This window comes from Afipia massiliensis, assembly GCF_001006325.2.
Classification (GTDB): Bacteria; Pseudomonadota; Alphaproteobacteria; order Rhizobiales; family Xanthobacteraceae; genus Afipia; species Afipia massiliensis_A.
On record NZ_LBIA02000001.1, the window covers coordinates 1891569 to 1948988 of the forward strand.

The 57420-nt window shown below is 61.7% G+C and carries 52 protein-coding genes and 1 tRNA gene (2 of these 53 running past the window's edge); 32 read left to right on the forward strand and 21 right to left on the reverse strand.

Annotation, left to right across the window (positions count from 1 at the left end; translation table 11 throughout):
* The 3 genes in view from YH63_RS08935 to YH63_RS08945 are tightly spaced (at most 13 nt apart) and all read right to left on the reverse strand, a layout consistent with a single transcriptional unit that may run on beyond the window.
* Positions 1-29: the 5' end (the start) of a thermonuclease family protein gene (locus YH63_RS08935; protein ID WP_046827905.1), read on the reverse strand. The gene continues 808 nt to the left of window position 1, outside the view; the window shows 29 of its 837 coding nt (coding positions 1-29); the start codon lies at positions 27-29; its stop codon lies off the left edge, out of view.
* Positions 30-42: 13 nt separating this feature from the next.
* A complete protein-coding gene (locus YH63_RS08940; protein ID WP_046827904.1) occupies positions 43-1362 on the reverse strand; it encodes a flavin-containing monooxygenase in 1320 nt (439 codons plus the stop codon).
* Positions 1355-2326, reverse strand: coding sequence for an NAD-dependent epimerase/dehydratase family protein (locus YH63_RS08945; RefSeq protein WP_046827903.1), 972 nt, complete (start codon positions 2324-2326; stop codon positions 1355-1357). Before YH63_RS08945 ends, YH63_RS08940 begins: the two co-directional genes overlap by 8 nt.
* A 239-nt stretch (positions 2327-2565) precedes the next feature.
* Between YH63_RS08945 and YH63_RS08950 the strand changes: the two genes are divergently transcribed.
* The 5 genes from YH63_RS08950 (at position 2566) to YH63_RS08970 (ending at position 8475) form a co-directional block, all read left to right on the forward strand.
* Positions 2566-3711: an ABC transporter substrate-binding protein gene (locus YH63_RS08950; protein WP_433995114.1), complete on the forward strand. Its 1146-nt coding sequence runs from the start codon at positions 2566-2568 to the stop codon at positions 3709-3711.
* Positions 3712-3780: 69 nt separating this feature from the next.
* Positions 3781-4569 carry an enoyl-CoA hydratase gene (locus YH63_RS08955; protein ID WP_046827901.1) on the forward strand — a complete coding sequence of 263 codons (789 nt, stop codon included), beginning with the start codon at positions 3781-3783 and terminating at the stop codon, positions 4567-4569.
* Between the two features lie 76 nt (positions 4570-4645).
* On the forward strand, positions 4646-5395 hold the full coding sequence (locus YH63_RS08960) for a hypothetical protein (RefSeq protein ID WP_046827900.1): 750 nt from the start codon (positions 4646-4648) through the stop codon (positions 5393-5395).
* 11 nt (positions 5396-5406) lie between these two features.
* The gene (locus YH63_RS08965; protein WP_046827899.1) at positions 5407-7533 is read left to right on the forward strand and encodes an acetate--CoA ligase family protein; all 2127 of its coding nucleotides are present in this window, start codon (positions 5407-5409) and stop codon (positions 7531-7533) included.
* A gap of 135 nt (positions 7534-7668) precedes the next feature.
* Positions 7669-8475, forward strand: a complete 807-nt coding sequence (locus YH63_RS08970; protein WP_046827898.1) for an SDR family NAD(P)-dependent oxidoreductase — start codon at positions 7669-7671, stop codon at positions 8473-8475.
* A gap of 37 nt (positions 8476-8512) precedes the next feature.
* Here YH63_RS08970 and YH63_RS08975 read toward each other — a convergent pair whose 3' ends face one another.
* Together YH63_RS08975 and YH63_RS08980 are read right to left on the reverse strand one after the other, a co-directional pair.
* Complete coding sequence (locus tag YH63_RS08975; protein WP_046827897.1) at positions 8513-8785, reverse strand: GlsB/YeaQ/YmgE family stress response membrane protein; 273 nt, start codon at positions 8783-8785, stop codon at positions 8513-8515.
* 86 nt (positions 8786-8871) lie between these two features.
* Positions 8872-9492, reverse strand: a complete 621-nt coding sequence (locus YH63_RS08980) for a YidB family protein (protein ID WP_046827896.1) — start codon at positions 9490-9492, stop codon at positions 8872-8874.
* A gap of 149 nt (positions 9493-9641) precedes the next feature.
* Between YH63_RS08980 and YH63_RS08985 the strand changes: the two genes are divergently transcribed.
* The 3 genes from YH63_RS08985 (at position 9642) to YH63_RS08995 (ending at position 12047) form a co-directional block, all read left to right on the forward strand.
* Positions 9642-9718 (forward strand) — tRNA-Arg (locus YH63_RS08985).
* A gap of 292 nt (positions 9719-10010) precedes the next feature.
* Positions 10011-11267, forward strand: coding sequence for an Hsp70 family protein (locus YH63_RS08990; protein WP_046827895.1), 1257 nt, complete (start codon positions 10011-10013; stop codon positions 11265-11267).
* Between the two features lie 102 nt (positions 11268-11369).
* Complete coding sequence (locus YH63_RS08995; RefSeq protein WP_046827894.1) at positions 11370-12047, forward strand: nitroreductase; 678 nt, start codon at positions 11370-11372, stop codon at positions 12045-12047.
* A 108-nt stretch (positions 12048-12155) separates the two neighbouring features.
* Here the strand turns inward: YH63_RS08995 and YH63_RS09000 are convergent, their stop codons facing one another.
* Positions 12156-13073, reverse strand: a complete 918-nt coding sequence (locus tag YH63_RS09000; RefSeq protein WP_046829646.1) for a response regulator transcription factor — start codon at positions 13071-13073, stop codon at positions 12156-12158.
* Positions 13063-16449, reverse strand: coding sequence for a hybrid sensor histidine kinase/response regulator (locus tag YH63_RS09005; protein ID WP_046827893.1), 3387 nt, complete (start codon positions 16447-16449; stop codon positions 13063-13065). Before YH63_RS09005 ends, YH63_RS09000 begins: the two co-directional genes overlap by 11 nt.
* Before the next feature lie 160 nt (positions 16450-16609).
* On the opposite strand from YH63_RS09005, the gene urtA reads away from it, so the two are divergent.
* The 7 genes from urtA (at position 16610) to YH63_RS09040 (ending at position 23297) form a co-directional block, all read left to right on the forward strand.
* Positions 16610-17872, forward strand: a complete 1263-nt coding sequence (urtA, locus tag YH63_RS09010) for an urea ABC transporter substrate-binding protein (protein ID WP_046827892.1) — start codon at positions 16610-16612, stop codon at positions 17870-17872.
* A 124-nt stretch (positions 17873-17996) separates the two neighbouring features.
* Entirely contained in the window at positions 17997-18923 is a 927-nt protein-coding gene (gene urtB / locus YH63_RS09015; RefSeq protein WP_046827891.1) for an urea ABC transporter permease subunit UrtB, read from the forward strand.
* Between the two features lie 14 nt (positions 18924-18937).
* Complete coding sequence (gene urtC, locus YH63_RS09020; RefSeq protein WP_046827890.1) at positions 18938-20134, forward strand: urea ABC transporter permease subunit UrtC; 1197 nt, start codon at positions 18938-18940, stop codon at positions 20132-20134.
* 9 nt (positions 20135-20143) lie between these two features.
* The gene (urtD, locus tag YH63_RS09025; RefSeq protein ID WP_046827889.1) at positions 20144-20899 is read left to right on the forward strand and encodes an urea ABC transporter ATP-binding protein UrtD; all 756 of its coding nucleotides are present in this window, start codon (positions 20144-20146) and stop codon (positions 20897-20899) included.
* Between the two features lie 22 nt (positions 20900-20921).
* Entirely contained in the window at positions 20922-21611 is a 690-nt protein-coding gene (gene urtE / locus YH63_RS09030) for an urea ABC transporter ATP-binding subunit UrtE (RefSeq protein ID WP_046827888.1), read from the forward strand.
* A 28-nt stretch (positions 21612-21639) separates the two neighbouring features.
* Positions 21640-22869, forward strand: coding sequence for a formamidase (gene fmdA / locus YH63_RS09035; RefSeq protein WP_046827887.1), 1230 nt, complete (start codon positions 21640-21642; stop codon positions 22867-22869).
* 89 nt (positions 22870-22958) lie between these two features.
* Positions 22959-23297 carry an FmdB family zinc ribbon protein gene (locus YH63_RS09040; RefSeq protein WP_046827886.1) on the forward strand — a complete coding sequence of 113 codons (339 nt, stop codon included), beginning with the start codon at positions 22959-22961 and terminating at the stop codon, positions 23295-23297.
* 57 nt (positions 23298-23354) lie between these two features.
* Here the strand turns inward: YH63_RS09040 and YH63_RS09045 are convergent, their stop codons facing one another.
* Positions 23355-24242 (reverse strand): fumarylacetoacetate hydrolase family protein, encoded by an 888-nt coding sequence (locus YH63_RS09045; protein WP_046827885.1) that lies wholly within the window; start codon positions 24240-24242, stop codon positions 23355-23357.
* Between the two features lie 103 nt (positions 24243-24345).
* Positions 24346-25014 (reverse strand): GntR family transcriptional regulator, encoded by a 669-nt coding sequence (locus tag YH63_RS09050; RefSeq protein WP_137325163.1) that lies wholly within the window; start codon positions 25012-25014, stop codon positions 24346-24348.
* A 482-nt stretch (positions 25015-25496) separates the two neighbouring features.
* On the opposite strand from YH63_RS09050, the gene YH63_RS09055 reads away from it, so the two are divergent.
* A complete protein-coding gene (locus tag YH63_RS09055) occupies positions 25497-26699 on the forward strand; it encodes an ABC transporter substrate-binding protein (protein ID WP_046827883.1) in 1203 nt (400 codons plus the stop codon).
* Positions 26700-26816: 117 nt separating this feature from the next.
* On the opposite strand, the gene YH63_RS09060 is transcribed toward YH63_RS09055, so the two are convergent.
* A complete protein-coding gene (locus tag YH63_RS09060; RefSeq protein ID WP_046827882.1) occupies positions 26817-27797 on the reverse strand; it encodes a Bug family tripartite tricarboxylate transporter substrate binding protein in 981 nt (326 codons plus the stop codon).
* Between the two features lie 460 nt (positions 27798-28257).
* Between YH63_RS09060 and YH63_RS09065 the strand changes: the two genes are divergently transcribed.
* From YH63_RS09065 to YH63_RS09105, 9 genes are all read left to right on the forward strand, one after another.
* Positions 28258-30408, forward strand: coding sequence for a TonB-dependent receptor (locus tag YH63_RS09065; RefSeq protein WP_046829645.1), 2151 nt, complete (start codon positions 28258-28260; stop codon positions 30406-30408).
* A 153-nt stretch (positions 30409-30561) separates the two neighbouring features.
* Positions 30562-31257 (forward strand): urease accessory protein, encoded by a 696-nt coding sequence (locus YH63_RS09070; protein ID WP_137325164.1) that lies wholly within the window; start codon positions 30562-30564, stop codon positions 31255-31257.
* 125 nt (positions 31258-31382) lie between these two features.
* Entirely contained in the window at positions 31383-32144 is a 762-nt protein-coding gene (locus YH63_RS09075) for an N-acyl homoserine lactonase family protein (RefSeq protein ID WP_433995115.1), read from the forward strand.
* Positions 32145-32331: 187 nt separating this feature from the next.
* Positions 32332-33822, forward strand: a complete 1491-nt coding sequence (gene tcuA, locus YH63_RS09080) for an FAD-dependent tricarballylate dehydrogenase TcuA (protein WP_046829644.1) — start codon at positions 32332-32334, stop codon at positions 33820-33822.
* A gap of 32 nt (positions 33823-33854) precedes the next feature.
* Positions 33855-35066 (forward strand): ABC transporter substrate-binding protein, encoded by a 1212-nt coding sequence (locus YH63_RS09085; RefSeq protein WP_046827879.1) that lies wholly within the window; start codon positions 33855-33857, stop codon positions 35064-35066.
* A gap of 38 nt (positions 35067-35104) precedes the next feature.
* A complete protein-coding gene (locus YH63_RS09090) occupies positions 35105-36022 on the forward strand; it encodes an NAD(P)-dependent oxidoreductase (RefSeq protein ID WP_137325165.1) in 918 nt (305 codons plus the stop codon).
* Between the two features lie 4 nt (positions 36023-36026).
* A complete protein-coding gene (locus tag YH63_RS09095; protein ID WP_046827878.1) occupies positions 36027-36770 on the forward strand; it encodes an IclR family transcriptional regulator in 744 nt (247 codons plus the stop codon).
* Positions 36771-36924: 154 nt separating this feature from the next.
* On the forward strand, positions 36925-37797 hold the full coding sequence (locus tag YH63_RS09100) for a patatin-like phospholipase family protein (protein WP_137325166.1): 873 nt from the start codon (positions 36925-36927) through the stop codon (positions 37795-37797).
* Between the two features lie 251 nt (positions 37798-38048).
* Positions 38049-39725, forward strand: a complete 1677-nt coding sequence (locus tag YH63_RS09105; protein ID WP_046827876.1) for an FMN-binding glutamate synthase family protein — start codon at positions 38049-38051, stop codon at positions 39723-39725.
* A 2-nt stretch (positions 39726-39727) separates the two neighbouring features.
* Here the strand turns inward: YH63_RS09105 and YH63_RS09110 are convergent, their stop codons facing one another.
* The 3 genes from YH63_RS09110 to YH63_RS09120 all read right to left on the reverse strand — a co-directional run bounded on the left by YH63_RS09110 (position 39728) and on the right by YH63_RS09120 (position 43327).
* A complete protein-coding gene (locus YH63_RS09110; RefSeq protein ID WP_046827875.1) occupies positions 39728-41737 on the reverse strand; it encodes a carbohydrate porin in 2010 nt (669 codons plus the stop codon).
* A 360-nt stretch (positions 41738-42097) separates the two neighbouring features.
* The gene (locus tag YH63_RS09115) at positions 42098-42370 is read right to left on the reverse strand and encodes a hypothetical protein (RefSeq protein ID WP_046829642.1); all 273 of its coding nucleotides are present in this window, start codon (positions 42368-42370) and stop codon (positions 42098-42100) included.
* A 138-nt stretch (positions 42371-42508) separates the two neighbouring features.
* A complete protein-coding gene (locus YH63_RS09120) occupies positions 42509-43327 on the reverse strand; it encodes a creatininase family protein (protein ID WP_046827874.1) in 819 nt (272 codons plus the stop codon).
* A 97-nt stretch (positions 43328-43424) separates the two neighbouring features.
* Between YH63_RS09120 and YH63_RS09125 the strand changes: the two genes are divergently transcribed.
* The 5 genes from YH63_RS09125 to YH63_RS09145 are packed head-to-tail and all read left to right on the forward strand — an operon-like array spanning position 43425 to position 47800.
* Entirely contained in the window at positions 43425-44453 is a 1029-nt protein-coding gene (locus YH63_RS09125) for an ABC transporter substrate-binding protein (protein ID WP_046827873.1), read from the forward strand.
* 19 nt (positions 44454-44472) lie between these two features.
* Positions 44473-45288, forward strand: a complete 816-nt coding sequence (locus YH63_RS09130; protein WP_046827872.1) for an ABC transporter ATP-binding protein — start codon at positions 44473-44475, stop codon at positions 45286-45288.
* Positions 45285-46085 carry an ABC transporter permease gene (locus tag YH63_RS09135; protein ID WP_046827871.1) on the forward strand — a complete coding sequence of 267 codons (801 nt, stop codon included), beginning with the start codon at positions 45285-45287 and terminating at the stop codon, positions 46083-46085. The genes YH63_RS09130 and YH63_RS09135 overlap by 4 nt, the downstream gene beginning before the upstream one ends.
* Positions 46086-47069 (forward strand): 2-hydroxyacid dehydrogenase, encoded by a 984-nt coding sequence (locus tag YH63_RS09140; RefSeq protein WP_046827870.1) that lies wholly within the window; start codon positions 46086-46088, stop codon positions 47067-47069.
* 29 nt (positions 47070-47098) lie between these two features.
* A complete protein-coding gene (locus tag YH63_RS09145; RefSeq protein WP_246658032.1) occupies positions 47099-47800 on the forward strand; it encodes an AprI/Inh family metalloprotease inhibitor in 702 nt (233 codons plus the stop codon).
* A gap of 190 nt (positions 47801-47990) precedes the next feature.
* Here the strand turns inward: YH63_RS09145 and radC are convergent, their stop codons facing one another.
* The 4 genes from radC to YH63_RS09165 all read right to left on the reverse strand — a co-directional run bounded on the left by radC (position 47991) and on the right by YH63_RS09165 (position 51866).
* Positions 47991-48710 (reverse strand): RadC family protein, encoded by a 720-nt coding sequence (gene radC, locus YH63_RS09150; protein ID WP_046829640.1) that lies wholly within the window; start codon positions 48708-48710, stop codon positions 47991-47993.
* A 154-nt stretch (positions 48711-48864) separates the two neighbouring features.
* Positions 48865-49689, reverse strand: a complete 825-nt coding sequence (gene map, locus YH63_RS09155) for a type I methionyl aminopeptidase (protein ID WP_046827869.1) — start codon at positions 49687-49689, stop codon at positions 48865-48867.
* 115 nt (positions 49690-49804) lie between these two features.
* Positions 49805-50551, reverse strand: coding sequence for a DNA/RNA nuclease SfsA (gene sfsA / locus YH63_RS09160; RefSeq protein WP_046827868.1), 747 nt, complete (start codon positions 50549-50551; stop codon positions 49805-49807).
* Position 50552: 1 nt separating this feature from the next.
* On the reverse strand, positions 50553-51866 hold the full coding sequence (locus tag YH63_RS09165; protein WP_046827867.1) for a mechanosensitive ion channel family protein: 1314 nt from the start codon (positions 51864-51866) through the stop codon (positions 50553-50555).
* A 256-nt stretch (positions 51867-52122) separates the two neighbouring features.
* On the opposite strand from YH63_RS09165, the gene YH63_RS09170 reads away from it, so the two are divergent.
* Complete coding sequence (locus tag YH63_RS09170) at positions 52123-53919, forward strand: potassium/proton antiporter (protein WP_046827866.1); 1797 nt, start codon at positions 52123-52125, stop codon at positions 53917-53919.
* A 5-nt stretch (positions 53920-53924) separates the two neighbouring features.
* Here the strand turns inward: YH63_RS09170 and YH63_RS09175 are convergent, their stop codons facing one another.
* Together YH63_RS09175 and YH63_RS09180 are read right to left on the reverse strand one after the other, a co-directional pair.
* Positions 53925-54710 carry an ABC transporter ATP-binding protein gene (locus tag YH63_RS09175; RefSeq protein WP_046827865.1) on the reverse strand — a complete coding sequence of 262 codons (786 nt, stop codon included), beginning with the start codon at positions 54708-54710 and terminating at the stop codon, positions 53925-53927.
* Positions 54707-55729, reverse strand: coding sequence for a FecCD family ABC transporter permease (locus YH63_RS09180; protein ID WP_046827864.1), 1023 nt, complete (start codon positions 55727-55729; stop codon positions 54707-54709). The genes YH63_RS09175 and YH63_RS09180 overlap by 4 nt, the downstream gene beginning before the upstream one ends.
* Positions 55730-55809: 80 nt before the next feature.
* Here YH63_RS09180 and YH63_RS09185 point away from each other — a divergent pair, with 80 nt between their 5' ends.
* Positions 55810-56682, forward strand: coding sequence for an ABC transporter substrate-binding protein (locus tag YH63_RS09185; protein ID WP_046827863.1), 873 nt, complete (start codon positions 55810-55812; stop codon positions 56680-56682).
* 13 nt (positions 56683-56695) lie between these two features.
* On the opposite strand, the gene modC is transcribed toward YH63_RS09185, so the two are convergent.
* Both modC and modB read right to left on the reverse strand, forming a co-directional pair.
* Complete coding sequence (gene modC / locus YH63_RS09190) at positions 56696-57367, reverse strand: molybdenum ABC transporter ATP-binding protein (RefSeq protein ID WP_046827862.1); 672 nt, start codon at positions 57365-57367, stop codon at positions 56696-56698.
* Between the two features lies 1 nt (position 57368).
* A protein-coding gene (gene modB, locus YH63_RS09195; protein WP_046827861.1) for a molybdate ABC transporter permease subunit crosses the window boundary here: on the reverse strand, positions 57369-57420 show its 3' end. It continues 644 nt past the right edge of the window; 52 of the gene's 696 nt are visible here — the last part of the coding sequence; its start codon lies beyond the right edge, outside the window — the gene reads right to left on this strand; the stop codon is at positions 57369-57371.

Here is a 57420-nt window from a genome sequence, read left to right on the forward strand (position 1 = left end):
CCTGCGATACGCTTCCCGCGTCTGCTCATCGGCGTCTCGCCATTAGAGGCCTGCCTGATTGCGCTCCATGTCTTTGCGAAGCGCGCCAACGTAGCTCTTGAAATCCACTTCCAGAGTGTACCGCGCCGAGTTCAGCCACGTCCGCTGCTTCTGCTCGTGGTGCGATCTGACTTCGCGTGCCATGTCCGCAGCAGAGGGCAGCGCCATTCTATCCGCAAGCGCCGCCGCGATCCATCGCGCCTGCACTTCGACCAGCGGAATTGTTGCGCCGATCGGCTGCACCAGACCGGCGAAATACAGCCCGGGCAGGCCGGGCGGTGTCATCCGCCGGTAGAGATCGACCATTTCGCCGTCCGTCACCGAAAACAGCGACGGCGTCAGGAACGGGAATGTCGTTTTGTAGCCGGTGGCGTAGATGATGGCGTCGAATGGCCCGCGCGACCCGTCCGCGAATTCGACGGCGTCGCCGGCAAGCTTCACCACATTCGGTTTGATGCCGACCCAGCCGTGGCCGAGATAGGGCAGCAGTTCCTGGCTGATGGTCGCATGTTCGCGCCACATCGGATGTTTCGGCTTCGGGATTCCGAACCGGCGCTGATCGCCCACGGCGACGTAAGCCAGCCGTGCCATGATCATGCGCGTCAGCAGTGTCGGGAATTTCAGCTTGCGGGAAAAGAATGCCGACCAGCGATCGGTCGGGATTCCCATCATGTACTTCGGCATCACGTGAGCGCCGGTCCGTGTCGAGAGCGTGACGCTCTTTGCGCGCTTGCAAAGATCGACCGCGATATCGACGGCGGAGTTGCCGATTCCGACGACGAGAACATTCTTGTCGTCGAATGGCGCGGCGGTGCGGTACTCACTGGAATGGATGGCGACGCCGTCGAACGTGCCGGGAAATGACGGCCAGCGTGGATTCCAGAGATGCCCGTTTGCGACCACGACGGCGCGGTAGTTTCGCGCATGGCCGTCGTCGGTTGTGACCCGCCAGCGGCCGTCATCGACTCTCTCGACGGATGTGACTTCGGTATTGAACGCGATCGCGGAGCGCACCTTGAAATGATCCGCGTAGGATTCGAGATAGGTCAGCAACTGCCGATGCGAGAGAAAGTCCGGCTGATCGGCGGGGATGGGGAAATCCGGATAGCCGAGATTGTTGCGGCTGGTGTCGATGTGCAGGCTGCGATAGGCGCAGGACAGGCCGTTGTCGTTCTCGTAGCGCCACATGCCGCCGAGATTCGATCCCTTCTCGAAGCAGTCGAAGGACAGTCCCTGGTCGCGCAATGCCTTGCCGACCGCAACGCCTGATGAGCCGGCGCCGATGATGCAGATGTCCGGTGCGGCCGTCGTCGTGTCATGCATTGCCGAGACTCTCGATGTAATGCCGGACGATGCTTTCGAAGCTGTCATCGCTTGAAATGCCGACGGTGGATGCCGTGCGCGAAACAAAGCCCTTGGGCCAGCTATCGACGATGGCTTCCAGCGTCGCGTCGGGCGCGAAGGTGATTTTTCCCAAACCGGATGGGTCCACGGTTCTCTTCAGCGCGGCAACGATGTCTGCCATGCTCACTGTCAGCGCCGGAAGGTTGATCGCGGTGATGCCGTTGAGTTTCGCGGATGTCACGTTGTGAATCGATATCAACCCTGCCACGACGGCGGCAACCGACACGACCGGGATGCGTGTCTCGCTTTTCAGCGGCACGGTGACATCGCGCCCCGCGACGGCATCGCGGACGATGGCAGCGACGCGATCCGAGACGGATGATGTCGGCGGGCCGGGATGCACGAGGACGATCGGCAGCCGCAACGAGCGGGCTGCGATCTCGCCGCGCCGGGTGGCGTCCGCGAGTATCAGCTCGGCGATCGACTTGTGCGTGCCATATGAGGTTTGCGGATGCTGGACCAAATCGTCGTCCACGACGTCGGGCAGGGCGCCGCCAAACACGGCAATCGAGCTCGGGAAAATGAACTTCGGCGGCGCCGTCTGCGAGCCGACCAGGGCGATGAGCTGCGCGAGCGCTGAGACATTCACATGCAGCGCGCGGTCAGGCTCATTTGCGGCCGCGCTGGTGAGCATGGCGGCGAGGTGGAACACACTGTCCGGCTGCCAATCTGCGATGCGTCGCAGGACGGCGTCATCCGATATGTCGCCCTGGATCTGCTCAACCTTGCTGTCCGAGTGAGTACGAAGATGCGAATCGACCAGCAGCATGCGATCGATCGCGCGCGGGATTCCGTGTCTGTCGGTCAGTCGTCCCGCACTCAGCAGTGCGCGCACAAGTTCGGATCCGATAAATCCGCCCGCTCCGGTAATTAAAACTCGCATGTTATTCCGTCTGGCGAAACGCGCGCCCGCAAACCGGGCTGGCGGCGCGCAAACTTGTAATTTCAACGGCGTGAGTCAAGGGCGGAGACTGCATGGCCTTGTCGCTGACGCATCGTTGCGTCATGATGAAATCCAAGCAAGATGCCGCCGGCGCAGGCGCGCCATAACGGGAGACACCTTTGAAGAAAATTATCGCAACCCTCATTTCATCCGCTGTCGTGCTCGGCTCAAGCGCCGCCATGGCGCAGGGCAAGCCGCCGCTGAAGCTCGGCGCGATCCTCGACATGTCGGGTCTTTACGCCGATATCACCGGCGTCGGCAGCGAGACCGCGGCCAAGATGGCGGCGGAAGATTTCGGCGGCGAAGTGCTCGGCCGCAAGATCGAGATCATCGCGGCGGATCATTTGAACAAGGCGGATCTGTCGTCGAGCATTGCCCGCGACATGTTCGACAATCAGGGCGTCGAAGCGATTGTCGACGTTGCGGCATCGGCCACCGCGCTTGCCGCCAACGAGATCGCCAAGGCGCGCAACAAGATCATCATCTTCAATGGTCCGGGCTCGGTTCGCTTGACGAACGAGGCGTGCGGTCCATATTCCGTCCACTACGTCTTCGATACCTTCGGGCAGGCCAACTCCACCGGCCTTGCGGCTGTGAAGGCGGGGCTCGACACCTGGTACTTCCTTCAGGCTGACTATGCATTCGGACAGGATCTTGAAAAGGATACGTCCGCCGTCGTGACCAAGATGGGCGGCAAGGTGCTCGGCACCGTCAAGCATCCGCTCAATACGTCGGATTTCTCATCCTTCCTGCTGCAGGCGCAGGGATCGAAGGCGAAAGTCGTCGGTCTTGCCAACGCCGGCGGCGACACCATCAACGCGATCAAGCAGGCTGCGGAGTTCGGCCTGATGAAGGGCGGACAGAAGGTCTCGCCGCTGCTGGCCTTCATCACCGACGTCGACAGCATCGGTCTTGAAACCGCGCAGGGACTGGTGCTGGCGGAAGCGTTCTACTGGGACATGAATGACGAGACGCGTGCGTTCACCAAGCGCTTCATGGACAAGGTCAAGCGCGTGCCCACCTCGGCGCAGGCCGGCGTCTACTCATCGGTCACTCACTATCTCAAGGCGGTGAAGGAAGCGGGCACCACCGACTCCGCCGCTGTGATGAAGGTCATGAAGTCGACGCCGATCAACGACATGTTCGCCAAGGGCGGCAAGATCCGCGAAGACGGCCGCATGATCCACGACATGTATCTGTTCGAGGTGAAGAAGCCGTCGGAATCGAAGGGGCGCTGGGACGACTACAAGCTCCTCGCCACCATCCCGGGCGACCAGGCCTTCCAGTCGCTGGACGCATCGCGCTGCCCGCTGATCAAGAAGTAGCTCCATCATAATTGCATCAAGCGCCGGCTCCGGCCGGCGCTTGATGGCTGCCCAACACAGGAGGTCCCCATGAGTGGCACGGTTTTGCAGAGTCTCGATCGCGGTCTGTTGACGATCACGATGAACCGGCCCGAACGGCGCAACGCGATCAACGCGGAAATGTCGGCGGATCTCATCGAGGCGGCGCGGCGGGCGGCGGACGACACCGAGGTCCGCGCCGTGCTCCTGCGCGGCGCCAACGGCACGTTCTGTGTCGGCGGCGACGTCAAGTCGATGGCCGAGAACAAGTCTGAACTCACTTATGAGACGAAGCGCGCCAATCTGCGGCGCGGCATGGAAATCTCGCGACTGCTGCATGAATTGCCGAAGCCGGTCGTGGCGCAGATCGACGGTGCGGCGGCAGGCGCGGGCCTGTCGATCGCGCTGTCCTGCGATCTGCGTGTCGCCGGTGCATCGGCCAAGATCACGACGGCGTTTGCCAAGGTCGGCTTCTCCGGCGATTACGGCGGCACCTATTTCCTGACGCAGATGCTCGGCAGCGCCAAGGCACGCGAGCTGTATCTGATGTCACCCGTTCTCACGGCGCAGGAAGCGCTTGCACTCGGGATGGTCACCAAGGTTGTCCCGGATGCCGATGTGGCGGACGCCGCGACTGAACTCGCCATGTCACTGGCGCAGGGGCCGACCGTGACGCTGGGCTACATCAAGCGCAACATCAACAACGCGGAAACCCTGTCGCTCGAAGCCTGCTTCGACGCCGAGTCCGCGCATCACACCCGCTGTTCGGAAACGGCCGATCATCGCGAAGCCGCGAAGGCCTTCATGGAAAAGCGCGCCGCGGTGTTCAAGGGGCATTAGGGCACTTCATAAAGTGGGCACCGGTCTCAGACATGCCCACCAAAAACAAGACATCGGACAACGGGAGCGCTTGCAGATGACCGACGCGATCAGGATGCGGCAAATCTGTCTGGTCGCGCCGCACCTCGAGCCGGTGGTCGGCGACATCGCGGCGATCATGGGGCTGACGGTCTGTCACCGCGATCCCAATGTGGCGCGCTACGGCCTGGAAAACGCGCTGCTCCCGGTCGACACCATCCTGCTTGAGGTCGTCGCTCCGTTTCGTGAGGGGACTGCTGCCGGGCGTTTCATCGACAAGACCGGCGGCCGCGGCGGCTACATGGCCATCCTGTCCTGTCCAGATCCGCGCGAACGTCAGGCCAATGCTGAAAGCATGAAGGTGCGGATTTCTCACGTCATCGATCGGCCGCCATATCTCGGCGTTCAGCTTCATCCCCGCGATTGCCGCGCCGCTTTCATCGAGTTCAATCACACCACGGGCAGCGACAACATTCGCGGCGCCTATCCGCCGGCCGGGCCTGACTGGCACAAGTCGATCCGCGACGATGTGACGACGGCGCTGACGGAAGTTATCCTGACAAGCCCCGATCCACGCGGGCTCGCGGATCACTGGAGCCGCATCATCGGCATTCCCGCGACCGGCACCGAGATTGTTCTGGTCAATTGCCGGATTCAGTTTGTGGAAGGCGACAGCGAGATCATGAGCGGGCTTACTTTTCGTGTCCGCGACCCGGCTGCGGTGCTGCGCGCCGCGCAGGAAAAAGGCCATGCAGTGACCGGAAATTCGTTCGGCCTCGGCGGCGTCGATTTTCGTATCACCGCCTGAGCCGCGACGACGTGCCCCAACACCCGCTGGACACATTCTTTTCACCGAAAAGCATCGCAATCATCGGCGCGTCGCGGGACGACAAGAAAATTCCCGGCATGTTGCTGACGTTTCTGCGCAGGAACGGATTTTCTGGAGATATCTATCCGGTCAATCCCTCCTATGACAGCATCGGCGATCTTCGCTGTTATCCGTCGATCACAGCGATTGGAGCGCCGGTCGATCTCGCCATCGTGATCATTCCGGCGCGTGCGGTTCTCGGCGCCCTGCAGGAATGCGCGGCAGCGGGGGCGAAGAACGCGATTGTCATTTCCTCAGGCTTCGCGGAGGAGGGCGGCGAGAGCGCCGGCATCCAGGCCGAGATCGCGCAGCTTGCGAAGCGCACCGGCATGCGCATCTCGGGGCCGAATGCCGAAGGCTTCTACAACGAACCGCAGCGCATCGCCGCCACTTTCAGCCCGACGGTCGACGTCAATCCGGAGGCGCCACGGCTGCTGGCGACACCGCGCCGTGTCGGCATCATCGCCCAAAGCGGTGGCATCGGCTTTGGGATCTACAATCGCGCCAAGGCGATGGGCGTCGCCGTCAGCAACGTCATCAGTACGGGCAACGAGTCCGATCTCGCCGCCGGTGAGTTTCTCGACTACATGGCGCAGGACGCCAACACCGACGTGATCCTGATGTTCATCGAGGGCATCCGTGATCCCGAGATGTTTGTCTCGGCGGCGCGGCGCGCCGCGGAGGCCGGCAAGCCGGTGATTGTTACCAAGGTCGGCCGCTCGGGCGCGGGCGAACGTGCGGCGGCCTCTCACACCGCGAGCATGGCAGGCTGGACGGCGGCATACGATGCCGTGTTCGCCAAATACGGTTTCATTGTTTCCAACGATCTCGATGAGGCGGTTGCGATCGCCGCCGCATTCGCCACCGCGCCGCTGCCGCGTGGCGACCGTGTTGCCATCGTCACCGTATCGGGCGGCGCGGGCGCGTGGGTGGCGGATACGCTCGCGGCGGAAGGCCTGCAGATTCCGGAGCTTTCGCAAACGCTGCAAACGCAGGTTCGCGCGCTGATCCCGTCCTACGGCTCGCCGCGTAATCCCGTCGACATCACGGCGCAGGCGGTTCACAGCGGCGGCCTGCAGAAGGTCATCGAACTGCTCGAGCAATCCGATGACATCGACGCGATTGTCGTTGTGGTGTCGCTGGCGAGTGAAACGCGCATCCCGGTCAAGCGCGACGAGATCAAGCCGCTGATCGATGCCCAGCGAAAGCCGATCCTGTTCTTCACCTACACCTTGCCGTCGCAGTTCGCGCGCACGGAACTGGCTGGCTCCGGTATCGTGGCGTTTTCGGGTATCGCCGCGCTCGGCCGGGCCGTCAGCCGCCTTGTGAGCCGGAGCAGGTTTGCTCTTTCGCCCCGCGCGGAGGCTGCTTCCCCGCGTCTGACGCTTTCCGAAAGCGCCGTGCCCGAACGCCTCTCTGAGCATGAGAGCAAGGCGCTGCTGCGCGACGTCGGGATTGCGGTGCCGCAGGAAAGCCTCGTGCATGACCAGGCCCAACTCGCGGCCGTGCTTTCCGGTATGGATTTTCCGGTGGTGATGAAAATCCAGTCCCGCGACATTCCGCACAAGAGCGAAGCTGGCGGCGTGCGGGTCAACATCCGTAATGCCGATGACGCGGCTGCGGCTTTCGGCGATCTGATCGCAAACGCATCCCGGTTCAAGCCGGACGCCGAGATACAGGGCGTGCTGGTGGGGCCGATGGCGCAGCCCGGCGTCGAGATGATCGTCGGCACCGTCAACGACGCGACGTTCGGTCCCATCGTGATGGCCGGGCTTGGCGGCATCGCGACCGAACTGTTCAGGGACGTGGTCTATCGGCCGGCGCCGGTCGATGAGGCGGAAGCCGCCGCGATGATCGGTGAGCTCAAATCAGTGGCGCTGCTCCACGGATTTCGCGGGGCGGCGAAAGCCGACACGGGCGCGCTCGCAAGGCTGATCGCGCAGATGTCCGAGCTGGCCTTCGCGCTGAAGGATCGTGTGTCGGAGATCGAGATCAATCCGGTCCGCGTGCACGAGGAAGGTGCCGGCATCACCATCGTCGATGCGTTGATTGCCGGAAAGGCCGCCGCTCCAGGCTGATTTCGCCGGACGAACATGGCGGGGCCGTTGCGCATCTGCCATTCGCATGCCGAAGCAGCCGGAAAATCGCTGTCACGGCCGGAAATTGGCCGCTAGATTGCGCGCGCAACGACAGCCTCGCAAGAAGGACAAGAGATGGCCAAGGATGGATTGACGGTAATTGTAACAGGCTCCGCATCGGGTCTCGGCGCGGCGTCCGCCGTGTTGCTGGCGAAACAGGGCGCGCGCCTCGTCATCAACTATTCGTCGAGCCAGAAGGAAGCCGAGCAGACCGCGGATGAATGCCGAAGCGCGGGCGCAGCCGACGTTGTGGTCGTGCAAGGCGACGTGTCGCGCGATGAGGACTGCAGGAAAATCGTGGCCGCCGCGGCGCCATGGGGGCGGCTCGACGGCCTGATCAACAATGCGGGCACGACCAAGCATGTCGATCATGGCGATCTCGAAGGCCTGTCGGCGGAAGACTTTCAGCGCATCTACGGTGTCAACACCATCGGGCCGTTTCAGATGGTCCGCGCGGCGCGCGCGCTGCTGGAGGCTGGTGCGAAGCATTCCGGCCGCAGCTCGTCGGTTGTCAATGTCTCGTCGATTGCCGGGATCGCCGGCATCGGATCGTCCGTCGCCTATGTCGCAAGCAAGGGCGCGCTGAACAGCATCACCCTTTCACTGTCACGCGCGCTCGCGCCGCTGATCCGCGTCAATGCAGTTTGTCCCGGCTATATCGATACGCCATGGTTCACCAAGGGCCGGGGTCCCGAGCTGGCGGGAAAGATTCGCCAGATGGTGACGGATCAGTCACCGCTTCAGATGGCGACAACGGCACACGATGTCGCCGAACTCGTTTGTTTTCTTGCGAGCCCGGCGTCGCGCAGCATCACCGGGGAAATCATGCGGATCGATGCGGGCGCGCACCTCGGACCAGCCGTTCTACCAAAGCGGACCTGATCCGGCGTCCTGAGCGCAGGACGAATAATCCTGCCGCTCAGACCTTGTTGCCGGGGTCGGACACGACCCCGCGTGCAACCAGTCTGTTCCAGATAAACAGCACGATCAGCGCGCCGATGGTGGCGGTGATAAACCCGGCGCCCTGGCTCGGGCTGTAGAAGCCGATAGCCTGACCGATGAAGGTTGCCAGGAACGCGCCGGCGATGCCGAGCACCATCGTCAGGATGAAGCCTGTCGGATTGTTCGGACCGGGTGACAAAAGCCGTGCAATAAAACCTGCGACCAGTCCGACGAAAAGAACATAAAGCATTGCTGGGATCCTTCGTGCTTGAATTCAAAGAGACGCTGGCCGGTCAGCGTGGAGCGAAACATCACTCCACGCTGTCGTGACGCCAATCAAATCCAGCGCGAGGCTTCGCGCTCGGTCGGCAGTCGGCCATCGGGCGTCAGCTGATTGATGACGTCGGGCAGCTGTCTCGCGAGACCCGCAAGCAGTTCATCGCGCGACAGCCCGGTTTGCGATGTCAGCGTGCTGATCTGGTCCGCACCGAGCGCGGAGGCGAGATCGTTGGGCGAGATCTGCTTGTTCGGGCCGGGGCTGACCCACGAATTCGCGGTCTCGGTCTGGCCCTTTTCCTGAAATTGCTTCAGCAGATCATTCAGCCCGCCGCTGAGAACGCTGCCTGCTGCGCCGCCTGCCAGCAATCCGCCGAGAGCGCCGCCGAGCGGGCCTTTCATCAGGTCGCCAAGACCACCACTAAGCCCGCCACCAAGGCCGCCGGTGCTGGCGGTTGTCGTTCCGGGCAACGGTGTCGGCGTGGATGGCGAAGGCGCGTTGCCCGCCGGGCTCGCCCCGGATTGGCTCCCGCCAATGTGTTTGACTGCCTTGTAGGCAAGAAGGGCAAGGATCGCCATGGTCATTGGCGACATCCTGCCGCTGCTTTCGCCCGGTGCGCTTGGCTCGCTTGGTCCGCGAGGTCCGTTCTGCATGCCGTTGAGAATGTCGAGCAAACCCATCGTTATCTCCTATGGAACGCCCACCCTGCGTGAAGACTAGTGTTTCGGCATGACGGTTACAAGGCAGGGTGGCGGTGGCGCGCGCTCTCTGGTATGGAATTGCGAAAGTTTTAAGCGCTCTTGCGGCTATCTCCGCGAGGGATGCGACCGGTCCCGTAGCTCAGCCGGATAGAGCGGCGGTTTCCTAAACCGCAGGTCGGAAGTTCGAGTCTTCCCGGGATCGCCAACGCTTTCATTGCGCTTAAGGCAATAAAATCAGCCACTCATAAAATCAGCCACTCATGGCGTCCGGTATTGGCGCGAAGCGGTCACTCGCGAGCATCCGCTTCTGCTCCTAACGGTGATCCGAACGCCGATCGGCAGGCTGTTGTCACATCTGTCGCGAACGCGATGGGAGTAAACGCCGTACTGTTGAATTTCACGCAGGGGCGAGGCCTGCGCGTATGCAAATTCACGCAAGATAGTGGTGGATCAATGGCTCCGGAATGGGTAGACGGGCGCTCTTCCTGGGAGCAACGATGTCAGCCTGCGGACTCGATTTCGGCACGTCGAATACGACGCTTGGTACTGTTGTCGGCCGCGCGCCGATATTAGCAGAGCTGGAGGCTGGTCATGCCACCATCCCGAGCGCGATCTTTTATGAGCGGGATGGCGCCGTCCTGATTGGCCGCAAGGCCATCGAGGCATATGTGGAAGGCGCCCCCGGCCGCCTGATGCGAAGCCTGAAATCAGTGCTCGGTACGGCGCTGATCGACGAAACCACGAAGGTGGGGCGCGAGCGCGCAAGTTTCCGTGACGTGATCGCTTACTATCTCCGCGTCGTAAAGCGTCGCGCCGAACAGGCCGTTGGTCATGAATTGAGATATGTCGTCCATGGCCGGCCCGTACATTTCATCGATAACGCGTCGGAAGCCGATCGCAGGGCAGAGCAAACATTGCGCGACATCGCGCGAGAGATTGGTTTCGAAGAAGTCACCTTTCAGTTCGAGCCAATTGCCGCGGCACTCGATTACGAGCGCGGAATCTCTGAAGAGCAAATAGCGCTGATCGCGGACATCGGCGGCGGTACGTCCGATTTTTCGATTGTGCGTCTCAGCCCGGAGCGTCACCGAAAGACTGATCGGAAGCTCGATATTCTGGCCAATGATGGCGTGAAGATCGGAGGCACCGATTTCGACCGTCAGCTTAGCCTCGGTGTGATCATGCCGCTGTTGGGCTATCGCAGCGAGATGAAGCGTGCAGGGCTAAATGCCCCGTCGAGCTACTTCCACGATCTTGCAACCTGGTCGAGTATCAACAGCATGTACGATCGGAAGGTTATGACCCAGGTCCGCCAGGTTCGCTACGAGGCCGCGCAGCCTGAATTGTTCGACCGCCTCGTTCGTGTGATCGAGGAACAACGAGGTCATACTTTGGCGATGGAAGTTGAAGATGCGAAGATTTCATTGTCCGACAATCGGCAAACCGAGGTTTCGCTTGACTGGGTTGAGCCAAGTCTGGGTGTTGCCATTAAGCGCTCCGATCTTGTCAATCATACAGGGCAACTGGCTATGCGCATCGCGGCGCGGATAGAAACGTGCCTCGAACAGGCGCGGCTCAGTTCCGAAGATATTGACGTGATATTTTTGACCGGTGGTTCAGTTCAACTCGCTCACGTGCGAAGTGCTATTGTCAAAATGATACCCGCCGCCCGAGTCATTGAAGGTGATACTTTCGGAGCCGTGGGCAAGGGGCTGACGATCGAAGCTGCACAGCGCTATGGTGTTACTTGTTGAGCTGGCCACGATGCCGTCGTAGTGGTCATAGGCTTGCGCGAAAGCCGAGAAGCCGCGAATATCCAGGCCAGTTCAGGAATCATACTGGGGAATTCCATACAAATGCGATTTGATGACGTTATCCTCGGCCGACGGAGCATCCGCGGTTACAAACCCGATCCAGTCCCAAAGGCGCTGATTGAGGAAATCATCGGTTTGGCGATGCGCGCTCCGTCGTCGATGAACACCCAGCCCTGGAATTTCTACATTGTCACGGGCGAACCGCTGGATCGGATCCGCGCCGGCAACACCGAGCGGATGGTGGCAGGCGTACCGCAGTCGCGCGAGTTCCGTACGGGTCAGGCCTTTGCAGGTCCGCACCGCGACAGGCAGGTTGGCGTCGCCAAGCAACTGTTCTCAGCAATGGGGATCGAGCGCGATGACAAGGATAAGCGGCAGGACTGGGTCCTGCGCGGCTTCCGTCAATTCGACGCGCCTGTATGCGTGATCGTGACCTATGACCGCGTGCTGGACGGCAGCGACGATACGCCGTTCGATTGCGGCGCGGTGGCGACCGCCCTGGTCAATGCCGCCTGGTCTCGCGGACTGGGCGCGGTGATCAACAGCCAGGGCATCATGCAATCACCGGTGGTGCGTGAGCATGCCGGAATAGCCGACGATCAGGTCATCATGAAAAGTATCGCGCTGGGCTGGCCGGATGAGAGCTTCCCGGCAAATGCGGTCGTGTCCGAACGAAAGTCTGTCGATGAAGCTGCGGTGTTCGTCGGTTTCGACAATTAGGCGCGCGCGAAGGCGCTCAGCGTCATGGTTTCACTGAAGCTTGTCGCCCAAGATGACGAGGTGATCGAATAGGACAGAGCCACCTTTCGTGTTGCCTCGTTCATTCCGTCAGAAATTCCGATGGCTGGCATTGGTGGCAACGGCTGCCGCGGCGGTGCGGTTTTCGACACCGAGCTTTGCGTAAATCTGCTCAAGATGCTTGTCGACAGTGCGCGGGCTGAGGCCCAGGATCTGCGCGATGTCGCGATTGGTCTTGCCTTTGCTCAGCCAGGACAGCACTTCTCCCTCGCGACTGGTTAGTCCGAGCTCTTTGCTGAACTCCGCCGGAGAGTCTGAGCTGGTGTCCCGCGCCAGCCGGAGCAGGAATTCGTTCGCGCCGAGTCTGCCCATGTATTGCAGGCGAAGCTTCTCGTCGCGGAATGAGATCGCGGGCGGCGATTTCGATTCAGCCATTCCACGGTGCATCTGATCGAGCCAGTCGAGCCACGGCTCGGGCAATTCGAACTTCTCGTCGGCACCTCTCGCGCGCGCCAGCTTCTCTGCCTGCGGGGTCGCCCAAAGGATGCGCCCGCGATGATCGACCGCAAACAGGTAACGCCCTGACACGTCCAGCGCGGCGCGGGCGCTTTGAGTCAGCCTTGCATTTGCGAGGTGAACCTTGATTCGCGCCAGCATCTCGACAATCACAATCGGCTTGGTCACGTAGTCGACGCCGCCGGCCTCCAGCCCCCGCACGATGTGTTCGCTTTCGGCCAGACCCGTCATGAAGATGACCGGCACACCGGCAAGCTTGGTCTCGCGCTTGAGGCGGCGGCAGGCCTCGAACCCATCCATGCCCGGCATCACAGCGTCAAGGAGGATGATATCCGGCACGATCTGTTCGCCGATGCGCAGGGCTGACGCGCCGTCGAGCGCGACCATCACGGTCATGCCGGCGCCATCGAGCGCGTCAGTCAGCATGCGCAGGGTTTCCGGTGAATCGTCGACGATCAGCACGGTGTCGCGTGATTTAGCTTCAATGATCATGGCGCTGCACATTCTGAAGAGTTGCCATGTATTGTCCGAGGTCGAACCGTTCGACCAGCGAGCGCATCTGCGACACGAAGGCTGCGTGCTCCGGATGATCCTTGTCGATCTGGTCGAGTTTGAGGTGGATGGCGGTGACGTAGCCGATTTGTCCGAGATCGATCAACTCATCCACATATTGCACCGGCGGGCTTGGGTCCTTGTCCGCGTTCCATGCGGCGGCTGACGCTTCGGTGGTTTGAATTGGCCCCGGCTCGTATGACCATTCGATCTTGAGCAGTTGGCCGATCAGTTCAAGCAGGCGCGGAACGTCGATCGGCTTCATCAGGTAGCCGTCGTGGAACGGCTGCGCCAGCGGGGCACCGTGGGCTTCGAGTGCGCTTGCTGAAATCATCAGGATGCGCGCGCTATGATGCCCGGCGGTGCGGAGGCTTTCGGCGACCGACCAGCCGTCGATCTCGCCCATGGAGATGTCGAGCAGGAACATGTCCGGCTGACAGTGCTGCGCGAGATTGAGACACGTCGCCCCGTCCGGGGCGCTCAGGATGATGAAGCCCAGCGGGGCGAGAACCTCGCGCAGCAAATCGCGGTGAGTTGGATCATCGTCGGTGATGAGGATTGTCTTGCGCGGGCCGTGATAGCCGTAGATCGGGGCGTTGATCGCCTTGATGCGAGTCGGATTGGTGACCTCGGACAGCAACATCTTCACCTGGAACGTGCTGCCTTTCCCGACGGTGGAGGTGACGCGGATATCGCCGCCCATCACGCCGGCGAGCAGCTTGCTGATGGTGAGGCCCAATCCGGTACCGGTCTGCGGCTGCGAAATGCCGAGCGCGCCGCGTTCGAACGGCGCGAAAATTCGTTCCAGATCGTCGGCGTGAATGCCGGGGCCGGTGTCGCGCACTTCGAATTCCGCGACAGGGCTGCGGTAATGCACGATGAAATGAACGCTGCCGCTCTGGGTGAACTTGATGGCGTTCGACAGCAGATTGATCAGAATCTGCCGCAGCCGCTTCTCGTCGGCATAAACGACCGGCGGCAGGGTCTCCGGCCGCTGGAATACGAATTCCACGTTCTTCGCCGCAGCCTGCAAGCGGAACATGCCGACAAGCTGATCGAGAAACGCGTGGAGGCGAACTTCGTCGCGCGACAGATGAAGCCGTCCGGCTTCGATCTTGGAAATATCCAGCAGGCCGTCGATCAGGCCTGATAGGTGGTCTGCGCTCCGCCGGACCACGCGGATCTGGTCGCGCGGCTTCGGCAATATGGTCGCGTCCTGTTCGAGCAATTGCGCGTAACCGCTGATGGCGTTGAGCGGCGAACGCAATTCGTGACTCAACCCGACCACGTAGCGGCTCTTGGCGAGGTTGGCGGATTCTGCGACCTCCTTGGCGCGCTGAAGCTCGATGTCGGTCTGCCGGTGGGCGTCGATTTCCTGCATCAGCAGCGTGGTCTGCCGCTTGGTTTCGGCTTCCGCAGCCTGACGGCTTTGCTTGGCGAGAACGAACAGCCACGCCACGACACCGATGATGATCGAAAGCGCGAAGAAGACTTTCCAGAGCACGTCCGAAAGCTGGATATGATCAACCGCAATCACTGTCGAGGACTGCAGGTAGATCAGTCCGAGCGTCAAGCCGACAAGGCCGGCGGAGGCGGCAAAAACCCCGAGGTAATGTCCCAACTGCGAGTTGATGCGCGCATAAATGGCTTGAGGGAGAAGCTTGCCGAGAGTTTCTGACAACTGAGATTGAATACGTGCATGGGGTTTGCACAGATCGTGGCAGCGCGCATCGAGCGAACAGCACAGCGAGCAGATCGGTCCTGCGTAGGCCGGGCAGGAGGCCATGTCCTCCGGCTCAAAGGCATGTTCACAGATACAGCACTTGATGGTTTCAAGGTTCTGCCAGCTTCGCTTCGGTTTGCGCGCGATGTAATATTTTCCGCCGGTCGCCCACGCGATCACCGGTGCTGTCAGAAAAGCCACGGTCAGTGCCACGAACGGCGCGAGCGCTTTCGCCGTGGTTCCGAAGAAGCCGTAGAACGCGCTGATCGAGACGATGGTGGCAATGGTCATGGCGCCGACGCCGACGGGATTGATGTCGTAGAGGTGCGCGCGCTTGAACTCCATGTGCTGCGGCCGCAGGCCGAGCGGCTTGTTGACGATAAGGTCCGCAACGAGCGCCCCGACCCATGCGATGGCAACGTTCGAGTAAAGCGCCAGCGTTTGCTCCAGCGCCTTGTAGACGCCGATTTCCATCAGCAGCAGTGCGACCAGCACATTGAACACCAGCCACACCACGCGGCCGGGATGGCTGTGCGTCAGGCGCGAGAAGAAATTCGACCACGCAATTGAACCCGCATAGGCGTTGGTGACATTGATCTTGAGCTGCGAGAGAATGACGAAAGTGCCGGTCAGCGCCAGCGCGAGATCAGGCTGTGCAAGCACATAACGAAACGCCTCGAGATACATATGCGCGGGTTCTGCGGCATACTCCGCCGTCACGCCATGCTTGATGGCAAAGAAGGCGAGAAACGATCCGGCCAGCATCTTGATCGCGCCGGGCACGATCCAGCCGGGGCCGGCGCTGATCATGGCGATCCACCATGCGCGCTTCGAAGTTCGCCGATCGCGCGGCAAAAATCGCAGGAAGTCGACCTGTTCGCCGATCTGCGCCACCAGCGCGAACACGACAGAGGCAGCGGTTCCGAACAGCAGCAGATCGAGATGTCCTGATGGATTGCCATGCTCGCCCGGGAATGCGGTCCACTCGGCGAACGAGCCGGGGCTTTTGATGGCGATAGCAGCGAAGGGCAGAATGTGGAGCAGGATCCAGAACGGCTGCGTCCATAGCTGGAAGCGGCTGATCAGCGTGATGCCGTGGGTCACCAGCGGGATGATGACGACCGCGCTGATGAGATAGCCGATCGGGCGTGGAATGCCGAAACAGAGTTCCAGCGCCATCGCGAGAATGACGGCCTCGATCGCAAAAAAGATAAAGGTGAAGGATGCGTAGATCAGCGATGTGATCGTGGAACCGATGTAGCCGAAGCCGGCCCCGCGCGTGAGCAGGTCGATATCGACGCCATATCTGGCTGCATAATAGGCAATCGGCAGTCCGCAGCAGAAAATGATGACGCTGACCACGAGAATGGCAGCGGTGGCGTTGGTCACGCCGTAGTTCAGCGTGATGGTGCCGCCGATAGCCTCCAGCGCCAGAAATGAGATCGCGCCCAGGGCTGTGTTCGCCACCCGTGCCGCAGACCAGCGCCGCGCGCTCTTGGCCGTGAAGCGAAGCGCGTAGTCCTCAAGGGTCTGGTTGGCAACCCATTGATTATATTGGCGCCTGACGCGGTCTATCCGCTGCCGCCCGGCCACTTTGATCTCCCTCGTCACGCGTTACGCGCCCTTATCCGGTCCCGAAAAATCTACGTCGCGCTTTTGCGGTGCTGTATGCGCGATTTCGCGTATCCGTGCGCTGCACAATTCGGGCCATCTTTTCCCCATCAAGGCGCGTTGTTCAGCAAAAGGGGTGGCCATGTCAGACGAAAAACATCAGGGCTTACAGTCCGCGTTTCGGCGAAAACTGCTTATGGGGATGGCGGCATTGCCCACCATGTCGCTTGTTTCCCGCCCATCCTTCGGTGCGGGACCGGCGACGTCCGTGGTCAACACCACGGGCCTGGCGGTGACCGACACCGAGGTCACGGTCGGAATCCTGCACTCTGTCACCGGCACCATGGCGATTTCCGAGACGGGCTCGGTCCAGGCCGAGAAGCTGGCGATCGAGCAGATCAACGCGTCGGGCGGTGTGCTCGGGCGCAAGATCAAGTTCATTCAGGAAGACGGCGCATCCGACTGGCCGACCTTCGCCGAGAAGGCGAAGAAGCTGCTCGTCAACGACAAATGCGCCTCGGTCATGGGCTGCTGGACCTCGGCGTCGCGCAAGGCGGTGCTGCCGGTGTTCGAGCAGTACAACGGCATGCTCTACTATCCGACCTTCTATGAAGGCCTCGAGCAGTCGAAGAACGTTATCTACACCGGCCAGGAAGCCACCCAGCAGATCATCGCGGGCCTCGACTGGGTCAACAAGACCAAAGGCGCGAAGACGTTCTATCTGCTCGGCTCGGATTACATCTGGCCGCGCACGTCGAACAAGATCGCGCGCAAGCATATCGAAGGTCATCTCTCGGGCTCAAAGGTCGTCGGCGAAGAGTACTTCCCGCTCGGTCACACCCAGTTCAACTCGGTCATCAACAAGATCAAGCTGACCAAGCCGGACGTGATCTACGCCATCATTGTCGGCGGCTCGAACGTCGCATTCTACAAGCAGCTCAAGGCGGCCGGCATCGACCTGTCGAAGCAGACGCTGCTGACCATCTCCGTCACCGAGGACGAAATCGACGGCATCGGCGGCGAAAACATTGCGGGCGCTTTCGCCTGCATGAAATACTTCCAGTCGCTCGACAATCCGAACAACAAGGAATTCGTCGCCGCCTTCAAGAAGATGTGGGGCGAGAAGACCGTGATCGGAGACGTCACACAGGCTGCCTATCTCGGCCCGTGGCTCTGGAAAATGACGGTCGAGAAAGCGGGCAGCTTCGACGTCGACAAGATCGCCGAAGCCTCCACCGGCATCGAGTTCACCAAGGCTCCGGAAGGCTACGTCAAGATCCACAAGAACCACCATCTCTGGTCCAAGACCCGCGTGGGTCTCGCCGGTCTCGATGGCCAGTTCAAGGTGGTCTACGAGACGCCGGATCTGATCGAGCCCGACCCGTTCCCCAAGGGCTACCAGTAAGAGCGCTATCAGTAAGCGTCTCTCCCATAGCTGAGCTCCCTGGCGTGGATCGTCAGTCCACGCCCGCAGCCCTCGCGCCGCGGATTCGTTCGCGGCGCGAGACTTCCCCAGGCGGAGATTTGAAATGTTCGGCGATTACTCGATTGGCGATCTCGGCGCGATCTTTGCGATGCAGGGTTTCGCAGGCCTCATTCTCTTCTCCGTTTACGTCCTGATGGCGCTTGGCCTTGCGATCATCTTCGGCCAGATGGGCGTCATCAACATGGCGCACGGCGAATTCATGATCCTCGGCGCCTACGTCACCTGGATGACGTCGAATTTCTTTCAGGCCTATCTGCCGTCCCTGTTCAGCGGCTACTTCTTTCTCGCGATGGCGCTCGCCTTCCTCGCATCCGGCGCGCTCGGGATGCTGGTGGAATGGGCGCTGATACGTCATCTCTACAAACGTCCACTTGATACACTGCTCGCGACCTGGGGCCTGAGCCTGATTCTGCAGCAGGCCTACCGCTCGATCTTCGGCGCACGTGAAGTCGGCGTCGAGCTGCCGCAGTGGATGCTCGGCTCCAAGCAGATCACCGACACCATCGAAGTTCCGATCAACGGCATCTTCGTGATGTGCCTGACTCTGCTGATCACCATCTCCGTCGCCTACATCATGTACAAATCCCGCTGGGGCCGTCAGGTCCGCGCCGTGGTGCAGAACCGCGTAATGGCCGGCGCTGTCGGCATCAACACCGAGAAGGTCGACCGTTACACCTTCGGCCTCGGCTGCGGCATCGCGGGCATCGCGGGATCCGCCTTCACCATGATCGGCTCGACGGGGCCGACCTCAGGCCAGCTCTACATCGTCGATACGTTCCTTGTGGTCGTGTTCGGCGGCGCGGCCAGCCTGCTCGGCACCATCGCTTCGGCTTTCACCATCTCCCAGGCGCAGTCCACCATGGAATTCTTCATGTCGGGCTCGATGGCCAAGGTTCTCACGCTGCTCGCGATTGTCGGCATCCTCATGCTCCGGCCGCAGGGGCTGTTCGCCCTCAAGGTCCGGAAGTGAAAAAGGCCAGAAAAATGTCAAAGAAAGTCTCAGAGCAAACTGTCGCTGCCAAAGCCGTCAACGACAATCCGCGCTTCGCGAACCGCTCCGAACTTCTCGGCATTCTGGTGCTGGCGATACTGCTGGTCGTCATCCTGCCGCTCACCCTCGACAACTTCCGGCTCAATCTCGTCGCGAAGTATCTGACCTACGCCTTCGTGGCGATTGGTCTGGTGATTTGCTGGGGCTATGGCGGAATTCTCAGCCTCGGGCAGGGCGTGTTCTTCGGCCTCGGCGGCTATTGCATGGCGATGTTTCTCAAGCTGGAAGCATCCAGTGTCGCGAACACCAAGATCCAGTCGACGCCCGGTATCCCGGACTTCATGGACTGGAATCAGATCACGCAGTTGCCCCTGTTCTGGAAGCCGTTTCACAGCCTGTCGTTCACGATCATCGCGATCATCGTGGTTCCGGCGATCTTCGCCTTCATCATCGGCGCCGCCATGTTCAAGCGTCGCGTCGGCGGCACTTACTTCGCGATCATCACTCAGGCGATCGCCGCGATCCTGACCATCCTCATTATCGGTCAGCAGGGCTACACCGGCGGCGTCAACGGCATTACCGATTTGCGCACGCTGAAGGGCTGGGACATCCGCACCGACAACGCCAAGTTCATTCTCTACTTCGTGGAAGTGGCCTGTCTGTTCGGCTGCATTGGAATCGCGCAGTTCATTCGCCATTCGAAGCTGGGCCGCATTCTGGTCGCTATGCGCGAGAAAGAGGATCGCGTCCGGTTCTCGGGCTACAGCGTCGCCAATTTCAAAATCTTCGCTTTCTGTGCCGCCGCCGTGTTCGCGGCCATCGGCGGCGCGATGTTCGCCCTGCAGGTCGGTTTCATGTCGCCGTCCTTCGTCGGCATCGTTCCGTCGATTGAAATGGTGATCTATGCGGCGGTGGGCGGTCGGCTGTCCATCCTCGGCGCAGTCTACGGCACGCTGCTGGTCAATTTCGCCAAGACGAGTCTTTCGGAATCGTTTCCCGAGCTTTGGCTCTTCGGCCTCGGCGCGCTGTTCATCGCGGTGGTGCTGGCTTTCCCGAACGGCCTTGCGGGAATCTGGCGAGATTACGTTCAGAGCCGCATCGATCGCCTGATCGCATTTCGCAAGGCAAAGACGGGCGGCAAGAGCGGCTGGACCGGCGGCTCTGTCGCCGACGGCGCACCGGCGGAATAGGAGCACATCATGCTTGTCGGTCATCAACCCAAGGAATTCCTGCTCGCGGTCGAGGCGCTCACGGTCTCGTTCGACGGCTTCAAGGCGGTGAACGACCTATCGTTCTACGTCGACGAGAACGAGATCCGCGTCATCATCGGTCCGAACGGCGCTGGCAAGACCACGGTGCTCGATCTGATTTGCGGGAAGACCAAGGCGACATCCGGTTCGATCCAGTTCCGCAGTCAGGAACTGACCAGGATGAAGGAGAACCAGATTGTCCAGGCCGGCGTCGGCCGGAAATTCCAGACGCCGTCGATCTATGACGATCTCACCGTGTTCGAGAATCTCGAAATTTCCTATCCGCGCGGCCGCACGGTATTCGGCGCGCTGACGTTTCAGCGCGATGCGACGGTGCGCGACCGGGTGGAGGAGGTCGCCGAGATGATCTTCCTGAAAGATCGCCTCGGCATGAGCGCCGAATTGCTCAGTCATGGCCAGAAGCAGTGGCTCGAGATCGGCATGCTGCTGATCCAGGACCCTGACCTTCTAATGCTCGATGAGCCGGTGGCCGGCATGAGCGTCAGTGAGCGGATCAAGACGGCCGAATTGCTCAACCGCATCATCAAGGATCGCTCGGTGCTGGTGATCGAGCATGACATGAAATTCGTCGAGGACATCGCGCACAAGGTGACCGTGCTGCATCAGGGGAAGATCCTGTCGGAAGGTTCGATGGAGATGGTCAAAAACGATCCCAAAGTTATTGAAGTTTATCTCGGCCACTAAGTCCCGGTTCAAGGAAGATATCATGCTCTCGATCTCGGACCTTCACGTCGCCTACGGACAGAGCGAAGTGCTGCACGGCCTCAACGTCTCCGTCGCCCCCAACGAGATCGTTGCGATCATGGGCCGTAACGGCATGGGCAAGACCACGCTGATGAAGTCGCTGATGGGGATCGTTCCGACCAAGAGCGGTTCGGTCACCATGGAAGGCAGTGAGCTCGGCACGCTCAAGAGCTATGAGCGCGTCGCCAAGGGGCTGGCCTATGTCCCGCAAGGCCGCATGATCTTCTCGACCATGACGGTGAAGGAGAACATCGAAACCGGGCTGGTCACGTCGGGCGAGAAAGAAGTGCCGGGCGACATCTATGAGCTGTTTCCGGTGCTGCTCGAGATGAAGGGCCGGCGCGGAGGCAATCTCTCCGGCGGTCAGCAGCAGCAACTTGCGATTGCGCGCGCGCTCGCCACCAAGCCGAAGGTTCTTCTGCTGGACGAACCCACCGAAGGCATCCAGCCGTCGATTATCCGTGAGATGGCGCGCACGCTGAAGCGCATCCGTGACGAGCGCGGGCTGTCGATCATCGTCTCCGAGCAGGTCCTCAGCTTTGCGCTGGATGTGGCCGACCGCGTTCTCGTGATCGAGAACGGCGAGATCGTCCGTGACGAGAAGCGTGACGGCATCGATGCCGCGCAGGTCGCGAAATACCTTTCAGTTTAACGACGACGTAACCAGGGGAGCATCCAAAATGCCAGATACACTGATCAAGGTCGATCTCAACCAGTCGGCCTACGACAACGACAAGATCCACAATCGCTGGCATCCGGAGATCCCGATGGTGGAATGGGTCAGTCCGGGCGATGATTTCATCATCGAGACCTACGACTGGACCGGCGGCTTCATCAAGAACAACGACTCGGCCGATGACGTTCGCGACATCGACCTGTCGATTGTGCATTTCCTGTCAGGTCCGATCGGCGTCAAGGGCGCGGAGCCTGGCGACCTGCTGGTCGTCGATCTGCTTGATGTCGGCCCGATGAAGGAGAGCCTGTGGGGCTTCAACGGCTTCTTCTCCAAGCAGAATGGCGGCGGGTTTCTGACCGACCACTTCCCGCTGGCGCAGAAGTCGATCTGGGACTTCAAGGGTATGTACACCTCGTCGCGGCACATTCCCGGCGTCAACTTCGCGGGGCTGATTCATCCCGGCCTGATCGGCTGTCTACCCGATCCGAAGATGCTGTCGATGTGGAACGAACGCGAGACGGCGCTGATCGCGACCAACCCGACCCGGGTGCCGGGGCTTGCCAATCCGCCGTTCGGGCCGACGGCGCATATGGGCCGCATGAAGGGCGACGCCAAGGCGAAGGCCGCGGCTGAAGGCGCGCGTACCGTTCCGCCGCGCGAGCATGGCGGCAACTGCGACATCAAGGATCTGTCGCGCGGATCGAAGATCTACTTCCCGGTCTATGTTTCCGGCGCAGGTCTTTCGATGGGCGATCTGCATTTTAGCCAAGGCGATGGCGAGATCACTTTCTGCGGCGCGATCGAGATGGCAGGCTGGCTGCACATCAAGGTCGATGTCATCAAGGACGGCATGGCGAAGTACGGCATCAAGAACCCTGTGTTCAAGCCGTCACCGATGACGCCGAACTACAAGGATTTCCTGATCTTCGAAGGCATCTCGGTCGACGAGGCCGGCAAGCAGCATTATCTCGATGTGACGGTTGCCTATCGTCAGGCCTGTCTCAACGCCATCGAGTATCTCAAGAAGTTCGGGTATTCCGGCGCTCAGGCCTATTCCATTCTCGGAACGGCGCCGGTGCAGGGACACATCTCGGGCGTCGTGGACGTTCCGAACGCCTGCGCCACGTTGTGGCTGCCGACGGAGATCTTCGACTTCGACATCATGCCCTCGTCGGCGGGGCCGATCAAACACATCAAGGGCGGCATTGACATGCCGCTGTCACAAGACAAGTAGCTCCCGCGCGACGTGGAGGCGGTGCGTATCTTGCCGCCTCTAGGTTCGCCGGATCGAGAGACAACAGGACAAACCGAGGGAGACGGGCTGTGCCGGTTTACGAATACCTTTGCAACGATTGCGGACCATTCACCGACATGAGGCCGATGGCCGAGTTTGAGGCGCCGCAGGACTGTCCGCATTGCGCTGTCCGGGCGCCGCGGGTCATTCTCACCGCGCCACGCTTCTCGTGCATGCCGGCGGAGAAACGCAAGTCACACGCGATCAACGAGCGGAGCGCCAATGCGCCGAAAACGCTGAACGAATACAAGGCCTCGCATCGACCGGGCTGCGGCTGCTGTTCGACCAAGCCGTCGCGGCTGGTGACGAAGACCCGCAGCGGAGCCAAAAGTTTTCCGACCGCTCGGCCGTGGATGATCAGCCATTAGCAGGACCGCCAAGCCTTGCGAGCAGCACGACAGCGCTTGTGACTGATCGCGCGATTTTCAGGCCGCGCTCGACACCGGTTCTTCCGCCGCGACGTGGTTTGTCAGCGTGCCGATGCGTTCGATCCGGACCTCTACGGTGTCATGAGGCTTCATCCACACGGGCGGCTTTCGCGCGGCTCCCACTCCGGCTGGCGTTCCCATCACCAGGACGTCGCCCGGCTCAAGCGTCATGCAGCCCGACAAGAATGCGATCGTTTCGGCGACGTCAAAAATCATGTCGCTGGTGTTGGCGTCCTGCATCGTGACCCCGTTCAGGATCGTTTCAATCCGCAGTCCTTTGGCGCCCGCGGGCAGTTCGTCGGCCGACACGAACACGGGTCCAAAGGCACCTGTCGCATCGAAGTTCTTTCCAACCGTCCATTGCGTTGTCCGCCTCTGGTACTCCCGGATCGAGCCGTCGTTGAAAATTGAATATCCCGCGACGTGCTCCAGTGCGGCACTACGCTGAACATGCCGGGCCCGCTTGCCGATAATGGCAACGAGCTCTCCTTCGAAATCGAGCGTGTTCGAGATGGCGGGGCACACAATCGCTCCGCCATGGCCGACGAGCGAACTGGCGGTGCGCAGGAATATGACCGGGTCCTGCGGCCGATCCATTTTGGACTCGGCCGCATGATCGAGATAGTTGAGCCCAAGGCAGAGAATCTTTCCCGCAACGGGGGCCGGCGGCAGCAGCCGAAGCGATGACAGCGGCCGTGTTTCGCAATCCGGGTGGGTCACAAGCGCGGCAATGATCTGGCTAAAGACACTCGGGCCAAGCTGGAGCAGTGCGCCCAATTCCTGCGGCAGGCCGGGCGCGACATCGATCAACCGCGTCACGCGATCTCCGGCTTGCAGTATTCCCAGCCGCGGAGCGCCATGCTCCTCAAAATTCACCAGCCGCATCAACCGTCTCCCGACACCGTCAACGTGTCAGGATTATAAATCGATATTTTTGGCAATAGTCAAATATTATCGATTTTTATTTTCCGGCCATGGAACGGCCCCGTCACTTTTCGCTGGTTTCAAAGCGGGGCGTGATCTGGGACACGAGCTTGGCAGTGTGCTCAATGTGCCGGTTGAGGAGCTTTATGGCTTCCGCGGTGTCTCGCGCGAGGACTGCGCGCGCAATTTCTTCATGCTCCTTTTTGGTGTCTCTTTTCGCTGGCGTGGCTCGTGCGGACAGCGACCGATAGCGTGCAGATTGCTCGAACAGGGTCGCGTCGAAATCGATCAGCCATCTGGTCCCGCAAGCTGCGATGAGCGAGGCATGGAAAAGCTGGTGACGTTGCTCCCATTCGGGATTGATCCGGGTTGGCTCGCCTGGATCCTGCATTGGCGTCGCGGACAAACGGTGCAGCGCCAGTACGATGCCTTCCTCGTATTCGCTTCCGCCGCGGGCAATCGACTCCCGCAGCGTGATCTCGTTCAGCAGGCAGCGCGTCCGCGTCAGCTCATTGAGTTCATCAACCGAAACAGCCGGTACGCGAAATCCGCGCTGGTCCAGTTGCACGACGAGGCCCTCGGCCGACAGACGACTCAAGGCCTCGCGGACCGGACTTGCACCGGTGCCGTAACGCTCGCGCAGGACATCGATCGCCAGCCGTTGTCCGGGCAGGAAGACGGCAGAACGAAGATCGCGCCGGATCTGCTGCTCGACCGATGACGTCAGCGTCACGCCCGGATTTGTTTTGGGGCTGTTCACGATTCTTCAGCTCTGTGCGTTGTTCTGTCTTGCAGGAAATCAATTGAATTTCACTATAACAGCTGAGAAGTGAGGTGGGGCGTCCATCGGCGTTCGTCGCGTAATTTATGCGTCCGCTAAGCGCCCATGCCTGGCCGCCGCCTGAATCTTCCGGTGTCATAACGAGTAGATTGATCTCGATCAAAACCGCAGGGCGGAAGTTCGAGTCTTCCCGGAACTGCCAGTTTCAGAAACTACAACAACCGGACTGCGCCGCAAGCCGTTTCGCACGGCTTGCGCAGAATGGGACGCGCCACGGCTGCCGCGCGAGCGTCGCTGACGACGTTAGTTTCGACATGCGAAATCGACAGGCTGTCGGATGACGGATTTCGCTGAAGACTTCGTGTTCCATCTGCGTTACCAGAACCAGCCAATGCGCGAAGATGCGTTGGTTAGAAAATAAATTGGGAGATGAAATGTTACGCTTTTGTTTGCGAGTTGTGCCGTTTGCGATGATGGCGACCACGGCGGCGTGGGCCGAAACACCGGTGAAGGTCGGTGTGCTTGCCGACATGTCGGGCCTCTATTCCGATATCGGTGGCCAGGGAGCAGTCGATGCTGTTCGCATGGCAATCGAAGACTTCAAGCCGGCGGCCAATGGGTTGAAGGTCGACATCATATCGGCGGATACCCAGAACAAGCCGGATATTGCAACCGGGCTGGCACGCAAGTGGTTTGATACTGAAGGTGTCGATGTTCTTGTCGATCTGCCGACAAGTGCGATCTCGCTCGCAGTCGGCTCTCTCGTCAAGGAGAAGAACAAGGTGGCGCTTTATACCGCGTCGGCCAGTTCGGATCTGTCCGGCAAGGCGTGCACGCCCAACACGGTGCATTGGACGTACGACACCTGGGCCCTTTCGCACGGGACCGGCGCTGCGATCACCAAGAACGGCGGCAAGAGCTGGTTTTTCCTGGTCGCCGACTATGCCTTCGGACAGGCGCTTGAGCGCGATGCATCGGGCGTGGTGAAGGCGAATGGCGGCACGGTGCTTGGATCGGTGCGTCATCCGCTCGACACCAAGGATTTCTCCTCCTTCATCCTGCAGGCCCAGGCGTCGAAAGCCCAGATTATCGGTCTTGCCAACGGCGGCGGCGACACCGTCAACTCGATCAAGACGGCGGCCGAGTTCGGCTTGTTGCAGGGCGGGCAGAAGCTTGCGGGCATGCTGCTCTTCATTTCCGACATTCACACCCTTGGCTTGAAGTCGGCGCAGGGACTTCTTCTGACCACCGCGTTCTATTGGGACTACGACGAAAAGACGCGCGCCTTCGGCGAGCGGTTTGCCGCACGCAACGGCGGCAAGTATCCGTCGATGACCCAGGCCGGAGCCTATTCGGCGACGCTTGCCTATCTCGCCGCTGTCAAGGCAACCGGCAGCGCAAAGGATGGGGCCGCCGTGGTCAAGGCGATGCGCGACGCCGGGCCGATCAATGACCCGCTGTTTGGTGAAACCACCATCCGGGTTGATGGCCGTGCGGTCCATCGCATGCTGTTGGTCGAAGTCAAAAAGCCGGAAGAGTCCAAGAAGCCTTTTGACTATTACAAGGTGGTCGCCACCATCCCGCCAGCGGAGGCTTTCCGCCCCCTCAACGAAGGTGGCTGCCCGCTCGTCAAATAGGCGGAAATCGCGGGTCGTTCATCCGCAATTGCCTCATCTCATTGTAGCGGCCGGCAAGTCCAGCATCACGCTGGACTTGCCGGCCGCGTACGTTTGTGCGAGTTCGCCTCGCGCAGGTCAGTCCAGCTTCACGCCTGCCTCGGTGACGACCTTCTGCCAGCGCACGGTTTCCGCAGACACCATCGTGCCGAACGCCGCGCCGGTGACATCGGGAACGTCGGTGCCGTTGCGCTCCCAGGCATCCTTGATTGTCGCCGTCTGCATCGCCTTCTGAAGTTCCTTGATCATGCGTTCGACGATCGCCGGCGGCGTTTTCTTCGGTGCGAAAACGCCATACCAGGTCGAGACTTCATATCCCGGCACACCGGCTTCCGCAGCCGTGGGCACATCGGGGAACGCCGGGACCCGTTTTGGCGCCGCGACCGCAAGCGCGCGCAACTGTCCGCCCCTGATTTGCGGTGCGGATGAGCCGAGCCCGTCAAACACGAGCGGTACGTGTCCGGCGACGAGGTCAGCCATCGCGGGCCCCGCCCCGCGATAGGGCACGTGAATAATGCGCGTCTTGGTCAGGATCTTGAACAGTTCGCCAGCGAGATGATGTGTGGTCCCGGCGCCGGCCGAGCCATAGTTCAGCTTGTCGGGATTGGCGCGCAGATAAGTGATGAATTCGGCGAGGGTCTTGGCGGCAACCTTGTCAGGATTGACCACGATGACCTGCGGAGGCCGCGCGATCAGCGCCACCGGCACAAAATCCCGTTCGAGATTGTAGTCGAGATTGGGATAGATCGCCGGAGCGATCGCATGATGGGCGGCACCGACGAAGAAGGTATAACCGTCAGGCGCGGCCTTGGAGGCTTGCGATGCGCCCACGGTGCCACCCGCACCTGCGCGGTTCTCGATCAGCACGCGCGTTCCCAGTTGCGTGTCGAGTTGGGCGGCAAGCGGACGCGCGAACGCGTCGGTACCGCCGCCGGCTGCGAACGGCACGACAAAGGTGATCGGCTTTTCCGGCCAGGTTTGGGCCTGGGCCTTGCCGGCCACGGCCAACGAACCGGCCACAAGTGCGAGTAAAGCGTACCGACTGAATTTCAGAGTCACGTCATGTCCTCCCGGGATATTTGTTTGCGTCACCTTGTGGCGGCGCTTTTCTTTGCCGGATGTTTCCGGATCGCTGATTGAGCGGATGCATCATCATGTAAGGCGCTGTTTCCGGCAACCGGGTATTTAGTCGTTCCGGTCTCTCCCAAGCCGTCGGACAGGCGTTGTTTTGATGCGGGTGCCGCCGTCGGATGCTGTTGCTTGTATGATGAATTATTGACATCATCATACTGTGCGTGCCAGCGTGCCCTGCCGGTTCAGATCGACGTGCGGGGGCATTTCAATTCAACGGTTTGGTTCAAGGGGTCGCAAGGTGGCAGCGAACTGCCGTCGCTTGCGATCGCGCGCGTGTAGCTCTCGCCGGACGTCGGTCGCGATCGGGATCGCGGTTGCAGGATTGATCGCCGCGCCGCAGGCTGCAGTTGCGCAAAGCCTTGAGACGCCGGTCGCATCGACGCCATTGCCGACCGTCGACGTGGTGACGCCCCGCGTTCAGCAGGCGCGTCGGATGGCATCCCGCCCGGCAACCGCACCCACGAGCACTGACGCGAGTCAGGATGTCGGGCAGGCGCCGGTCGCGTCCGCCAGTGAACAGAATTTTGCCGGTGAAGAGGTCAACGCGCGGCCGTTCTCGCGGCCCGCCGAGGCGCTTGAAGTCGTGCCCGGTCTCATGGTCACGCAGCACAGCGGCGAGGGCAAAGCCAATCAGTACTTTCTGCGCGGCTTCAATCTGGATCACGGAACGGATCTGGCGATCTCGGTCGATGGCATGCCGGTCAACATGCGCACCCACGGCCATGGACAGGGCTATGCCGATCTGAATTTCCTGATCCCGGAACTGATCGGATCGGTCAATGTGCGCAAGGGACCGTATTTCGCCGACGAGGGCGACTTTTCGTCGGTCGGTTCGGTGCATGTCGGATTGATCGATACCATTCAAAAATCGATGGCGCTGGCGACCGTCGGCAGCTTCGGCTATCGCCGCGCGCTCGGGGTCACCTCGACCAAGGCAGGCGACGGCAACCTGCTGATCGCCGGTGAGGCCAATACCTATAACGGCCCATGGGACAATCCCGACAAGCTGCGCAAGCTGAATGCCGTGGTGCGCTACACGGAAGGCACCGCGGCCAACGGATTTTCGCTGACCGGCATGGCCTATTCCAATCGCTGGAATTCGACCGACCAGATTCCGCTCCGCGCCATCACATCGGGGCTTGTCGGCCGTTACGGGGCGCTCGATCCGACCGACGGCGGCAACTCCGATCGCTTCTCGCTGTCCGGGCGATGGGCGCAGACCGACAGGAACGGGTCGTCGAAGATCAATTTCTATGCGATCAAAAGCTCGCTCGATCTCTATAACAACTTCACCTTCTTCCTGGATAATTCAAACCTTGGCGACCAGTTTCATCAGCGCGATGATCGCGTTCTCGCAGGTGTGAATGCCTCGCACACCTTCAATCACGCGGTTGCCGGCCTGCCGATGCAGACCGAAATCGGCATCCAGAGCCGTTATGACGACATCAAGGTCGCGCTGTCGAAAACCTATCAGCGGCAATTTTGGGAAGGTACGCGCAACGACAAGGTGAAAGAGGGCAGCGTCGGGCTCTTCGTCCAGAACACCGTTTACTGGTCGGACTGGATGCGCACCACGCTCGGCTATCGCGGCGACTTCTACACCACGAATGTCAATTCGCTGCTGAGACCGGCAAATTCTGGCAACGCCACCGCCTCGATCGGCAGTCCCAAGCTGAGCGTTGTGTTCGGGCCGTTCGCGAAAACCGAACTGTTCCTTAACGCGGGTGAAGGCTTTCACAGCAACGACGCGCGCGGCGTCACCATCAGGGAATCCTCGTCGAATGACGGGTCGTTGGTGGATGCGTCGCCATTTTTGGTCAAGACACGTGGCGCCGAGGTCGGCATCCGAACGCGGCTCATTCCCGGTCTCGACAGCTCGGTCAGCCTGTTTCTGCTCGACTCCGCGTCGGAGATATTGTTCGTCGGCGATGCGGGTGACACCGAGCCGAGCCGGCCGAGCCGACGCTACGGCGTGGAGTGGACCAATCACTACAAGCCGGTGTCGTGGCTTCAGATTGATGGCGACCTTGCCATCACCCATGCGCGGTTTCGCGGCGACAACTCGGCCCAGGCGGCAGCTTATGCCGAACTGGCGGGTTATCCGGAGGCGCAGATCGGCAACGCGCCGGGCAATTACATTCCCGGCGCGCCGAACATGATCGCCTCCGTGGGCATCAGGCTTGGCGAGAAAACCGGATGGTTCGGCGCACTGCGCTATCGCTATTTCGGCCCGCGCCCGCTCACCGAAGACGGTGCTTTCGTGTCGCCGGCCACGGGCCTGCTGAACGGGCAGGTCGGTTACCGGTTCGACAACGGCTGGCGCATCCAGCTCGACGCCTTCAATCTGACCGACAGCAAGTCCGACCAGATCACCTATGCCTACGGATCGCTGCTGAAAACAGATGCTTTGTATACGCAATGCAGGTTCGGTGCGCCGCCGCCGCCAGCGGCGGTCTGTCAGACCGGCGTGATGGACCGCGTCCTGCATCCCGTCGAGCCGTTCGCGGTTCGGCTCACCGTGGCGGGTCAATTCTGACAAAGTGCTTTGCAGCGGGCCGGTATCGGTGAGGGCGTGATCCCGAAAAGTGGGCACCGGTTTTCGGGTATGATCATGCCCTGTGAAAAGTCTGCTTCAACGCAGCTGAAATAGTCTCTAAGGTCGCGCCCATCACATGAGATCGTCACGCGAATGTTCGGAATTCTAGGCCTCGGCTTTCTTATCGGAATGCAACATGCCCTCGAGGCCGATCACGTCGCAGCGGTGTCCAGCATTGCGGCCCGACGATCGAGCGTCCGAGATATCGTCAAGCACGGGCTGACCTGGGGACTGGGCCACACCATCACATTGTTCATTTTCGCCGGCGCTGCGATCCTTCTTGGTCACACGATCCCTGAACATCTGGCGGGGCCGCTGGAAACCGCTGTCGGTGTCATGCTGGTCGGGCTCGGCGCGCATGTGCTGTGGCGGCTATGGCGCGACCGCGCGCATTTTCATCAGCACCGCCACGCCGATGGCACCGCGCATCTTCATCTTCACAGTCATGGAGCGGACTCCGTTCCGCACCCGCGCAGCGGTCACGACCATCAGCACGGTTTCCGCTGGCGGTCCTTACTGGTCGGGTTGATGCACGGCATGGCGGGCTCGGCCGCGCTACTGGTGCTGGTTGTTTCGCAGTTCGCAAATCCGCTGCATGGCCTGCTCTACATTCTGCTGTTCGGAATAGGGTCGATGCTCGGGATGGGCGCGCTGTCCACCGTGATCGCGGTGCCGCTGGCGGTTTCCGCAAGGTCGCTGACATGGGCCAATCGCGGGCTTCAGGCGGTGGTCGGCGTTGTCACCATCGGAATCGGCGCGATGACGATCTATTCGACGGCGCTGGCGTAGGGCAGACCATTCCCTCGCGCGGCTTGTCGTGATGGCGGGCGATGTGCAGAGTGTCGGCAAAACAACAGCCGACGAGGAACGCCTTGGCCCATCACAGCGAGATCTACGCCATCCGTTATGCCACGATGACGGGACGCCTGCCGCATCAGAATTATCTCACTCCGGATGTTCACAACGAAGGCGCCGATCTCGACTACTTCGTCTGGCTGATCCGCGGCAGGGACGGCGACATTCTGGTCGATACCGGCTTCAACGACGTCGCGGCGCGCGAGCGGTCACGCGGCCTGACCATCAATCCCGCCGATGCGCTGGAGCAGTTCGGCGTCCGGCCCGACAGCATTCGCGACGTCGTCATCACGCATCTGCACTACGACCATGCGGGCAATCTCGATCGCTTTCCCAATGCGCGATTCCATCTGCAGGATCGCGAAATGAGTTTTGCGACCGGCCGCTGCATGTGCCACGGCCTGTTGCGCCATCCGTTCTCGGCGGAGGACGTCACGCTGATGGTGCGTCATGTGTTCAGCGACCGCGTCGTGTTTCACGACGGTGACGACGAGATCGCGCGGGGTGTGACGCTGCATCATGTCGGCGGACACTCGGACGGTCTGCAGGTGGTCCGCGTCGAGACCGAACGCGGGCCTGTGGTGCTGGCCTCCGATGCTGCGCACTATTACGGCAACATGCATCGCGGCAATCCGTTTCCGATCGTCTACAACCTCGGCGGCATGCTGGAGGGCTGGAAGATCGTCGAGCGTCTTGCCGGTCATCCCGATCGCGTGATTCCGGGTCACGATCCGATGGTGCGTGAGCTTTATCCGCAGGTGAGCGGGAAAGCTGACGCCGTCGCGCTGCACAAAAATCCGAAACGGTCATTCGCGAAATAAGCTTCGGCATACGGAGCGCTTGAACTCATCCGCGAAAGCGGTGTAAGGAATTTTCGCGTACGCAAATAATAGAATGATGTTCTGTCTAACAGAACACCAAGGAAACGATCCGGCACGAGTCAAATCCCAGTTGATGTTCCGGACAGCAATTGCCGCGTCCAAGCAAGGCGCGGCGACGAGGATGACCATGAGCGAATACGATGTTGTTGTTGTGGGTGCGGGAAACGCCGCAATGTGCGCGGCACTCGCCGCGCGGGAGCACGGCGTCAGCGTCGCGGTGCTTGAATGCGCGCCGGAGGGTGAGCACGGCGGCAATTCGAGTTTCACGGCCGGCGCGATGCGCGTTGCCTACAACACCGTCGAGGACCTCTATGCACTGATGCCGGATCTGTCCGACAGCGAAAAGGAAAGCACCGACTTCGGCACCTACAGCGAGGACCAGTTCTTCGACGACATGGCGCGGGTCACGCAGAACCGGACCCATCCCGATATGGTCGAACTGCTGGTGCGCCGCAGTCATGCCACCATGAACTGGATGCGCGGCAAGGGCGTGCGCTTCGTCCCGATCTATGGGCGTCAGGCGTTCAAGGTCGACGGCAAGTTCAAGTTCTGGGGCGGCTTGACCGTCGAGGCCTGGGGCGGCGGCCCGGGGCTGGTCGAGGCCTTGCACAAGTCGGCGGCGCGCGAAGGCATCGACGTGATGTTCGAGACGCGCGCGCTGTCGCTGATCGCCGACGATGACGGCGTGCAAGGCGTGCGCGTGAAGCAGAACGGCAAGACGCGCGACATCCGCGCCAAGGCGGTGATCCTCGCCAGCGGCGGCTTTCAGGCTAACGCCGAATGGCGCACACGCTATCTCGGCCCGTCGTGGGATCTCGCCAAGGTGCGCGGCTCGCGTTTCAATACCGGCAGCGGCATTCAGATGGCGCTCGACATCGGCGCGCGGCCGACGGGCAACTGGTCGGGCTGTCACGCCGTCGGCTGGGACCGCAATGCGCCGGAACACGGCGACCTCGCGGTCGGCGACGGTTTCCAGAAACACTCTTATCCGTTCGGCATCATGGTCAACGCGACCGGCGAGCGCTTCGTCGACGAAGGTGCGGATTTCCGCAATTACACCTACGCCAAATATGGCCGTGTGATCCTGAACCAGCCGGGACAGTTTGCCTGGCAGATCTTCGATCAGAAGGTCGCGCATCTGCTGCGTGACGAGTATCGCATCCGGCAGATGACGAAAGTTCAGGCTGATACGCTGGAGGAATTGTCGAAGAAGCTCGACGACGTCGATCCGGCGGGCTTCATGCGCACCGTGACCGACTGGAACAGTGCGGTGAAGACCGACGTGCCGTTCAATCCGAACATCAAGGACGGACGCGGCACCAACGGGCTTGCGGTGCCGAAAAGCAACTGGGCCAACACGCTCGACAAGCCGCCTTATCTCGCTTTCGCCGTCACCTGCGGCATCACCTTCACCTTCGGTGGATTGAAGATCACGCAGGCTGGTGAAGTCGTCAGCCTCGATGAGGCGCCGATTCCGAATCTTTACGCTGCCGGCGAGCTGGTCGGCGGGCTGTTCTATTTCAACTATCCCGGCGGCACCGGCTTGATGGCGGGCGCCGTGTTCGGACGCATCGCGGGGGATTCTGCCGGCGCTCAGATCAAGGCTGCACGAAAATAGAAAATCCATTTTTGCATAGGGGGAAACAAATAATGAAAACAACATCGATTGCTACAACACTTCTGCTCACCGTCTCATTGCTGACGTCGACCGCCGCGCGTGCCGCGGACGACACGATCAAGATCGGCATTCTCAACGATCAGGCGGGTCCCTTCGCCGACAATGGCGGGCGCGGGTCGGTTGCGGCAGCGCGGCTGGCTGCGGAGGATTTCGGCAATCAGGTTCTCGGCAAGAAAATCGAGATCATTAGCGCCGACCACCAGAACAAGCCGGACATCGCGTCCGCCACGGCCCGCAAATGGTTCGACAGCGAGGGCGTCGATGTGATTGCCGACGGTGCGGCGTCGTCCGCCGGTTTTGCAATCCTCGAGATCGCCCGTCAGAAGAACAAGATCTTCCTCATCAGCGGGCCGGGATCGTCCGATTTCACCGGGAAGGCCTGCTCGCCGGTCAGCTTTCATTTCAACTACGATACCTACGCGCTGTCGCGGATGACCAGTGAGGCCGTCACCAAGGCCGGCGGTACCAGCTGGTTCTTTATCTCGGCGGACTACGCATTCGGTCATGCGCTTCAGCGCGACGCGACCAAGTTCATCGAAGCTGCGGGCGGCAAGGTCATCGGCTCCGCCGCGCATCCGCTCGGAACAGCGGATTTTGCTTCGTTCCTGCTGCAGGCGCAGGCGTCCAAGGCCAAGGTGGTCGGATTGGCAACGTCCGGCGCGGATGTCCAGACCGCCATCAAGCAGGCAGGCGAGTTCGGTACCGTCGAACGCGGTCAAAGTCTCGCCGGTCTCCTTGTGTTCATCACCGACGTCAACGCGCTGGGGCTGAAGGTGACCCAGGGTCTGCAGGTCACGACGTCGTTCTACTGGGACATGAACGAGAGCACGCGCGCCTGGTCGAAGCGCTATTTCGCGGCGATGGAAGGCCGCGTGCCGAGCATGGTTCAGGCCGGTGTCTACAGCGGCGTTCATCACTACCTTGCGGCGGTCAAGGCAGCGGGGACGAAAGACCCTACCGTCGTCGCGGCCAAGATGCGCGAGATGAAGGTCAACGACATGTACAACAAGGATGTGACGATCAGGCCGGACGGGCGCGTGCTGCACACGATGCACCTTGTGCAGGTCAAGAAGCCTGAGGAGTCGAAGTACAAGTATGACTACTACAAGATCCTGACGTCGCAGCCCGGCGAAAGCGTGTTTCGTCCGCTCAGCGAAGGCAACTGTCCGCTGGTCAAGTCCTAAGACTAAAATCAATCCGGGCACGATGCTGTCGTGCCCGGATGTTGAAGCAGGAGTTACGTATGTCGGGTGCTATCGGCTTTGTCGGCCTCGGAGTGATGGGAGAGCCGATCTGCCGCAATCTTCTTCGCAAGAGCGGGAAATCGCTTGTTGTCTATGACCTCGCGCCGGAGCCGCTGGCGCGGCTCGGTGAGGAGGGGGCTGCGATTGCAGCCTCGGTCGCCGACGTCGTGTCGCGTTGCGATGTCCTGTTTCTGTGCCTGCCCAGCGCCAAACACGTGCGCGCTGCCTTTGAAGGCGACGCGGGAATTCTGCAAACCATCAAGCCCAACCAGATCGTGGTTGATCTCGGCACCTCGTCGGTCGAGCTCACGCGCGATTTCGCGCGCCGGCTCGAAGGCAAGGACGCATCGTGGATTGATGCGCCGATCGCGCGAACGCGTCAGGCGGCGCAGGATGGCACCCTGAGCGTCATGGTCGGCGCGTCGCCGCAACTGTTCGAAACGGTTGTACCGCTGATCCGGTGTTTCGCCACCGAGGTAACGTTGTGCGGCGGCACCGGCGCCGGACAGGTGACCAAGATTCTCAACAACATGGTACTGTTCCAGACGGTCAATGCGCTCGCCGAAGCCGTTGCGATCGCCAGGCACAGCGGCGTCGAACCGAAACTGCTGCTGGAAACCTTGTCGAAGGGATCGGCGGACAGCTTCGCGCTTCGCAATCATGGCCTGAAAGCCATCGTGCCGGATGACTTTCCGCTGCGCGCGTTCTCGACCGAGTATGCGCTGAAGGATATGTCCTATGCGCTCGAGCTTGCGTCGCAGGGCGGGCTTCGGCCGCGGGGCGCGGCTCTGGTTGGCGAGATTCTTCAGGAAGCCATCGAATGCGGACTGGGGGATGCATATTTCCCTGTGATCGCTAAAATTGCCGACCGGCCCGGATCGTCCAACAAGGATTAAGCGAATGTCGTCTCCTGGCGTTGCTGCCGTGAATCGTGCGTTGACCATTCTTTCCGCGTTCGAGGGAGAGACCGAGGCGATGACCCTTGCCGCGCTCGCCCGCCGCACTGGATTGTACAAAAGCACGCTGTTGAGATTGATGACCTCGCTTCAGGAATTCGGCTACCTCGGCCAGCTTCCTGACGGGCGTTATCATCTCGGGCCGACACCGTTTCGTCTGGGGGCCGTCTACCAGCGCACGAACAAGCTGCATGATCATGTGATGCCGGTGCTGCGCCATCTCGTTGTTGCAGGAACCGAGAGCCCGTCATTCCACGTCCGGCACGATGCGAAATCCCGGCTGTGTGTGTTTCGGGTCGATTCGCAGCATTCGACGCTGGATCGCGTCGAGGCCGGCGCACTGTTGCCGCTGGATCGCGGCGCCGCGGGCAAGGTGATTCTGGCCTTTGGCGGCGAAAGCGGCGAGGCGTTCGATCGGATTCGCGCCGAGTTCATCGCGGCCTCTTTCGGGGAGCGTGATCCTGATTGCGCCGGCATCGCCTGTCCGGTGTTCGGACCGGACGGCGCACTGGCCGGGGCGCTGTCTGTCTCCGGGCCGAAGCCGCGATTCACCCGGGATAGCTCCCGGCGCATGTCCGATCTTCTGCTGGAGAGTGCGCTGCACCTGACCCGTGTGCTGGGAGGGCGCAACGACGCGATGACCAGGGTTGTCGATGTGCGAAAGAAGAAGATGCTGCGAACGGCCTGAGCCGACGCCTGGCCGCCACACATCCTTGTCCGTCAACGAGGACAAGCAATCTTGATTGCCTGCCTCGTCGGCGCGTTGGTATAAGTCCAGCGCACCCGCACGGATGTCGCCCGCGGATTGCGACGTGAAGTGAATCGAAAGCTTTGTAGGCTCGATGCACGGTAAAGACGGTCATACCGGAACAAAGACAGCGTTCGTTTTCGCAGGCGGCGGAAGTTTTGGTGCGATTCAAGTCGGAATGATGCAGGCCCTCGCGGCCCATGGCGTCACAGCCGACCTTGTGGTCGGATCGAGCGTAGGGGCGATGAACGGCGCCTACTATGCCGGCTCACCGACGCTGGACGGCGTCAAGAAACTGGCGGACATCTGGCGCGGGCTGACACGGCACGATGTGTTTCCGGTGTCGCTGTATTCGTTCGCATCGTTCTTGTGGCGGCGGGATTTTCTGATCTCGCACGACGGCGTTCGCAAGTTGATCGAGGATCATCTTCCGTACAAAAAACTGGAAGAGGCCGCCGTTCCGATTCATATCGTCACAACTGATATCGTGTCCGGCGAGACCGTGGTGCTTTCCGAAGGGTCCGCGGCCGAAGCCATCGTGGCCAGCACGGCGATCCCGGGCGCCTTCGCGCCGGTCAAATACAAGGATCGCTTTCTGGCCGACGGGGCGATCTCCAGCAACACGCCGATCCGCGTCGCGATCCAGAAGGGCGCGCAGCGGCTCATCATTATGCCGACCGGTTTCGCCTGCGCGGGGCAGGACCCGCCGGTGGGGGCTGTCGCAACGGCACTTCATGCCCTGACGCTGCTGATCGCGCGGCAGATGACCACCGAGCTGGAGTATCTTGAGCGGACCGTTGAATATTGTGTGGTGCCGCCGCTGTGTCCGCTGGTCGGATCGCCCTATGACTTCACCCGCACAGACGACCACATCGCGCGGGCCATCAAGAACACCGAGACATGGATCGCCGATGGCGGCCTTGAGAAGGATGGCATCCCCGGCGAGATGCGCCCGCACCAGCACTGACCGCGCATGGTGCCATCGGCTGGGTCGAAATATTGCTTTGCAGCAAGCAGTGGGCGTCAGTTCTATGCGCGTGGTGTGACGGGATCACGTCAGACCCTCCGCGTATCCACGCCACGTTGATGTCGATGGCCCGTGGTTTGGTGTATAGTCACATCTATCGTAGCTGATGGTGCTATCGACCCGGGCCGGGAAACGCGCCAACATGCGGCGGATGTCGGAGCACTTTGCCAGGTCTCGTCAGCGAGGTTTTTATGCAAAATTTGACGCTGCTGTTATCGCCTCGTTTCATCATACTGACGCTTTGCATTTGCATCACCGCGCTTCTGGTCTGCGCCGCGGTCTACTACGATTTCAAACACATTTTTCTCTTTGCGATTCCGATCACGATTTTCGGCTCGCTGTCGGTGCTTGGTATTCACGACATGCTCCAGAAGAGCCACGCCGTTCTGCGCAACTATCCGATCTCCGCGCATATCCGCTTTCTGCTGGAGGAAATCCGGCCCGAGATGCGGCAATACTTCTTCGAAAGCGAAAAAGACGGCAAGCCGTTCAGCCGCGATACGCGCGCAGTGGTCTACCAGCGCGCGAAGATGGTACTCGACAAGCGCCCGTTCGGCACCCAGGAAGATGTCTATGCGCAAGGCTACGAATGGATGAATCATTCGGTCTCGCCGAAGCCGCTGGCCGACGCACCTTTTCGCGTCATGATCGGCGGACCGGACTGCACCAAGCCGTATTCCGCCTCGGTGTTCAACATTTCCGCCATGAGTTTCGGCGCGCTCAGCCCCAACGCCGTGCGGGCGCTCAATGCCGGCGCGAAAAAAGGAAATTTCGCGCATGACACCGGCGAGGGCGGTGTCAGCCCCTATCACCGCGAAAACGGCGGCGATCTGATCTGGGAAATCGGATCGGGATATTTTGGCTGCCGCAATCCCGACGGAACGTTTAATCCTGAACTTTTCGCGAAGGTTGCGAGCGACGATCAGATCAAGATGGTTGAACTGAAAGTCAGCCAGGGCGCGAAGCCGGGCCACGGCGGCGTGCTGCCGGCCGCGAAGGTGTCCGAGGAGATTTCACGCATTCGCGGCGTCGCAGTGGGCGAGGATTGCATTTCGCCGGCCTATCACAAGGCGTTTTCAACTCCGATCGAAATGATGCAGTTCATCGCCGAGATGCGCCGGCTGTCGGGCGGCAAGCCGGTGGGCTTCAAGCTCTGCATCGGCCATCGCTGGGAGTTCCTTGCGATCTGCAAGGCGATGGTCAAGACCGGGATCTATCCGGACTTCATTGTGGTCGACGGCAATGAAGGCGGCACCGGCGCGGCTCCCGCTGAGTTCATGGACCACCTTGGCATGCCGATGCGCGAGGGCGTCAGTTTCGTCCACAACGCCTTGATCGGGATTAATGCGCGAGATCGCATCCGGATCGGCGCAGCCGGCAAGATCGCGACGGGATTCGACGTGGCGCGCGCCATGGCGCTCGGCGCGGACTGGTGCAATTCGGCGCGGGGCTTCATGTTCGCTTTGGGTTGCATTCAATCGCTGAGTTGTCACACCGATCGCTGCCCGACCGGCGTGACGACGCAGGATCCGTCACGTAACCGTGCTCTGGTGGTGCCGGACAAGACCATGCGCGTTTACAATTATCACCGCGCGACCCTGCACGCGCTGGCGGAATTGATCGCGGCATCCGGTCTTAGCCATCCGCAGGAGATCCGGCCGATCCACTTCTCGCATCGCCTCTCGGGGACGGAGGTGCTGTCGTTTGCGCGGCTTTATCCGCAAATTCGTCCCGGCGAACTGCTGGAAGGTCACGTCGAGAACCCGCGCTTCCATGCCTGGGCATTCGCGCAGGCAGAGTCCTTTGCGCCGGTTGCCGCTGCGGCGCCTCCCGCGGCAGTTGTCACGCCGGTCGCGGCGCGCGGATGATCTCAGAACTCGCCGTGCAGCCTGCCTGAGAAGATCGAGACCGGTCCCCGGTCGGCGTTGTAGGCCGGGTTGGTGATGAGCTGGTAGTCGGCGGTGAGCGTGAAGGCCTTGCTGAGCGCGAGCGCGTAGTAGGTCTCCAGAATCCGTTCCGTGCCGTAGTTCAGCCGGCCGTCGCCGATCAGGAGGCCCTTGCCGCCGGCCGCGAGGAAGTCGCGGTGCGCGCCGGACAGGCCGTTGATCGCGCCGCCGAGGCCGATGGTGTCGTCGGGCCGTCCCCAGTGGCTGCCATTGATCGAAACGCCCCCCGACACGCTGCGGTCGATGTCAGTGAACGACAGAATCTCGTTCTGGCCGTCGTTCCAGCTCGCCCGCGCGAAAATGCCGACGTCGGTTGCGATCTGCTGTTCGGCGTTGACGTAGAAGCCGTACTTCGACCGCTCGCGGCGCTCGCCCGGCACGATGTCATTGATGTTGATCCCGGGATTCGCCGCGCTGATGCCCAGCGCGTTGCGGTAATTGGCGGTGTTGCCGCGGTTGGCGAACACGCCCACGCGCAGTTTGCCGGGCTGGTCCAGGATCGTGTGGCGTCCCTCGAATTCGATCACCGCGCCGCCGGTCTTGAAGGTGAGCACGTCGCTGTTGGGCTGCGACGGCACCTGAAACAGGCCAGCCCTGATGGCCCAGTCCTTGCGGTTGAGCTCGACGACTGCGCCGCGCGTGAAGCCCGGCAGGTCGGCCGGAAAATCATAGGCCGCGGACGACCACATCGCCCAGTTCATGAAATCGGCGCGCGGATCCTTTGCATAGGAATTGCCGTCGAAATAATCGCCGACAGCAAACCGTCCGACGGTGACCGTGACGCGGTTGATGTCGCGCTTGCCCGACAACTGATTGGCGGCATCGGCGACGTCTTCCTGCTCGCCGCCGAGGCCGAAGGTCTGGCGGAAGAAATAGCGCTGGGCGCGAAACTCGGGATACTCCGCGCCGCCCTTTTGCGCTTCGCCGTTGGAAAATCCTGCGAGGCCCAATGTGCCGCCAATGCCGAATCCCTGAGCGAGTTCGGGATTGAAATACAGTTCGCTGCCGTCCCACAGCCGCCATCCCAGAAATGCGCCGAAGGTCCACGTCTGTCGCGTGCGCCCAATGCCGGGGAGGCTGTTCGGGCCCTGATACGGTGCGCGGAAGGAAGGATAGCCTTGCGTGATCAGCGTGGTCTGGCCGTGGACGTTCCAGTTGGTCGATTCCGGAAGGGCCAGCGGCTTGATCGCGGTGTTGCCAATCCACGGCGGCGTGTCCCATAGCCGGTAGTTGAGGCCGACCTTGATCGTGTGAATCGTGGGGTCCACGGCGACATCGGGCAGCGGCACGTCGCCCAGTCCATAGGTCCGCGCACCGAGATCGATGTAGTTGTACTCGACCTTGCCGGTCCAGTTGCCGCCGGCGGAGACTTCGATGCCCGCACCCGCGACCCAGCCGAGATGCATGCGCGGCTTGTTGCCGACGATCTCGCCGGTCGCATTGTTCAGATCGACACGGGTCCGCCCGAAGGCGGCGCCACCGGTGACGTAAGGCAGCACGGTTCCGAATGCGTAGCCGACGCGGCCTCGGGCGGTGCCGAAGTAATCGAACGTCGTGTTGAACGGTGCAGGTACGAGCTTCGGCCGATCGAGCGTGCTGGTGAATGAAATATCGGCCTCGACGCCAAACACCCACTTGCTTGGAAGCTGAAGATTGTAACCGGCCTGATAGCCGCCGATCAGGCCGGTGATGGTGGACGGGAAAAAGATGCCCTGCTGCGGCAGCGGGTTGGTGCCGGGACCAAAGCTGCCGCCGCCGTAGCCGACGTGCCCGCCGATGTGGAGACCGCTCCAGTCGAAAACCGGCGCAACGCGCGATGCCTTGAAGGGCATGACGGCGTCAGCAGCCCGCGCGAGATCAAGCGGCGCCACCGCCAGCGCAAGTCCGGCGACTGCGCCTTTCACAAGGAATATGCGGCGTATGGTCTGTGTCATGAAACGGCCAGCGCGCGGGATCGCATCCTAGTGTCCTGAATCGAAGGACACTAGAAAACATGATTCTAGTGTGGAGGGACCAGAAAGAACCAAGCTTCCTGGCATTTGGCTGTATTTGCGAATGGCCCTCAAGCGCTTGTTTTGCTTATGAGCAGCCGATTTGCAGAGCGGCTGAAATCCGCCTGCGCGAGCCATGACATTGCCGCGTGACAAGCAGACGACACAGCGCCCGTGGCTTAGTTGCGCCTGTCGGATCGTGCAAGAAAAACAAATGACCCGCCCGGGGGGACAACCGGGCGGGTCCTTGGGTCGGCGCGGCGTGGATGAGGCGTCGCGCCGAACTCAACTCGGATTTTTCGATCAGTAGCAGCTACGAACGCGGCCGATGTAGTTGCCGTAGGCGTCGAACTGGCGGACCCAGCCGCAGCGGCGATAGCCGTAATAGTCATTGGCGTAAGCGTTGCTGGCAGCGGCGGCGAACAGCGCGCCTGCGGCGAGGCCAACACCGATGCCGACGCCATGGTGATGATGATGGAATTTGCCGGCGTGAGCTTCCTGAGTGGTGGCGGCGATGCCACCGGTCAGGGTCAGAGCAGCAACAGCGAGGGCGGCAATCTTGGTCTTGATCGACATGATACTCTCCATCCTTGTTTGGGGCGGGCCGTGTGGACCGCATGCCAATTGGTGGTGAGCTGTCGGGATTCGGTTCGAAGATTCTCTTCGAAAAAATCGAAATCAGTGAAAATATAGTAATTTCAATGTCTTAATTGGCTACTTCGAAATCTGTGGCCGATTCGCCAATCTTGTCAGGTCGAATTTGTCGACATCCTGCAGCAGTTCGACGAAAGCCCGCGCGCCGTAATCCAGCAGCGCATTACCTTTGTCCGCAGTCGCCATCGTCGCATCGCCGACTGCGCCCTGCGGATTGAGATCCTGCATCGCCCACGCGAACGGCGCAGGACGTCCCGCCGAAAGCCAGCGGAATTCCTTGACCATCTTCTTTTCCGCAGACTCGAAATTCGCAATCCGGTTCGCTCTCACCTGATCGGGAAAGGCCGCGAGCATGATCGAGGTCTCAACCGCGCCGCCGTGAATTCCGAAACGAAGCTCATCGGTGGAAAACAAGCCGTCCGGTGCACCGAACCGGCTCCAGCTCGTGGTGATCGCCAGCATCTCGTGTTTTGCGCGCAAATCCTGCGCGATCAGCGCCATCGCCGCGCTGTTGCCGCCGTGACTGGTGACAATGACGAGCTTGCGAATGCCGGCCTGCGCCACGGCATCGCAGAGGGTCATCCATTTGCTCAGCGCGACCTCCGTCGGCAGCGTCTGCGTACCCGGGTAGGCCGTATGCTCGGTGGAAATTCCAACCGGCTCAATGGGCAGAAACGTCACTGGCAGATCGTCCGGCAGCGCGGCGCGGACGCGCGCCAGATAGGCCTCCGCGATCAGCGTGTCGGTCTCGAACGGCAAATGCGGCCCGTGCTGCTCGGTAGCCGCCAGCGGCAGCACGGCGATCCAGCGGGAGGCCTCGACCTTGTCGATGGTGGACAGGCTTAACGCGGTCCAGTCGTGCGGCGGCGTCATGGTCATCGTGCGCGGGTTTCTTCGAACAGGCGTTTCTTTGAATCAATTAGCAGAGTAGCTTTGCGATGCCCATCATGGGCAAAACGCCCAACGGAGTCCAATCATGCCACCCAGCCGCTTGCTGCGCGCGTTTGTTGTCGGAATCGCACTGTGGTCGGTGACCGGAGTACCGGCGCATGCGCAGACCCCCGGCGAACTGGACAAGGTTTCGTTCGGCACCAACTGGGTCGCGCAAGCTGAACATGGCGGATTCTATCAGGCCGCAGCGGACGGCACCTACGCGCGTTATGGCCTCGACGTCAGGATCGTTCCCGGTGGCCCAAACGTCAACAACCGCATCCAGTTGATCGCGGGCAAGCTCGATTTCTTCATGAGCGCGAACACGCTGCAATCATTCGACGCGGTGGCGAACAACGTGCCCGTCGTTGCCGTCGCGGCGATCTTCCAGAAGGATCCGCAGGTTTTCCTCGCGCATCCAGAGTCCAAGGTCACCAGACTCGAAGACCTCAAGCCGCTGACGCTGTTCGTGTCCAAGGAAGGAATGCCGACCTATTTCCAGTGGCTGAAATCCGAATACGGGTTCAGCGACGAAAACGTAAAGCCCTATACGTTCAACGCGCAGCCGTTCCTGGCCGACAAGAAAAGTGCGATGCAGGGCTATGTCACGTCCGAACCGTTCGCGGTGGAGAAGCAGGCGAAGTTCAAACCGACCGTGATCCTGCTGGCGGACTATGGCTTCAACGCCTATTCGACGTTGATCGAGACACGCACCGCCTATGCCGAAAAGAAAGCCGATTTGGTGCAGCGCTTCGTCGATGCCTCGGTGACCGGCTGGTACACGTATCTCTATGGCGACAACCGGCCCGGAAACGCGCTCATCAAGAAGGCCAATCCGGAGATGACCGACGATCTGCTCGCCTATTCCGTCGACAAGATGAAGCAGTATGGCATCGTCGATTCCGGCGACACGCTGAAGGATGGCATCGGCGCGATGAGCGACGAGCGCATGGTAACGTTCTTCGGCAAGATGGTTCGTGCCGGCGTGACGCGGCGCGACATCGACTATCGCAAGGCTTACACCTTGCGGTTCGTCAACAAGGCCGTGGGTGTCAACCTGCGGCCGAAAAACTGACGATGGCGGACTCTCCGGCATGACTGTTCTTGAAGCCGATGACGCGCGTGATGGATTGCCGGGCGGTGCGGCGGTGTCGCTGCGCGATGTCACCAAGGTTTACGATAACGGCGTTGCCGCGCTCGGCCCAATCGACCTGAATGTCCGTACCGGGGAGTTCGTCTCATTGCTCGGGCCGTCCGGCTGCGGCAAGTCGACCGCCTTGCGCATCATTGCTGGACTGAGTGAGGCGACCGCCGGCCGCGTACGTGTGGCGGGACGCGATCCGCAGGATCGTTCGCGCCACAACATCGGGTTCGTGTTTCAGGAGCCGACCCTGATGCCGTGGGCGACGGTGCGCGATAACGTCCAGCTTCCGCTCGATCTTGCGCATATGTCCCGCAGCGAATCCGCCGCGCGCGTCAATCAGGCGCTGGCGCAGGTCGGGCTCCTGGAGTTCGCGGATGTCTATCCGCGCGAACTGTCCGGCGGCATGAAGATGCGGGTCTCGCTGGCGCGGGCGCTGGTGACCGATCCGGACATTCTGTTGCTGGACGAGCCGTTTGCCGCGCTCGATGAAATCACACGTTTCAAGCTGAACAACGATCTGCTGACGCTGTGGCGCAAGTTGCGCAAGACCGTCGTGTTCGTCACCCACTCGGTGTTCGAGTCGGTGTATCTGTCGCAGCGCGTGCTGATCATGACACCGCGACCGGGGCGCATCGCGCACGACGTCCGCATTGATGCGGCCGAGCCGCGGGCTGAGGATTTCCGCACATCGCCGGAATATGCAGCGCATTGCCGTGATGTCTCCGCAGCCCTTGCGAAGGCCAGCACGGCCGGGACTGCCGCATGACGGCACGCGATACATCACCGGTCCGGCTTCTGAAATTTGTCCTGCCGCTGGCAGCGCTCGCCGCCGGCATTGCCGTCTGGGAAATTGTGGTTCGCGTCAACAATCTGCCGGTCTATGTGCTGCCAGCGCCGAGCGTAGTGTTCTCGACCCTGGTTCAGGACTGGTCGATCCTGTTCGGATCGTTGCTGACCACGCTTTCGACCACGGTTCAGGGCTTTGTCGCCGCTGCGGTTGGAGGCATCGCGCTTGCCGTGTTGTTCAGCCGCTCGAAATGGCTGGAATATGCGCTGTTGCCTTACGCTGTCATTTTGCAAGTGACGCCGGTGATTGCAATCGCGCCGCTGCTGCTGATCTATCTTCCGCAGCATGCGGCGGTCGTGGCCTGCGCCTGGATCGTCGCGTTCTTCCCGGTGCTCTCCAACACCACGCTGGGGCTGAATTCAGTCGATCGCAATCTGCTCGGCCTGTTCGAATTATACGGCGCTTCGCGGACCCAGACCCTGCGCCGCCTGAAGCTGCCTTCGGCGCTGCCGCATATTCTCGGCGGCCTGCGGATCGCCGGAGGATTGTCGCTGATCGGCGCGGTGGTCGCCGAAATCGCGGCGGGTTCGGCCGGGGCCGGTTCCGGACTGGCTTACCGGATTGCGGAGGCTGGATATAGGCTCAACATTCCGCGGATGTTCGCGGCGCTGTTGTTGCTCTCCATTGCCGGAATTGTCATCTATTTGGGCCTCTCACTGGCCTCGTATCTTGTGCTACGACGCTGGCACGAAAGTGCGCTTGGAAAGGAAAGCTAAATGGCTGCGAATGGTTCTCAGGAAAAGGTCGACGTGCTGATTTACGGACCGTCGAAGCCAGTGATCGATGGCGGTTTTCCCGCGAACTTCGTGCTTCACAAATTCGAGAACCAGCACGACCTGAGCCGCATGACCCCGGACATTGCCGGGCGCATTCGCGGCGTTGCGGTCACCGGCCTGGTGCAGGCCGATGCAGTCATGCTGGCGCGACTTCCGAAGACCGAAATCGTGTCGAGCTTCGGCGTCGGTTACGACCATATCGATTTCAAATACGCCGCCGGGAACAACATCATCGTCACCAACACGCCGGACGTCCTGACCGAAGAGGTTGCGGACACCGCGCTTGGCCTTCTGATCGCGACGGTGCGTGAATTCATCAAGGCGGACCGCTATCTGCGCGCAGGACACTGGACCACGCAGAGTTTCCCGCTGAGCCCCGGCTCGCTGCGTGACCGCAAGGTCGGCATGGTCGGCATGGGCCGCATCGGCCAGGCCATCGCGCGGCGCCTCGATGCCTCGCTGGTGCCGGTGGTGTACCATTCGCGCAATCCGGCCAAGGGCGTCGCGTACAAGCATTATCCCAACCTGATCGAGATGGCGAAGGACGTCGATACGCTGATCGCCATCACGCCCGGCGGTGCGTCGACCGCGAAAATGATCAACGCCGAGGTGCTCAAGGCGCTCGGGCCGCGCGGCGTTCTGATCAACGTGGCCCGTGGATCGGTGGTGGACGAGGAGGCGCTGATCGCCGCGCTCAAGGACGGCACCATCATGGCCGCCGGCCTCGACGTGTTCGCGGCTGAGCCGCAGGTGCCGGATGCATTGAAGACGATGCAGAACGTGGTGCTGCTGCCGCACATCGCGTCGGCGTCGGTGACCACGCGCAACGCGATGGATCAACTCGTGGTGGACAATCTCAAACTGTGGTTCGCGGGCAAGCCACCATTAACGCCGATCGCCGAGACGCCGGTGAAGGGTCGCTGACCGTGACCCGCGCCGCGATGTTTGCGCTCATGAGATCGTGGCTGAGCAGGCAGGCTTGCCTGCTTGCTCTGGCGACGGTCACCCTGAGCGCGCCATACGCCGCGGCGCAGGACGCCCGATCGCTCGCCAAGGAGATGATCGGAGAATGGGAGCTGTCGACTGCGGGCCGCGACAAGACCTGCGTGATCACGCTCAAGGGCGATGCCGGTCCGCAGGGCTCGAAGCTCGAACTCGACAAGGGGTGCAGCGTCACGTTGCCGTTCACCAAAAGCATCGTGGCATGGAGCGTGAAGGGTCTCGATATCGTGCGGCTGCAGGATGCTGCGGGACAATCGGTCATCGACGTGACCGAGGTCGAAAGCGGTATTTTCGAGGGGCTGCGCCAGGGGGAGGGCGTCTATCTGCTGCAAAATCTCGCGGCCGCCCGCGCTCTGTCGAAATCGGCGGATCAGTTGATCGGCGACTGGGCGATGGTGCGCGGAAGCGGGAAGTCGATCTGCGGATTGACGCTGACCAATACCGAAACCTCGCCGGAAAATTTCGCGGTGTTCCTGAAGCCGCGGTGCGATCCGATGGTGACTGCTTTCGCGCCGACGCTGTGGCGTATCGAGCGTGGCGAATTGCTGCTGCGGTCGGCGAAGGGCGAGGTTTGGCGCTTCGAGGCCGACGACAACGCCCAGTGGCGGCGGGTCCCCGACAGCGCCGATCCGTTGATCCTGATGCGGCAGTAAAAACCTCTTTCTCCAACCTCAGTCGTCATCCCGGCCAAGCGCAGCGCGAGCCGGGATCCATAACCCCTGTCGCTTATGCTGGCGATGCGGTGTCGCTCTTTTTGAGGATGCAAGGGTGATGCAAGGGTGATGGGTCCCGGCGTTCGCCGGGACGACGATGAAGCGTCCGGAACGACCCTCACGTTCACGCTCACATCAGCCGCAGCCCTTTCAGGCTGGCGTGGCCGTTCTTGCCGACGATGATGTGATCGTGCACCGAAATCCCGAGCGGGCTCGCAATCGACATGATCGATTTCGTCATCTGGACGTCGGCGGTCGACGGCGTCGGATCGCCGGATGGATGATTGTGCACGAGAATGATCGCGGTGGCGGATAGTTCAAGCGCGCGCTTGACCACCTCGCGCGGATAGACCGGCGTATGGTCGATGGTGCCGACCTGCTGCAATTCGTCCGCGATCAGTTGGTTCCGCTTGTCGAGAAACAGGATCCGGAATTGCTCCTTGTCGGCGAAGGCCATGGCCGCGCGGCAATACTCGATCACCGACGACCATGACGACAGCACGGTCTTCTGCTTGTTGATCTGTCCTCTGGCGACCCGGCTTGCGGTCGCTGCGATCAGCTTGATTTCGGTGATGGCCGAATCCCCGAGCCCGCTGACTTCCTTCAGGCGTAACTCCGGCGCATGGACCACCTCGGCGAACGATCCGAATTTCGCGATCAGTGCCTTGGCCAGCGGCTTGACGTCGCGCCGCGGCAGGGCCCGAAACAACACCATTTCGAGCAGTTCGTAATCGCTCAGCGCATCGGGGCCGGCATCGCGGAAGCGGTCGCGCAGCCGCTCGCGATGGCCATGATAGTGCGGCGCTTCGGAGAAGCCGGATGGATCGGGCTCTTTGGACCTGGTTGGCATGGCGCAATGCGTGCTCAAGTATGTTGCAAGCATCGCTGCGCCCGGCTGCATTTGCAACCGGCTTTATGCTGGTATCAAAAGGCAAGAGCGTTCGTCGAATGCACCGATATGTACATCCCGCCAGCAGGCCAAGGCATCATACCTTGTAAAGGCATCATACCTTGTAAGGTGGCTTGTCCAGCTTGCCGGGCGAGAGCGTGAAGATTTCCACGCCGTCCTGGGTCACGCCGACCGAATGCTCGAACTGCGCCGACAGCGAACGGTCGCGGGTCACTGCGGTCCAGCCGTCGGACAGGACCTTCACATGCGGCTTGCCGAGATTGATCATCGGCTCGATGGTGAAGAACATGCCCGGACGCAGGACGACGCCTTCGCCGGGGCGGCCGATGTGGATGATGTTCGGCTCGTCGTGAAACATCCGCCCGAGGCCGTGTCCGCAGAAATCGCGGACCACGCTCATCTGCTGCGGCTCGACGAAGCTCTGGATCGCATGGCCGATATCGCCGGTAGTTGCGCCGGGCTTCACGGCGGCAATGCCGCGCATCATCGCTTCATAGGTGACGTCGATCAGCCGCTCTGCGCGGCGTGAAATCTCGCCGACGGCGTACATCCGGCTGGAATCGCCATACCACCCGTCGACGATCATCGTCACGTCCACGTTGACGATATCGCCGTCCTTGAGTTGGCGGTCGCCGGGCATGCCGTGGCAGACGACATGGTTGATCGAGGTGCAGGTCGAATAGCGATAGCCGCGGTACATCAGCGTCGCGGGATAGGACTTGTTGTCGAAGGCGAACTTTCGGACGAAGTCGTCGATCTGCGACGTGAAGATGCCCGGCCTGACGATCCCTGCAAGCTCGTCGAGGCATTGCGCCACCAGCGCGCCCGCCTTGCGCATGCCGGCGAATGCAGCCGGACCGTGCAGCTTGATCTGTCCGGTCTTTCGCAACGAGGTTTCGGTGGCTTCGACGTAATTCATGGGAATCTGGCTTCAAATCGAGGAACTTGCTGATTTCCCCTCCAATTTAATGGATGCAGCCCCCAGCGCAAGCGATGGTTCGGCCGGGCTGCCAATCCTTAATCGGGGCTTGTTTTCAGGGCTTATTTTCAGTTTCAGGCTCGATCGGAACTGGACCCCTGAGGCTGATGTCGTCGCGGGTGAGGTTGCAGGTCCAGGCCAGGGCTTCGACGCCGGACAGGCGCGCCTTGTCGAAGGCGCGGGCATAGGCCGGATCGATGTCACGGGCCAAGGCAAATGAGCGCGCCGAGCCGATCTGGATCACGAACAGCATCACCGCACGGGCCCCTGTAGCGACCATTTCGGCCAGCTCATCGAGATGCTTCGCGCCGCGCGCCGTCACCGAATCCGGAAATTCGGCGACACCTGCGCGGCGCATCAGGTGCACGTTCTTGACCTCGACATAGCAGGGCGGACGCGAGGGATCTTCCAGCAGGAAATCGACGCGTGAGCCTTTGCCGTTGATGGTGCGGCCGTACTTCACTTCGCGGCGAATGGTGGCATAGCCGGTTAGCTCAGGGATCGCGCCAGCCGCGAGCGCCTCGGCCACGATGGGATTCGGATGCATGGTGTTGACGCCGGTCAATTCACCGCCGCCGCCGAAATCGACCTCGATCAGTTCCCACGAGTAGGGCAGCTTGCGCGCAGGGCTCGGAGATTTTGACAGCCAGACCCGTGCGCCTTCGGCTTGAAGGCCGGTCATCGCGCCGGGATTGGCGACGTGCGCGGTAACCACGGTGCCGTCGGCGAGTTCGACATCGGCCAGAAACCGCTTGTAGCGGCGGATCAGGGTCGCCGGGATCAGTTCGCTGGCAAAGCGCATGTCAGTTTTGCACGTCGAGGACGGTTCCCGCCGGCAGCGCGTTGCCGCGCACGCGGATTTCCCGCACCGGATACGGCACGCGGATGTTCTCGCGCTTGAACGCGTCCCACAGTTTCAGCATCACTTCGCTGCGGACATTGTCCGCGCCGACGTCGAGATCGGCGACCCAGAATGTAAGCGTGAATTTCATGCAGGTTTCCGCGAACTCCACCAGCAGGCAGTTCGGCGGCTTGAAACTGGCGACGCTGGCCGTCTTGCCGGCAATGTCGATGGCCAGCTTGCAGACCACGTTCGGATCGGCGTCGTAATTGGTCGCGAAGTTGACTTTCACCAGCATGTTTTTGTTGGTGTAGGTCCAGTTGACCACGCGCTGGGTCACCAGATCCTCGTTCGGGATCAGGATTTCGCGGCCGTCACCCGCCGCGACGGAAATGTAGCGCGTGTTCATCGCGCTGATTTTTCCCGAACTGTCGCCGATGGTGATGAGATCGCCGGGCTTCACCGACTTGTCCGCCAGCAGGATCACGCCGCTGATGAAGTTGGCGACGATCTTCTGCAAGCCGAAGCCGAGGCCGACGCCGATGGCGCCGGAAAACAGCGCAAAGGCGGACAGATCGATGCCGGCGGCGCTCATCACGACCGCAAAGGCGCCGACCATCAGCAGGAGGCGGACCATCTTGACCAGGAGAACCTGAACCGACGGCGTGAGGTCGCGCGAGCGGGTAATCCGCGATTCAAGGAAATTGCCGAGAATGCCGACCAGCCAAAGCGCGATGCCCAGCGACACGGCAACTTTCAGGACCAGCAGGGGCGTCACCCGCAGCGCACCGAGCGGGACTGCGACGGAGTCCAGCGCCGCCGCCACATCGTCCAGTTTGCCGATAATGCTCAGCGCCGCCACGATCCAGGCTGTCACCGAGACCGCGCGGACAACGAATTCATTGCGGATCAATCCCGTCGCGAGCCGGATGATGACCCAGGCCGTTGCGAGGCTCGCTGCGGTGGAGAGCAGGTAGCCGTGCCGCATGACTTCGGCCTGCACGATGACGGCGCGGGTGATGCTGATCAGCAGCGCGAAGATGATCGTTCCCGCACGATTCATCAAAACCCGGATCAGCACCCGCAGCGGCGCCGGAAGTCCCATCGCCAGCGACGCCGGGTCGACCCGTGCCCGGAGAAAACTCGCGGCGGCAAGCGAGAGACCTGCAGCGACAAGGATGATGCCGGCCTGCATGTAGAACCAGGGCGATACGAGATAGGCCTCCGCGGACTTGATGCTGGCCTGCCACGCCCGTTGGATATCATCCCAGTCCATGGGCAACTCACCTTGCAAAGAGGCAGGCCGGTCCGGCCGCCTTGGTCTGATCTTGGGTTCGACCCTGGATTTGATTCGGTCGTTCGCCAGATTCCCACATTCTGCGGCTGAAGGTGCGTGAGAATCCCGCGTGCGAGCGACTTAACACCAGCAAATCCTGCACAATGGTGATCAACTGACAAATGAGTTGGCGTCGGGCGGCTGCGACGATATTCATGCAAATGCAGGCATTTTGGACCGGAGACACACACAGCTAATGGCATCCCTCGACTCGGTCAGCATTGCCATTCTGCTCGGCTCGGTTCTCGTGATGGCGGGCATTCTCTCCAGCCTGCTCGCGCTGCGGTTCGGTGCCCCGCTGCTGCTGGTCTTCCTTTTTGTCGGTATCCTCGCGGGCGACAGCGGACCCGGCGGCCTTCGCTTCGACGACGTGCAGACGACCTATCTGGTCGGCTCGGTGGCGCTGGCGCTGATCCTGTTCGACGGCGGGCTGAAGACCCGTTTCCAGAGCATCCGCGCGGTGCTGGCGCCCTCGGCAGCTCTGGCCACCGTCGGTGTGCTGCTGACGGCGCTGATCACGGCGCCGGTCGCCAAGTATGCGCTCGGCATCGGCTGGCCGGAAGCGCTGCTGGTCGGCGCGGTGGTGGGCTCCACCGACGCGGCCGCGGTGTTCCTTCTGGTCCATAGCCAGGGTCTTCGCCTGCGCCCGCGCGTCGGTGCGACCCTCGAAGTGGAATCCGGCACCAACGATCCGTTCGCGATCTTCCTCACGCTGATGCTGGTGGAATTCCTGTCGATTGGGCAGAGCTCGTGGGCGCATGTTGCGCTTCAGTTCGTGCGTGAGAGCGTGCTGGGCGTGGTCTTCGGAGCTGCCGGCGGCTGGCTTGTCGTGTTCGCGCTGAACCGCGTTGCCCTGCCACAGGGGCTGCACGCGCCCTTTGTGACGACAGCCGCGCTGGTGATTTTCGGGCTGGCCCAGATCTCGCACGCGTCGGGATTCCTCGCGGTCTATCTCGCCGGCATGATCATCGGGAATCGTCCGACCCGCGCGCACAATTCCGTCGTCGCTTTTCTCGACGCGGCGACATGGCTGGCGCAGATCGTGATGTTCGTTTTGCTCGGCCTGCTGGTCTCGCCCGAGCGAACATTGACGACCGTGTTGCCGGCCGTCGCGGTGGCGCTGGTGTTGATGCTGGTGGCGCGGCCCATCGCGGTATTTCTTTGCCTGGCTCCGTTCCGGTTCAACTGGCGGGAGCGGACCTTCATCGCCTGGGTCGGCCTGCGCGGCGCGGTCGCGATCTTCCTGGCCTCTATTCCATTGCTGGTCGGGCTGCCCAACGCGCAGGTCTATTTCGACGTCGCCTTCGTCGTCGTCATCATCTCGCTGCTGCTGCAGGGCTGGACACTCGGCGCCGCTGCGCGGCGTCTGCACGTGGCGCTGCCGCGGGCGGATCGCGGGCCTCGCCGCGTCGAACTCGATCTGCCGGGACAGCTCGAACAGCAACTCGTCGGCTATCCGGTTCGCGCCAACAGCCTGTTCCTGAAACGCGGGCTGATCCCGTCATGGTCGAAGCCCACGCTGGTGATCCGCGACGAGCGGATTCTCTCGCCTGTCGAAGCCGAGCCGGTGGTGAAGGGCGACTATCTCTATCTGCTGGCGCCGCCGGAAAAAGCCGAGGCGCTGGATCGCTTCTTCGTCGATATGCCCGTGGTGCCCGCGCCGGACCCGCATCTGCTCGGCGATTTCATGATGCCCGGTGATGTGACCTTGAAGGATGTCGCCGACATCTACGGCGTCACCGTCGCGACCAGCGACGCACACCTGACGCTGGCGGACTACTTCGATATTCATCTCGATCACGCGCCCCGCGTCGGCGCAACCTTGCCGCTCGATTCCATCGTGCTGGTGGCGCGAAGCATCGGCGGCGCGCGCGTCAACATCGTTGGCTTGCGGTTGCCGGAGGATGAGGAGCCGCCGGCGCCCCCGCTGACCCGCACCGCCGCTGCAAAGCGTCGGCTGTCGCGGATCGGGACCCGGCTGCTCGGGAGCTGAGCCGGCTACAGCGCGCGGGACGGCAGCAACAGCGGTCCATCCGGCGTCTCGACGCGGTTCACCGAAATGCCGAAGATCTCCGCGATGCGATCGGGCGTCAGCGCCAGCGGCGGCGTGTCGTTGGCGACGATGCTGCCCTCGTTCATGACGACGACGCGGTCCGCGAACCGCATTGCCAAAGCCAGATCGTGGATGATGGCAAGCACCGCGGTGCCGCCGTGGGCAATGCGCTGAAGCAGATCCATGACGATGAGCTGATGCCGCTCGTCGAGCGACGCGGTCGGTTCGTCCGCGATCAGCACCGAGGCTTCGGTCGCCAGCGCCCGCGCGATGGCGACGCGGGCGCGTTCGCCGCCGGACAATGTCGTGATCAGCCGCGAGGAAAACTCGCCGACAGCGGTGGCCTCGATGGCGCGCTCGATGGCGATCCGGTCCTTGATGGAGGTTTGCGAGAACGGATCGGCGTGCGGCTCGCGTCCGAGCGCCACAATGCTGTCGACCCGCATCGGCCAGTGAAACTCGTGCCCCTGCGGCAGATAGGAGATGGCGCGGGCGCGGACGCGGGGCGCGAGATCGCGCAGGCTGGCACCGTCGAACGTGACGGAGCCCTCGGCTCTCATCACGCCGGCCATGGCGCGCGCCAGTGTGGTCTTGCCAGCACCGTTGGGTCCAGCGAGAATCGTGAATTCGCCGGCATTGAGGGTCAGGCCGACGTTGTCGACAATCCGGCGTGTGCCACGGGTGACCGTGACACCCGTAGCGACAAGGCGTGGATTTTCGTTTGGCTTCATTGCGTGCTGTCCTCCAGCGCGCGGCGCTCGTGGAAGATCATCGCCAGGAAGAACGGCACGCCGATCAGCGCCGTCACCACGCCGATCTTGATTTCGATGACGGCTGGGATCAGGCGCACGGCAATATCAGCGGCCATCAGCAGCGCCGCGCCCGCCAGTGACGCAGGAAGCAGCACGTGCGCGGGATCGGAGCCATAAAACCGCCGGACCAGATGCGGCGCGACCAGTCCCACGAACGAGATGGCGCCCGCGACCGAGACGGCGGCACCGACGCCGAGCGCGACGCCGATCACCACCAGCACGCGGGTACGTTCGACATTGACGCCGAGCGACGCAGCCGCGTCTTCACCCAGTGTTAGCGCGCGAAATGCCCCGGCGTTGATCGCCAGCACGAACCAGCTCACGATCATGAACGGTGCGGCGAGCCACACATGCTCCATGCTGCGGTCGCGTAGTGAGCCGAGCAGCCAGAATGCGATCTCAAGTGCGATGTAGGGATTGGGTGCGAGATTGAGGATGAGCGCGATGGCCGCGCCTGCGAGGCTTGCGAGCGCGAGGCCTGCCAGCAGCGTTACCGTCAGCGAGGCGCGGCGTCCGGCGATCGCGACCAGCGCGCCGACCGACAGCAGCGCGCCTGCGATGCCGCCGAGCGGGACCGCCAGCGACAGCGCACCGGCAAATCCGAAGGCCATGATCGCCGCCGCTGCTGCTGCGGCGGCTTGCGGCGCACCGAACAGCGACGGTTCGGCGAGCGGATTGCGCAGCAGGCCCTGCAACGCTGCACCAGCCAGTCCGAACGTCGCGCCGATCAGCAACGCGAGCAAGGTTCGCGGCAGCCGAATGTCACGCACGATGATCGAGGCCACACCCTGATCGGAAAACAGCGCCGCGATGACCGTACGCGGCGAAAATTGCGCAGGTCCGGTCAGCAGCGACAGCACGAACAGCACGGCCACCAGCACGACGAGCATCCCGGTCAGCAAGGTGCCCTGACTATGTCCCTGGCGGTCGCTGGTCATTCCGTTCCGATTGTTTCGGCGTGTTTTCGCGGCAGAACAACCGCTGACGCAACACAATGGACGTGGCATAACAGGCTGTCATGATCAAGAAAACCATATTCGCGGCCATGCTTGTTTCGGCAACGTTTCCGGCGTTTTGCGGGACTGTGTCCGTCGCGCGCGCGGACGGTGCGCCAAAGCGTATTGTATCGTTCAACCTTTGCGCCGATCAGTTGCTGCTTGCGCTGGCCGATCCTGCCCAGATCGCGGGACTGTCGCCCTATGCGGTCGATCCGCTTCTGTCCGTCATGACCGACAAGGCTGCCTCGTTTCCCCGTCTGGACTGGGACGCTGAATCTGTCGTGAATCTCGCGCCCGATCTGGTGCTGGGCGGTCCGAGCCATCGCCCGATCCATGCCATGCTGAGTGCGATGGGCATCCGCGTTGTGGACGTTGAGCTCATTCGCAATCTCGCCGATGCGCGCCGTCAGGCCATCGAGGTCGGAAAGCTTGTCGGTCATCCGGAACGCGGCGAAGCATTGGCGCGCCAGCTCGAACAGGCCGAAGCGAGTTTGTCAGCCGTCGCTTTAAAGCCACCGTTGACGGCGCTGGTCATTCAGCGCGAAGGCTATCGGGAAGGTCCGGCCAGTCTGGCGTCGGGCATGCTGTCGATTGCCGGATTGCGGCCGCCCGACCGTGCGTCATCTGGAGCCGGCGGCTTCATGTCTGCGGAGCAAGGTGGCTTTGTGTCGCTGGAGCACTTGCTAACGGCTGGGCCGGATGTGCTGGTGTTGCAGGACCCGCCGCGCGAAGCGCGCGATCAGGGTGCGCTGTTCATCACTCATCCGGCGCTGCTGTCGCGCTATGGCGCGAACCGGCGGATTGACCTGCCCGAGCGCTATACGGTTTGCGGCGGCCCGCCGCTGCTGCAGGGACTGGATTATCTCGCGAAGGCGATCACGGCTCTGAAGTAGAGATCATGCTCACTTAAATGACATGCGGCAGAACTTCGACGCCGCCGCTGGCGACCACCTTGCCGCGCTTGAGCATCACCACATTCGTCGCCAGCCGACGCATCTCGCCAGCATCGTGACTGACAAAGACCATCGGCACGCTGGCGTCGTCGCGCAGCCGGATGAAATAGGGAAGGATTTCCGCCTTCCGTTCTTCGTCCAGCGACCCCAAAGGCTCGTCCAGTAGCAGCAGGCGCGGCTTCGCAAGCAAAGCGCGGCCGAGCGCCACACGCTGACGCTCGCCGCCTGACAATTGCGCGGGGCGGCGATCGAGCAGGTGTCCGATGTCGAGCAGATCGATCGTGTGTTTCTCCGCCGGGGCGTCGTGACCCAGTCCGTTCATGCGCCTGCCGTAATCGAGATTCTGTTGGACGCTGAGGTGCGGAAACAGCCGGGCGTCCTGAAACACGTAGCCGATCCGCCGCCGATGCGGCGAAACATGCAGGCCTGATGCGCTGTCGTCGAGGACATCGCCGTCGAGCGAAATCCGCCCGCGGTCTGGTTTGGTCAGCCCGGCAATCATGTTGACGATCGATGTCTTGCCGGCGCCGGAATTGCCGAACAGGCCGGTGACGAGACCGTCGCTGGTAAAGGATATGGCGAGGTTGAAATCGCCGAGCTGCTTTTCAACGGCGACCGACAGCATCTTAATAACCATGCAAACGCCGCGTGGCGCGCCGTGCCAGAATCTCCGATGCA

What these genes read in the sequence shown, in the direction of transcription:
- YH63_RS09100 (WP_137325166.1), top strand. Translation starts at nt 36,925, where the DNA reads ATGCACGGTAAAGACGGTCATACCGGAACAAAGACAGCGTTCGTTTTC.
- sfsA (WP_046827868.1), bottom strand. Translation starts at nt 50,551, where the DNA reads ATGCGCTTTGCCAGCGAACTGATCCCGGCGACCCTGATCCGCCGCTAC.
- YH63_RS09170 (WP_046827866.1), top strand. Translation starts at nt 52,123, where the DNA reads ATGGCATCCCTCGACTCGGTCAGCATTGCCATTCTGCTCGGCTCGGTT.
- YH63_RS08980 (WP_046827896.1), bottom strand. Translation starts at nt 9,492, where the DNA reads ATGGGTTTGCTCGACATTCTCAACGGCATGCAGAACGGACCTCGCGGA.
- urtB (WP_046827891.1), top strand. Translation starts at nt 17,997, where the DNA reads ATGTTCGGCGATTACTCGATTGGCGATCTCGGCGCGATCTTTGCGATG.
- urtA (WP_046827892.1), top strand. Translation starts at nt 16,610, where the DNA reads ATGTCAGACGAAAAACATCAGGGCTTACAGTCCGCGTTTCGGCGAAAA.
- YH63_RS09110 (WP_046827875.1), bottom strand. Translation starts at nt 41,737, where the DNA reads ATGACACAGACCATACGCCGCATATTCCTTGTGAAAGGCGCAGTCGCC.
- YH63_RS09120 (WP_046827874.1), bottom strand. Translation starts at nt 43,327, where the DNA reads ATGACCATGACGCCGCCGCACGACTGGACCGCGTTAAGCCTGTCCACC.
- urtD (WP_046827889.1), top strand. Translation starts at nt 20,144, where the DNA reads ATGCTTGTCGGTCATCAACCCAAGGAATTCCTGCTCGCGGTCGAGGCG.
- urtE (WP_046827888.1), top strand. Translation starts at nt 20,922, where the DNA reads ATGCTCTCGATCTCGGACCTTCACGTCGCCTACGGACAGAGCGAAGTG.
- YH63_RS09075 (WP_433995115.1), top strand. Translation starts at nt 31,383, where the DNA reads ATGACGGGACGCCTGCCGCATCAGAATTATCTCACTCCGGATGTTCAC.
- modC (WP_046827862.1), bottom strand. Translation starts at nt 57,367, where the DNA reads ATGCTGTCGGTCGCCGTTGAAAAGCAGCTCGGCGATTTCAACCTCGCC.
- YH63_RS09165 (WP_046827867.1), bottom strand. Translation starts at nt 51,866, where the DNA reads ATGGACTGGGATGATATCCAACGGGCGTGGCAGGCCAGCATCAAGTCC.
- YH63_RS09000 (WP_046829646.1), bottom strand. Translation starts at nt 13,073, where the DNA reads ATGATCATTGAAGCTAAATCACGCGACACCGTGCTGATCGTCGACGAT.
- YH63_RS09130 (WP_046827872.1), top strand. Translation starts at nt 44,473, where the DNA reads ATGACTGTTCTTGAAGCCGATGACGCGCGTGATGGATTGCCGGGCGGT.
- YH63_RS08975 (WP_046827897.1), bottom strand. Translation starts at nt 8,785, where the DNA reads ATGCTTTATGTTCTTTTCGTCGGACTGGTCGCAGGTTTTATTGCACGG.
- map (WP_046827869.1), bottom strand. Translation starts at nt 49,689, where the DNA reads ATGAATTACGTCGAAGCCACCGAAACCTCGTTGCGAAAGACCGGACAG.
- YH63_RS09045 (WP_046827885.1), bottom strand. Translation starts at nt 24,242, where the DNA reads ATGCGGCTGGTGAATTTTGAGGAGCATGGCGCTCCGCGGCTGGGAATA.
- YH63_RS09095 (WP_046827878.1), top strand. Translation starts at nt 36,027, where the DNA reads ATGTCGTCTCCTGGCGTTGCTGCCGTGAATCGTGCGTTGACCATTCTT.
- YH63_RS09090 (WP_137325165.1), top strand. Translation starts at nt 35,105, where the DNA reads ATGTTGAAGCAGGAGTTACGTATGTCGGGTGCTATCGGCTTTGTCGGC.
- YH63_RS08990 (WP_046827895.1), top strand. Translation starts at nt 10,011, where the DNA reads ATGTCAGCCTGCGGACTCGATTTCGGCACGTCGAATACGACGCTTGGT.
- YH63_RS08970 (WP_046827898.1), top strand. Translation starts at nt 7,669, where the DNA reads ATGGCCAAGGATGGATTGACGGTAATTGTAACAGGCTCCGCATCGGGT.
- YH63_RS09105 (WP_046827876.1), top strand. Translation starts at nt 38,049, where the DNA reads ATGCAAAATTTGACGCTGCTGTTATCGCCTCGTTTCATCATACTGACG.
- YH63_RS09055 (WP_046827883.1), top strand. Translation starts at nt 25,497, where the DNA reads ATGTTACGCTTTTGTTTGCGAGTTGTGCCGTTTGCGATGATGGCGACC.
- radC (WP_046829640.1), bottom strand. Translation starts at nt 48,710, where the DNA reads ATGCCAACCAGGTCCAAAGAGCCCGATCCATCCGGCTTCTCCGAAGCG.
- YH63_RS09125 (WP_046827873.1), top strand. Translation starts at nt 43,425, where the DNA reads ATGCCACCCAGCCGCTTGCTGCGCGCGTTTGTTGTCGGAATCGCACTG.
- fmdA (WP_046827887.1), top strand. Translation starts at nt 21,640, where the DNA reads ATGCCAGATACACTGATCAAGGTCGATCTCAACCAGTCGGCCTACGAC.
- YH63_RS08955 (WP_046827901.1), top strand. Translation starts at nt 3,781, where the DNA reads ATGAGTGGCACGGTTTTGCAGAGTCTCGATCGCGGTCTGTTGACGATC.
- YH63_RS09140 (WP_046827870.1), top strand. Translation starts at nt 46,086, where the DNA reads ATGGCTGCGAATGGTTCTCAGGAAAAGGTCGACGTGCTGATTTACGGA.
- YH63_RS08960 (WP_046827900.1), top strand. Translation starts at nt 4,646, where the DNA reads ATGACCGACGCGATCAGGATGCGGCAAATCTGTCTGGTCGCGCCGCAC.
- tcuA (WP_046829644.1), top strand. Translation starts at nt 32,332, where the DNA reads ATGAGCGAATACGATGTTGTTGTTGTGGGTGCGGGAAACGCCGCAATG.
- YH63_RS09135 (WP_046827871.1), top strand. Translation starts at nt 45,285, where the DNA reads ATGACGGCACGCGATACATCACCGGTCCGGCTTCTGAAATTTGTCCTG.
- YH63_RS09115 (WP_046829642.1), bottom strand. Translation starts at nt 42,370, where the DNA reads ATGTCGATCAAGACCAAGATTGCCGCCCTCGCTGTTGCTGCTCTGACC.
- YH63_RS09175 (WP_046827865.1), bottom strand. Translation starts at nt 54,710, where the DNA reads ATGAAGCCAAACGAAAATCCACGCCTTGTCGCTACGGGTGTCACGGTC.
- urtC (WP_046827890.1), top strand. Translation starts at nt 18,938, where the DNA reads ATGTCAAAGAAAGTCTCAGAGCAAACTGTCGCTGCCAAAGCCGTCAAC.
- YH63_RS08995 (WP_046827894.1), top strand. Translation starts at nt 11,370, where the DNA reads ATGCGATTTGATGACGTTATCCTCGGCCGACGGAGCATCCGCGGTTAC.
- YH63_RS09180 (WP_046827864.1), bottom strand. Translation starts at nt 55,729, where the DNA reads ATGACCAGCGACCGCCAGGGACATAGTCAGGGCACCTTGCTGACCGGG.
- YH63_RS08950 (WP_433995114.1), top strand. Translation starts at nt 2,566, where the DNA reads ATGGCGCAGGGCAAGCCGCCGCTGAAGCTCGGCGCGATCCTCGACATG.
- YH63_RS09145 (WP_246658032.1), top strand. Translation starts at nt 47,099, where the DNA reads ATGAGATCGTGGCTGAGCAGGCAGGCTTGCCTGCTTGCTCTGGCGACG.
- YH63_RS09185 (WP_046827863.1), top strand. Translation starts at nt 55,810, where the DNA reads ATGATCAAGAAAACCATATTCGCGGCCATGCTTGTTTCGGCAACGTTT.
- YH63_RS08940 (WP_046827904.1), bottom strand. Translation starts at nt 1,362, where the DNA reads ATGCATGACACGACGACGGCCGCACCGGACATCTGCATCATCGGCGCC.
- YH63_RS09085 (WP_046827879.1), top strand. Translation starts at nt 33,855, where the DNA reads ATGAAAACAACATCGATTGCTACAACACTTCTGCTCACCGTCTCATTG.
- YH63_RS09070 (WP_137325164.1), top strand. Translation starts at nt 30,562, where the DNA reads ATGTTCGGAATTCTAGGCCTCGGCTTTCTTATCGGAATGCAACATGCC.
- YH63_RS08945 (WP_046827903.1), bottom strand. Translation starts at nt 2,326, where the DNA reads ATGCGAGTTTTAATTACCGGAGCGGGCGGATTTATCGGATCCGAACTT.